The sequence below is a fragment of the Mycobacterium intracellulare ATCC 13950 genome (genome assembly GCF_000277125.1).
GTDB classification, from domain to species: Bacteria; Actinomycetota; Actinomycetes; order Mycobacteriales; family Mycobacteriaceae; genus Mycobacterium; species Mycobacterium intracellulare.
This window is the reverse complement of record NC_016946.1, coordinates 3999452-4053264: the sequence shown is the minus strand read 5'-3', so window position 1 is coordinate 4053264 and position 53813 is coordinate 3999452. Positions and strand designations below refer to the sequence as shown.

Here is a 53813-nt window from a genome sequence, read left to right as displayed (position 1 = left end):
GTTAAGTTTGAACCCGGAGTCAAAAGTAGTGGGCAGCGACCGCATGCGAAGATGGCGTAAACGAGGCGCTATTAGGTACTGCTTTCCATGATGATCACGGACCGCTCCTCAGACGATAAATCTGTGGCGCTTCAAAGTGAAATCGATCGTTTGTCGGAAAGGCTCGGCGTGCGTCCCATGCCGGTTGGCTTCCGGACGACCGATGGTTTGAACATTTTCGTTGCCGAGGACGGTTCCTACCACTACACCTTCTACGAGCGCGGAAAACTCGGCTTCGACCGGGCGGGCAGCCTCGATGACCTTCTCTACTGGTACACCGAAGGGGTGGTTACGAGCCATGCCGCTAAGCAAGTCGGCGACCGAGCGCAACGTTTCAAATACGAGTATCAGATTTTGAGTCAATTCAATGTTGACTGGGCAAAGAGACGCGTCCGCGACCTCGCAGCGATGTTCCGTAATGGCCAGCCAGAGGACATCGCCTTACTCCCTGACATCGGCGAACCGTTATGACACCTGCAGGCCCCGCCTAGCTGTTGGTCCAGCGGTCGAAAGCAACCTCCATGTCGGGACAGAATGTCCCGACCGCAGCGCCCATGATCTGACCCGCTTGCGCGGACGCGTAGCCGTTGCTCGCCACCGTCGGGTAGATGGTGTCGAAGTCGGTGCCGCCGCGCGCTTGCTGGCAGACGTTGTTCCCGATGTCGACAATCCTGCCCGGATTGTCGTACGGCACATGCAACACGTTCAGTGTGTGCAGATAAGCGCCGACGGAGATGGGATCGGGGTCGGCGTGGGCTGTGGGCGCGAGCCACACCAGCCCGGTCAGCGATGTGGCAATCAGTGCCGACGGAGACAAGGCCTTGCCGTGGCCGATGCCGGCCGACACTCTCGGGTCCATGGACAGGGAGCGTAAATGCTGCGAAGCGAAGTTTTATGTGTTTTCGGCGATCCACGTAGTGGTGAAGCGCAGCATCTCGGGGATGCCCTCCGCCAAACCTGCCCCGATGGACTTTTCGAGTTTGCCGCCCACCAAAGGGATTTTGACGTTCACCTGAAGGGCGGCGCGCAGTTGCGAACCGCTGTCATCCGTCGGCGCCAGCCACGTATCCGCGTGGCCTGATCCCAATCCGCCCGAAGCGGACACGGTGACCCGCCCACGCACCTGGCGATCGCTGTCCGGACGCCACGTCTCGGTCTGCACGATCTTCACCTCGCCGGTAACGAATTTGGCGACCAGCCCGGGCAGGAGCTGACGACCGAGGCGTTGAGTCGTGCGCACCGTCACCGTGCCGTCGGGGTCGGCCACCAGTGAATCCAAGGTGGTGTCGGCGGCACCGGCCGCGATGCGGGCCAGCCAATAGTCCTCGCGGCCGAACGCGGCATGAATCTGCTCAACGCTGGCGGGCGACTCGGTCAGGACGTCGAATGAGCGCGACATATCGGACCATTCTTGCAGAGGCGGATCGTCCGAGGCGGTGAAGCCGCCCCGCATCTACGCCTCGGGACCAGATCCCAACAGCCGCAACGGATGCAAGCCATCGACGTTGCCGACGAACGGCGGGTGGATGCTGTAGCCGAGCATGCGGCGGATGTCGTCGGAGACCGTGCGCGCGATGTCGCGCGACACCGACAACGTATAGGCCTCCATCGGCCGCAGCCACGGCTCACAGTATTGAGCGGTGATGGCCAGCCGCTCGTGGGCGGTGTTGTTGGCACCCCCGCCATGCCAGAGGGTGCCGACGAAGAAGACGCAGGAGCCGGCGGGCATGACCACCGGCAACGCCTCGTCGTCGGAGTCCGGCCGGCGCCTGCCCCACCGGTGGCTCCCCGGGTACAGGACCGTGGCGCCGTTGTCGGCGGTGAAGTCGTCGATCGCCCAGATCGTGGCGGCCGCCAACGGCGCCCGAGGGCGTGGAATCGGGTAAAAGCCGTCGTCATGGTGAGCCAGCTGTGCGGCCTCGCCGGGCTGAATGTTGATGGCCTGCAACGCCGAAAGCAGATAGTTGGGCATTAGCAACCGGTCGAGAGCGGCGAGCACCCGGGGATGGTCGACAAGCCGATCGCACACCCGTGTCCTGCTCAGCACGCTGTAGATCCGCTGCGTACGGCGGCCCTCGAACGAGTTGCGTCCGGTATGCCCGAGCCACGGCCGCACGGTCTGGCGAATGTGCGCGCATTCTTCGGCGCTCAGCAGGTTCTCCCAGATGACGTAGCCGTCGCGGTCGAGGGCCGCCATGTCGGCTTCGGCGATCGCGCTGTCGATCGAACTTCCGCCCGTTGGCGTCCTCTTGTACCGCTGCGCCAGGTCGCCCCGAAGGTCCTCCAACGTGGTGACGGATTCGTCGTCGATGCTCATGGGTGCTCGTCCTTAGTCCACTGGCACTTCTGCCCAGACTAGGCCGAGTCCGGTTCGACTCACACCCCAATCGCCGGCGCGTTAACCCCGAAGGCCGGTGATGAAGCGTTGCACGCTTCGGCTCAGCGACCGTGGCACATGGTCGGGGTCCATCAGCTCGTTCTCGGCCAGCGGGCCCGCCTCATCGGCCACGGTGCGCTCGGTGAAGGGCTGCAACGTCTTGCCGTCGCCTCGAAGCGCCTCGACGGCCTTGTGCACCGACCGGTGTTCGGCGATCGCTCTGTTGAGCTCGCCGGGCGACACACCTAAGTGCTCGGCCACCAAACCGTTTCGCACGGAGGCGATTTCACGGCGCACGTCATCGTCGGAACTCGCCGGCGGCGCCTCGATGGCCACATCGCATTCGCTGTCGAATCCCAATGACCGGTTGTTGAAATTCGACGACCCGATCCGCAGCAGCCGATCGTCGACCACCAGCACCTTGGAGTGGATGTAGATCGGCGCACCGCGGTCGGTCACCGGCCAGTAGATGCCCAACCGGTCATGCTCGTCGGCCCCCCACAGCTGGTGAAGCAGGAGGTGGCGTGCGCTGTCCATCGTTCCCCGTTCGAGCGGGTTATTGCCTTTGCGCGCAAGAACGATGACGATCTCGGGGCCGTCGGCTTCCCGCAGCCGCGCCGCCAGGGCGTCGGCGATGGTGCGCGACGCCAGGTATTGGTTCTCCACGTAGATGGTGTCGCGGGCCGCCGCTATGGCGGCAAGGTTGAGCGCCTCGACCTCGCGGACCTCGGGGCGATCGTCCAGTTCGGGCAGGGTGAGCGCGATCCCGATGTCCACGTTGCGCAGCGTCGGTTCCAGCTTGCCGGGCCACGCGCTGTGCCGTGCCTCCACGGGCGCCAACGCTTGTTTCGTCGCCGTTTGCCACCGCGCCAACGCTTGCTCGCCAAGGGCCCGCGCCGCCGCACCGTCGACCGCGGCCGCGACGTCGTGCCGTGGCCCGTAGCTGCGGCGTGCCGTGCGGCGGTGGCGGTTGACATGCTCATGGGCGCGGGTGTCCCAGCGGTCAAGGGTGAGGTCGATGCCGCCGCAGAAGGCCACCGCGTCGTCGACGACGACGATCTTCTGATGATGCACCGAGCCGAGCGGATGGGCGCCGTCGATGGCGAAATGCATTCGCTTACTGCTGATCTGGTTCACCAGCGATACCGGGGCAAGCCCGTACCAGAGGCCATCGAAGGCCGGGAGCAGACGCAAATTGGACTTCAGCAGGTAGATGTCCAGACCCGGCCGCTTCCACAGCATCCAATAAAGGAAGGTGCCCAGCTGGTTCGGGCCGGGCAGGGTCTTGCGGCCGCGCTCGAACGTCACTCGGGAGTCGAAATCCCAGCCGATCAGCATGATTCGGCGGCGGGCGCGCAGCATCGCCGCCTTGGCGTGTTTGAAGTAGTCCGCCGCATCGACGATGGGGGCGAACTTGTCGGCACGCGCCGTACGCCAGCACGTCTGGCCGGGACTCAGCAGTCGATCGTCGTGCACCGCTGGGGCTCTCAACAGGGTTGATGGGTCAGCGCGGACATAGCCACTGTGTACCACACCCAGGCCCTTCGCCCAGGTGGCCAAGGGCTGCCGGCGCCAGGACCGCGGCTCTGTACCAAGATGAAAGCCATGCGCATCCCTGTAGTGCTTGCGGGCTTCGTCGTCTTCATCGGTGTGGCCACGCCTGCGCACGCCGATCCGGCCGGCAATTCAGCCGCGGATGTGAGCTTCCTGACCGCGCTCAACAAGGCCGGCATCACCTATGAGAGCCCCGCCACCGCGGTCGGGGTCGGCAAAAGGGCGTGCGAGCTGATGGACCAGGGCCATCCCCAGGTCGACGTCATCCACAACGTGTCGTCGAGCAATCCGGGGTTCACCGTGGACGGCGCCGCGCAGTTCACCATGATCGCCGCGAGCGCTTACTGCCCCCAGCACCTAGGGCAGCCGGTTACACCGACTGGAAGCTGAGCTCCACCTCGGAGCGGGTGCGGACCTGATCGGTGCCGGGCACGTAGATCGGCACGGTGTGGGGAACGGTGGTGCCTCCTTTGACCCGGGCCTGGGCCTGCCGAAACTCCGGTGTCGGGCCCGCCGCGGCGTTGATCCCGTTGATGATCGACCACACCGCGGTACGACGGGCGGTGCGTTCGATGATGTTGGGGTCACGGTGCTGCAGCAGCTGCTTGGCCCATTTCGGCATCGTGTCGCGAATGGCCCAATCGACGGCCGCCTGCGGCATGGGGACGTTGGGGCCGGTGCCCATCGCTTTCCCATGAGTCACAGCCAATTTCGGCAAGTACGACTCCAGGCACTCGAGCGTCTCGGCCTTGGTGGTCGGCAGATCGGTACCGCCCAGGGCGTGTCCGACCCGGACGAACTCGCCGTAATAGCGGTCGAGGTTCTTGCCGCGCAACGGCATTGGGTGATAAAGCTCGTGCGCGGTGGCCAGCCCCCAGACGACCGTCGCGTAGTTCCATCGCAGCCACTCGGGATCGTCGGCGTCGTAGCGGGCTCCGTCGGGACGGGTGCCCTTGATGGTGTGATGCATCGCGCGCACGGACGTCGCCAGGCGCTCGGCGGTTTCCGTCGACCCGTACGCCGTGCCGATGAAGAAGGCGACCGAGTGGCCCAGCCGCGTCGCGGCGCCCTCGGGGTCGATCTGCGGCACGCGCGATATCGGGTTTCCGTTGCTGTCGCGCTTGATCAGGCGCGAATGGTGCATGCCCATCCAGTAGATCGACGGGTCCAGGGATTCCATGAAGGCGGCGCAATACAGGCCGAAGATCAAGGCGGGCAGGTGCGAATGCACGCGCCACACGGCGCTGTCGGGACCGAACCAGCCCGGATCGCCGACGGGCGCGGCGAATTCCATGCCGCGGAAGAAGCGCCGCCGCATGGTGTCGTCCAACCGCTTGTTGATCATCTGCCCGACTATCTGGTGTGGCAGGAACACGAATCACTCCCTCGGGACTTCTGGTCACGACTGTAACCAGAATATGTTTTGGTTACGGGTGTGACAAGACCCGCGCCGTGTCGACCTACGCTGTAGGGATGTCGAGTCCCACCCGGTGGGCCGGTGTACCGCTCAAGGACCGCCGCGCCGAGCGTCGTGCGCTGCTCGTCGAGGCCGCGTATCGCCTGTTCGGCAGCGGGGGCGAGGCCGCCGTCTCGGTGCGCTCGGTCTGCCGGGAGTGCGGGTTGAATACCCGGTATTTCTACGAGAGCTTCGGCGACACCGACGATCTGCTCGGCGCGGTGTACGACCGGGTGAGTGAGCAGCTCGCCGAGGTGATCGCGGCCGCTATCGAGGAGGCGGGGGATTCGCTGGGCGCGCGCACCCGCGCCGGCATCGCGGCCGTGCTGGGCTTCTCCTCGGCCGATCCGCGGCGCGGCCGCGTGTTGTTCACCGATGCGCGCACCAACCGGGTGCTGGCCGCTCGCCGCCGCGCCACCCAGGACATGTTGCGCCAGGGGGTACTGACCGAGGGCTGGCGTCTCAACCCGGGTTCCGATCCGGTGGCCGCCGAGGTCGCCGCGGCGATGTACACCGGCGCGATGGCCGAGCTTGCCCAGCAGTGGCTCGCCGGTCATTTGGGCAATGATCTCGACGCGGTCGTCGATTACGCTTTGAAGCTGGTGTTGCGGTAGCGGGGAGTGCGGTGATGGGCCAAATCGAACATGCGATGGACCCGGTACGGCGCGTCCTCGGGCGCAAGGTCAGCATCGGCGGGCTGATCGAGCTGGCCGTGTGGCTCGCGATTCCCTACCTCTGTATCGGTTTCGCGTGGACCGTTTTTCACCCCGAGCAGACCCAGCGAATTCAGGCAAGGATAGAAGTGGTGTCACCCGCCGCCGACGCCTTCGCCTTCGGTGTGGCCACGGTGCTGTGGCCGGCCGCGCTGCAGATCGCCGACGCATGCCCGGCGCCATGACCGCCGTTCGGAGCGAATGCGTGCGCGAGACGGGCGTTTGCTCCTAGGCTCAGGGATTATGTCAATCGACCGGTTCGGCCTCTCCGCGGGCACCATTCGGCTCGCCTCTGGCGTTTCGTTTCTCGTTGATCCCCTGCGCGCAAACAAGTTGTGGGGCGACCCCGAGGAGCCGACGCCGACGGCGCGACTGTTGCTGCGATCGATGGGTTATCGCGACGCGCTGATCGGTGCACTGCTGGCGGGCGCGGCGCTGCGCGGCAAGAACACCCGCGGCTGGTTCCTGGCCTCCGCCGGGGCCGACGTGGCCGACCTGGTCGGCGGGTTGAGCGTGCACAGCGAGTTGAAGCCCTCGCAGCAACTGATCGGCCTGGGCGGCGCCGTCGTCGGGATCGTCACTGGGCTGTGGGGCGCGGTACGTCCGGCCAGGCGGACGGCCGAAGCGCCAGAGCCTGCCTGAGCGCTGACAGCCGAGCGGAGATGCTGTTGACTGAGCGGCATGGGTTTCGGTGTGCTGACATTTGTTACCGACGAGGGCATCGCTCCGGCGGACTTGGGTAAGGCGCTCGAGCAGCGCGGTTTTGAATCGCTCTTTCTCGCCGAGCACTCGCACATTCCGGTCGACGCGAAAACTCCGTACCCCAGCGGGGGACCGATTCCGCGAAAGTACTACCGCACACTCGATCCGTTTGTCGCGCTGACGGCGGCGGCGGCCGTCACCGAGAGGCTCCTCGTGGGCACCGGCATCGCGTTGGTGCCGCAGCGCGATCCGATCCACGTCGCCAAGGAGGTTGCGTCGCTGGACCTGGTGTCGCAGGGTCGATTCCGCTTCGGCGTGGGCGTGGGGTGGCTGCGCGAAGAGATCGCCAACCACGGCGTCGATCCCGCGGTCCGGGGACGCGTGGTCGACGAGCGCCTCGACGCGATGATCCAGATCTGGACGAGCGAAAAGGCCGAATTTCATGGTGAATTCGTGGACTTCGACCCCATCTACAGCTGGCCCAAGCCCGTGCAGCAACCGTATCCGCCGCTGTATCTGGGCTGTGGACCCGCGGGCTTCAAACGCATCGCCCGGCTCAACGCGGGCTGGCTCTCGATGACAGGCTCGGCGGGAGAGCTAGCACCGCAGCTGGACCAACTGCGCGAGCTGGTCGGCCAGGACGTGCCGGTGATCCACTTCCACGGCGGGGAGGCCACGGCGGCTGAGCTCGAGGGCTACCGAGATCTGGGATTGCAACACCTCTTGGTGAACCTGCCGACGGAACCGCGGGATCAGACGCTGCAACGCCTCGATGAGTTGCAGGACGAGTTCGCTAAGCTAGCGTAAGGCTAAGTGCCGCAGAAGGTTTGGTACTGCCCGAAGTCCTCGGGGGCGGGACTGGCGTAGCGCTCCCAACCGGGCCGTTCCACGTACGGCTCGGTCACCGCCGCCAGGAGCCGCTCGACGGGCGCGAGATCGCCGTCCGTCGCCGCGGTGAGGGCCTCCTCGACCAGATGGTTGCGCGGGATATAGATCGGGTTGGTGCGATCCATCGCGTCGGCGTCGGGGCGCAATGCTTGCCAGCGCGCCAACCACGCGTCAAAGCCGGCCAGGTCCATGAACAGTCCGCGCGCGGGCTCCGCGTCGCCTCGCGCCACATGGCTGAGCTGTCGGAAGAACGACGTGTAGTCGACGTGGTTCTGTTTGAGCAGAAGGAGTAGCTCCTCGACCAAGGCCGTGGCGAATTCGGCGTCGACGCCGGCGGAGAGGCCGAGTTTGGCCCGCATGCCCGAGGTCCACACCGCGTCGTAGCGGGCTTGGAACACCCCGAACGACTGCTCCGCCAGTGCGATGGACTCCTCGCTGCTGTCCGACAGCAACGGAAGGAGTGTCTCGGCGAAGCGCGCGAGGTTCCAACCGGCGATGACCGGCTGGTTGCCGTAGGCGTAGCGGCCCCAGAAATCGATCGAACTGTAGACCGTGTCCGGGTCGTAGGCCTCCATGAACGCGCAGGGACCATAGTCGATCGTTTCCCCGGAGATCGTCATGTTGTCGGTGTTCATCACCCCGTGAACGAACCCGACCAACATCCACTGGGCGATCAGCGCGGCCTGGACCGCGACGACCGCTTCGAACAATGCGAGATAAGGGCGTTCGGCCTCGGCCGCGGCGGGATGGTGGCGGGCGATTGCATGGTCGGCGAGGCGGCGCAGCAGGTCCTTGTTGCCGGTGGCCGCGGCGTATTGGAAGCTGCCCACCCGCAGGTGGCTGCTGGCCACCCGGGTCAGCACGGCGCCCGGCAGTGTGGTCTCGCGATACACCGGGCGGCCGGTGCCGACCACGGCCAACGACCGTGTCGTCGGAACGCCCAACGCGTGCATCGCCTCGCTGACGATGTATTCGCGCAGCATCGGTCCGACGGCCGCCAGGCCGTCCCCGCCCCGGGCGAACGGTGTGGCTCCGGAGCCTTTCAGGTGGATGTCGCGCAGCCGCCCGTCGGTGTCGACGAGCTCGCCGAGGAGCAGCGCGCGCCCGTCGCCCAATCGAGGGACGAAGCCGCCGAACTGATGCCCCGCATAGGCCTGGGCGACGGGGGCGGCCCCGCTGGGCACCAGGTTGCCCGTCAGGAAGCGCAGCCCGTCGTCGCCGCGCAGCCAGGCTGCGTCGAGCCCGAGGCTCTCGGCGAGCCGGTCGTTGAGCACGAGCAACCGCAACCCGGGAAATGTCTCGGCTTGCCAGCGGACCGCCATTTCCGGCAATTCGCGGAAGAACCGGTCTTGCAGGGCAACGGTGGTGTCCGGGGCAACGCTCATTTGATCGAGCCTACGGAAACTCAGCCGACGGCATGTCCGATGAGGTCGCGGGCGCGATCGAGCATGGAGGCAAACGGGCCGAGTGCAAAGTTCAGCTTTGCCGACTCGACGCCCGGGTGGGGGTGGGTCGGCGCGATGGCTTCGGCGGCGCGCACCGCCGTGCCCATCCGCTTGAGATCGTCGTCGTCGAGCTGGCGTGTGAGGACCGGGAATTCCTCGGTCTCCTCCTGCTTGGCGTGCTCGAGCACGGCCTCGCGCAGTTTGGTGAGTTCGTCGATGAACCGCTGCGAGGTGACGTCGAGCTGCTCGATCTGCGACAGCAGCTCCTTGGCCCCATGCTCTTCATTCAGGCGGGCGTCGACGATGGCGTCGCCGTCGTCGGCCTCCTTGCGTGCGCGCGGGTGCACGATCATTTCCTCGGCGGTTTCATGGACCGCCAGCAGTTGGCGCAGCGCCGCGAACGGCTCTTCCCGCGCTTTGGGATCCGTAGCGTGCAGCACCTGGTCAAACATGTCCTCGATGAGGTTGTGCTGTGCTTTCAGGAACGCGACGACCTCGTCGGGTGACTGGATAATCATGTCGGCCATCGCCGATACCTCCAGTGATCGGGGGTTGTGAAACGCACGCTGGGCTGTGTGCGGCTTGGCAAGGTATACCCGCTGCACAAACGGCCAAACGGCGCCCCGCGGTGCGGGACGCCGTTCGGTAGGGCTAACTTAAACCGGGATACGTTGGGGAACAATATATTTCGTCGCCAAACCCGGTGCCCACAGGTCGGCGAAGGGGCTAGACGCCGCGGTCGCGAGGGGTGGTCGGTGCGACGCCGGGGCGCGCGGCGGCGTCCTTGCGGCGCATCAGCCCGGCAAGCCCGCCCAAGCCGAGGAGGCCGAGAAGGCCCCACAGTCCGCTGTTGTCGCTGTGCTGACTATTGTCATTGTCCGCCAACGTCGTTGTGGTCGGCGACGGCGCCGGAGCGCTCGGAACGGCGGCATTGGCGACACCTGCTCCACCGAACAACAGCGCCCCGGTGGTTGAAACGATTGCAATGGCCCTACGCATGTTTACTCCTAATGGGTTTTCTCGGTCGCGGCCAGACGGCTGATCGAGAGGCATTTGGGGACCAGGGTGCTCTAGTCTCCGCAGGAAACGGCGTCGGCCGGCGGCCGCGACGTCCAGGAAGGTGGCTACCCCGGGCGGCCACGGCGAAACTCGGCGGCGGGTCCGTTTCGTTTGCTGGCCCGTCCGGCGATTCGCCGCTCCGCTCAGGAACTCCGCGGGCGGCGCGGCCGAGGCGTCAGCACGTCCGCGGGGGGATTGCCCGACCAGTTGTTCGGGACATCGCTACGGTTAAGGGGCACACGCCCGCCGTTCGAAACCACGAGAAGACGACAGATCAGCGAAATGTACGAACAGGTCAACAGCAGCGCCGCCGCACCCGAAGACATCGGCTCTCGCATCGACCCGGTACTGGCCCGAAGCTGGCTACTGGTCAACGGCACGCATCCCGACCGGTTCCAGTCCGCGGTGGACTCGCGCGCCGACATCGTCGTTTTCGACATCGAGGACGCGGTCGCGCCCAAGGACAAGCACGTCGCGCGCGACAACGTGGTGAGTTGGCTGGGCGCCGGCAACGTGGACTGGGTCCGCATCAACGGCTTCGGCACCCCCTGGTGGGCGGACGACCTGGCCGCCCTGGCCACCACCCCGGTCGGCGGGGTGATGCTGGCGATGGTCGAATCGGTCGACCACGTCACCGAGACGGCGAAGCGGCTGCCCGACGTGCCGATCGTGGCCCTGGTCGAAACGGCCCGAGGCCTTGAGCGCATCACCGAGATCGCCGCGACCAAGGGAACCTTCCGGCTGGCGTTCGGTATCGGGGACTTCCGCCGAGACACCGGCTTCGGGGACGACCCGGCGACGCTGGCCTACACGCGATCTCGCTTCACCATCGCCTCCAAGGCCGCCGACCTGCCCAGCGCGATCGACGGCCCGACCATCGGCTCCAATCCGCTGAAACTGATCGAGGCCACGGCGGTCTCCACCCAGTTCGGGATGACCGGCAAGATCTGCCTGACACCCGACCAGTGCGCCGTCGTCAATGAGGGTCTGTCGCCGTCGCAGGACGAAATTTCTTGGGCGAAAGAGTTTTTCGCCGAGTTCGAACGTGACGGGGGAGAGATCCGCAACGGCTCCGATCTGCCCCGCATCGCTCGGGCGACCAAGATCCTCGAGCTGGCTCGCGCGTACGGTATCGAGGCGTTGGACATCGACGAGGAAGAGCGCGATCACTCACCCGCGCCGTCGGACACCTATCACTACTGAGTGTCAGGCCGCATGTCGCGCGAGCGCGACGCCGACGCGGACTTCGAGCTTGCTCATCGTGATGGTGGGGCCGCGCGGCGGCGCCGTCGAACAGTAGGTTGTGCCCGTGGGCGTCGTGAAAAGCGCCGTATGGGTGTGGTTTTCGTCGACGCTCGTGCTCACCCGCCACCCCGCATTTTCCTTGACGTAGTTGCAGTGTTCGCACAATCCGAGGCCGTTGTCCGCGGTGGTCGGGCCGCCGTCGGCCCACGGCTGCGCGTGGTCGCGGTGCCTGATCGGCGCGTCGCAGTAGGGAGTGCGGCAGTGTTGATCGCGGAGCCCGATGAACGCGGCCAGGCCCTGCGGGAAGAGTCGCGCTCGTGACTCCATGGCCACCAGCGCCCCGGATTGGGGATGCGTGTAGAGCCTGCGCAGGGTCGCTCGCGAACGTCGATCGGCGGCGGCCTCGGCGACCATGCTGCGCGCGACCGACGCGGGGATGGGGCCGTAGCCGGCGACGTCAGCCGGCGCATCGTCACCGCCGAGCAGCGTCTCGTCGGTCAGCGCGAGGTTGACCGCGACCGGGGTGGGGACCGTTGCGCTGCGGCCGGTGACCCTTTCCACCAGGGTGTCGGCCATCACCTGCCCGCGCGTTCGCCCGTCGCCGCAGGTGTCTGCCTCGCGGCGCAGCGTGGCATACACCGAAACCCCCTGAGCCACCGGCAATAACGCGGTGACATAGCTCATGGTGTCGGGCGCCGGGCGGATGGTGACGGTGCGGTCTTCCTCGGCCTTGGCCGCCCGCTCGACGATGGCGTGCGGATCGAGCCGGTAGGCGATCGCCTTCGCGGCCGCGGCCACTCGCGCGTCGCCCATGCCGCTCAGGCTCGACGGGTCGGCACACATCTCGGCGTCCAAGGCGCGACGGTCCTCGACGTCCAGGCATGCGCTCTCGCGCACGATCAGCGTCGCCCGCCACTCCGACAGGGCCCCGCATTCCAGGGCGGCCAGCGTATGCGGCATCTCGTGCACCAGGGCTTTGGCGAAACCCAGATGCCGGCCGCCCCGCGCGGGGGAGTCCCGTCGCGCCAGGGCGACCTCGCTTGCCACGCCGCGTCCGCGGCGCGCGGCGGGCACCCCGGTGGCCGCTTCGGTGGCTCGACGCGCCGCGTCCAGGGCGGCCGCCGCCCGGGCCTGGCCGGCGGCCGCCGCGGACTTGAGCGTCTCCAGCTCGGCGATGAGCTCTACCAGCGACGATTCGTCGGCTGCCGGATCGACGGCGGTCAATTCCTCGAACATACTTTCGATAGTAATTGTGCCCACTGACAAGCGGGCCCATGGCTACTCTGGGCATGTGAGCCCCAGAGGGCGGATCCGAGTCGTGCGGGTCTACGACGACGTCGGCGCTGACGAGGGTCAGCGCGTGCTGGTCGATCGGGTCTGGCCGCGCGGCATGCGCAAAGACGACCCGCGGGTGGGCATCTGGTGCAAGGAGGTCGCACCCTCGAAGGACCTCCGCGAGTGGTACCAACACCGGGCCGAACGATTCGACGAGTTCACCTCCCGTTACGAGGCGGAACTGCGCGACAGCGCCGCGCTGGCGGAGTTGCGCAAGCTTGCCAAGCGGGGTCCGGTCACGTTGGTCACGGCCACCCGCGAGGTGGACATCAGCCAGGCGGTCGTCCTGGCGAAGCTCCTCGGAGCCCACTGACATGAGCGACGCGGAACGCGTCCTCCCCCGGGAATTGACTGATCTTCCCGAGGAGATCCGCGGCGTCCCGCCGCCGCCGATCCCGGACCTGCCCGAGCCGTACGGTTTGCGTCTTGCCGAGCCGGACGCCGACGCCGAGATGATCGCGGAGTGGATGGGCCGCCCGCACCTGGTCGAAGCCTGGGAGTCCCACTGGCCGGTGGCGCGGTGGCATCGATACCTGCGGGCGCAGCTCGACGGGGGCTTTTCTCGTCCATTCCTGGCGCTGCACGACGGGGTGGACCGCGCCTATATCGAGTTGTACAGGGCGGCAAAGGATTCCATCGCCACCCGCTACGACCACGACCCCTACGATCTGGGCTTGCACGTCGCGGTCGCCGATTTGGATTACATCCAGCGTGGACACGTCGGTTACCTGCTGCCGCACTTGGTGGGCAGCATCTTCACGCTCGATCCCCGGTGTCGCCGAATCATGTTCGACCCCGACCACCGCAATGCGTTGGCGCGCAAGTTCTGTGAGCGCGGCGGCTGCGCATTCCTCGGCGAACACGACATGGCGAATCGGCGCATGGCCCTGTACGTGCTGCCCCGCACCCCCGACGACGTCCCGCGCGCCTGACTCAGAACAGCTCGGCGAGGCGCTGCCCGATGAACGCCGCCGCTACGCCCAACACCACGCTGACGACGATGTTGGCGAGCGAGGAGCGCAGCTGGCGCTCCTCGCCGAGTCGCTGCGTTTCCAGCATCCAGGTCGAAAACGTGGTGTAGGCGCCGACGAACGCCGTGCCGGCCAGCAGGGCGGCCTCCTTGTTGAGCGCCAAACCCCCGAGAAATCCGAGAAGCGCTGCGCCACTGATGTTTACGACGAGCGTGCCGAACGGGAACGGCCGGGACACCCGGCGCGCGACCGCACGGTCGATCACAAAGCGCAGCACCGATCCGACGCCGCCGATGAACGCGACGCCCAGCCACACCACGGCAGTCGTCGCGGTGGTCATCGGCGCACCCGCACCCGGCGCACCAACTTGGTGGCCAGGTGCACCGCCAGCAGCCCGAGCACGATGCTGGCGACGGTGTAGCCGACGGCCAGCCCCCAATGACCGTGCTCGATCATCCTCACCGTCTCGACCTGCATCGTGGAGAAAGTCGTTAAACCGCCGCACAATCCGGTGCCCAGCAGCGGGCGCCGATAGCTCGACGTCGGCAACCGCTCCAGCAGCCGGGTGGTGAAGTAGCCCACCAGAAACGCCCCGACGATGTTGACCGTGAACGTCGGCCACGGCCAGCTCTCTGGGTGGCCACCGGCGAGGTCGCTCAGGGCGGCCCGGGCCAGGGAGCCCAGCGCCCCACCGGCAAACACCGCGGCCAATTCGCGATAGTCCCGTTGCGCCACTGGCGTCGATTCCCTTCGTTTGCCGGTGCGCTACGCAGCGTATGGCGGGAGTCCAGGCCGGCGCAGGCCGGGGGCGCCGGGAGACGGGCAGAATTGGTAACCATGGTGGCCAACCCTCGCGCCGGTCAGCCGGCCCAACCCGAAGACCTTGTCGATCTGCCCCACCTGGTGACGGCCTATTACTCGATTCAGCCCGATCCCGGCGACGTCGCCCAGCAGGTGGCATTCGGCACGTCGGGCCACCGCGGGTCGGCGCTCAATGGGGCGTTCAACGAGGCGCACATCCTGGCGATCACCCAGGCCATCGTCGAGTACCGCGCCGCCCACGGCATTACAGGCCCGTTGTTCATCGGCCGGGACACGCACGGCCTCTCCGAGCCGGCCTGGGTCTCCGCGCTGGAGGTGCTGGCCGCCAACGACGTCGTCGCCATGATCGATTCCCGCGACCGGTACACGCCGACCCCGGCGGTCAGCCACGCCATTCTCACCTACAACCGCGGTCGCACCGACGCGCCGGCCGACGGGATCGTCGTGACGCCGTCGCACAACCCGCCCTCGGACGGGGGCTTCAAATACAACCCGCCCAACGGCGGCCCGGCCGACACCGACGCCACCAACGCAATCGCCAAGCGCGCCAACGAGATTCTGCGCGACGGCTCGGGCGTCAAGCGCATCCCGCTGGCCCGCGCGCTACAGACCGCGCAGCGCCACGACTACCTCGGTAACTATGTCGACGACCTGCCCAACGTGGTCGACATCGATGCCATCCGCGCGGCCGGGGTGCGGATCGGCGCCGACCCGCTGGGCGGGGCGAGCGTGGACTACTGGGGCGAGATCGCCACCCGTCACCGCTTGGATCTGACCGTGGTCAATCCGCTGGTCGACGCGACATGGCGGTTTATGACGCTCGACCACGACGGCAAGATCCGGATGGACTGCAGCTCACCGGACGCGATGGCGGGACTCATCCGCGGGATGTCCGACAACCCCGGCCGCTACCAGATCGCCACGGGCAACGATGCCGACTCGGACCGCCACGGCATCGTCACGCCCGACGCGGGGCTGCTCAACCCGAACCACTACCTGGCGGTGGCCATCGAATACCTGTACACGCAGCGGCCGTCGTGGCCGGGCGGCATCGCGGTCGGCAAGACCGCGGTCAGTTCGTCGATGATCGACCGGGTGGTCGCCGGCATCGGCCGCAAGCTCATCGAGGTGCCGGTCGGCTTCAAGTGGTTCGTCGACGGCCTGATCGAGGGCGGCATCGGCTTCGGCGGCGAGGAATCGGCCGGTGCGTCGTTCCTGCGGCGCGACGGGTCCGTGTGGACCACCGACAAGGACGGCATCATCCTGGCCCTGCTGGCCTCGGAAATGCTGGCCGTCACGGGGAAGAGTCCCTCCCAGCGCTATCAACAGTTGACCGCCGAATACGGCACGCCGTTCTACGCGCGGGTCGACGCGCCCGCCGACCGCGACCAAAAGGCCCGGCTCGCCAAGCTGTCCGCCGACGAGGTGACCGCGACGGTACTGGCGGGGGAGCCCATCACCGCCAAGCTGACCGCGGCACCCGGGAATGGGGCCGCATTGGGCGGATTGAAGGTGACGACAGCCAACGCGTGGTTTGCCGCGCGACCGTCGGGAACCGAAGACGTGTACAAGATTTATGCGGAATCTTTCAACGGAGAAGAGCATTTAGCCGAGGTGCAAGAAACTGCGCGCGAGGTAGTTAATAAAGTCATTGGGTGACCCTTTCCCTCCGCCTTACCCGTCCGGGGGGACGCGCGTCGCGTTCGACCCGTCTGCCGCGCGAAGTTTGGATCCTTAGCTGGGCAAATATCATGGTCGCGCTTGGTTACGGAGTCATTTCACCGGCGCTGCCGTCTTTCGCCCGCAGTTTCGGCGTCAGCATCAAGGCGGTGACCTTCTTGGTCACCGTCTTTTCGTTGGCCCGCCTGTGTTTTGCGCCGGTCAGCGGGCAGCTGGTCCAGCGGCTGGGGGAGCGGCGGATCTACATCGGCGGGATGGTGATCGTCGCGGTCTCCACCGGCGCGTGTGCGTTTTCCCAGGCTTACTGGCAATTGATGGCTTTCCGCGTCATCAGCGGAATCGGATCGACAATGTTTTATGTTTCGGCGCTGGGACTGATGATCCATATCAGCCCGCCCGACGCCCGCGGACGGGTCGCGGGCCTTTTCACCACGTCGTTCATGGTCGGGGCCGTGGGCGGCCCGGCCGTCGGCGCCCTGGCGGCCGGTTGGGGGCTCACCGCGCCGTTCATCGTGTACGGCGTCGCTTTGCTCGGTGTGGCGGTGGTGCTGTTTTTCGGCTTGCGGAATTCGGCCCTGGCGGCCCCGGGGCCGCCGACGCGGTCGACGGTGACGATGCGAGAGGCGTTGCGCGTGCGCGCCTATTGGTCCTCGCTCGGGGCCAATTTCGCGACCGGTTGGTCGGCGTTCGGCCTTCGTGTCGCCCTGGTCCCCTTGTTCATCACCGACGTCATGGGCCGCGGCGTCGGCGTCATCGGCATTGCGCTCGCGGCATTCGCCGGGGGCAACGCGCTGGCCATGATTCCCAGTGGCTACCTGTCCGACCGGATGGGACGGCGCACGTTGATGATCGTGGGCCTGGCGTTGTCCGGCGCGGCGACCATCTTCTTGGGCGCGGCGTCGTCATTGCCGAGGTTTCTGGTCGCCGCGGTGGTGGTGGGGGCGGTGACGGGCATCTACATGTCGCCGATGCAGGCCGCCGTCGCCGACATCCTGGGCAGTGAGGCGCGCGCGGGCAGTCCGGTGGCGGCCGTGCAGATGATGTCCGACCTGGGCGCGATCGTCGGATCCATGACGCTCGGTTGGGTCGCCGAGCGGCTGAGCTACGGCTGGGGTTTCGTCATCAGCGGCATCGTTTTGCTGATCGCCGCGGTGGGCTGGGTGGTGACGCCGGAGACCCGGACGGTGCCCGTTCCGGAGCCCGACCCCTTGCCGTCTCCGCACACGCTGAATCTTCCTGAGCAGCAACTTTGAAGGACGGTTACCGGTGGTGTAGCTTCGATGAGCACGACTTGGGGCTATGGCGCAGCTGGTAGCGCACCACACTGGCAGTGTGGGGGTCAGGGGTTCGAGTCCCCTTAGCTCCACCGAAATAACTGGGCGCATCGCGCCGATCGACGTCGCGGATTTAGCAGAATGCGGCGGTCATGAAACTCCCGCCGGCCACGAGCGCGATGACGAGCGCGGCGGTCTCGTGTCCCGTCGACGCCGCGGCGACGACGCCGGCGACCGCGCTGATGAATATCGTGACGGCCAGAAACGCCATGAACAGCCGGTGCGAATTGACCGCCGCGCCGGAACGAGGCGTGACCATGGCCTTGTTCGTACGATTCACGCCCACCATGAAATCTCCTTGGTTGTGACGCCCGCAACATATCACGCGCAGATGTGGCCTGCATCACACATCACTGGGCGCGCCGTGGTATCAGTCCGGTATCATTCGGCTATGGGAATGACTCTTCGGCCCAGTGAACAGCAGGCGGAAGCGCTGCGCAGGCAGGCCAGTGTGGAAGGCCGATCGATGCAGGCCGTCGCGCTGTCGGCCATCGACGAGTACATCGCCCGGCGGGCGCACAAGGCCAAGGTCGCCGATGCGCTGCAGCGCGTGCTTCGCGAGGAGGCAGGTGTTCTGGAGCGCCTCAAGGACGCATGACGGACTATCTGGACCTCGAGGATCTTCTGGAAATTGCCCGAAAAGCCGTCGGAGTGGACGTCATTGTCCGGGATTACGGCTTGCTTGAATCCGCTCTGGCGCGTCCTCGAGCCTCCATCTTCGGCCAGGACGCCTACCCGGATCCCCACGTCAAGGCCGCCGCACTGCTGCATTCGCTGACACGGAATCACGCGCTGGTGGACGGGAACAAGCGACTCGGGTGGGCGGCCTGCCGGACGTTCCTGGCAATCAACGCCCAGTGGATCAGTGCGCCCGAGGACGATCGCTTCGATTTGGTGATCCGGGTGGCCACCGGTGCGATGGCCGGTCTCGACGACATTGCGGCACAACTGCGCGGCTGGAGCCACCCGTGACCGCTGCGAACCACGCCGGCTTCGGGCAACGCCGTTATGCGGCGCGATCCGCCAATTAGGTTTTCGTCTTGGGTCGCATTAATCTAGCCCGCGGTTCGATTGCGACTCAGGAAAGCAGCCATGCCTGTTCAGCCCACGTTGCTGCGCCGACAAGCGTCGCGCGGCGTTCGTCGACAGCGGGTCGTCCCCCGCGTGAAGTGTCCGATGGTCGGTCAGTGCTTCGACATCGAAGTCACCCGCGACGCCGACGGATGGGCGATCACCGTCCCCGAGATCGGCAGGTCCACCCGCACGACAAGTCGGGCCGCTGTGGAACTGGCCGCGCGCGAATGCATCGCAACCTGGACCGGCATCCCGATCGGTTATGTCGCCGTCTACGTCGTGAGCGAAATCGCCTAACGGTCGAGGGCGCGTTGTTGTCGGGCGGCCTGCAGGATCGAGCCGGCGGTGACGAACGCGGGTTTGTCGCGATCCTTGGCCTCGACGGGCAGTCCGGCCGCGCGGCGCAGCACCATCAGTGCAAGCCCGCTGTATGTCGCATAAGGAACGATCAAAAGGTTCACCCGCTCCTCGCCGCCGATGAACGTCATCACGTGCTGGCGCTTGTGTTCCCATCCGTGCCAGTTGAAATCGGGCGGTCGTTGTAGTGCCGGCCAGTTGACGTTGACAGAGCAGATGTCGCCGAGCAGGGGTGTCAGCGCCGCGACAAGGCCGGGTAATTCGTTGGTGATGCGGTCGGCGCGTGGCCACCACGCTCCGTCGATGTCGCCGCCTAACTGGCGGGCTACCGAGACCCGGACGGGGACGGCCGTGCGTCGGCTCGCCGTGCGATACACAGATTGTTCCTAAGTTCGGCATCGCTCGTCCGCGGTCGCGTGGCGAGTGGAGGAATCGCATTGCCTTTGGGTGTTCACTGCGCCCATTGCGGTGGAACACCGCGGACAACGAAACGGCTCACCTACGACGCTACCCCACCACCGAGATTTGCTCGCTATAGGAGCGCGCTCATGTGACCAGGGGCAGCGCGTAACCGCGACGCAGCTTGCCGGACGGCGTCTTGGGAATCGCCCCCGGGGCCAGCACCACCACACTGCGTGGCCGCGCCGCGACTTCGGTGACGACTTCGTGAGCGACCTCATGCTTGATGCGCCGCACCTGCGCGGCATCATCGACGTCGTTCGACTCCACCGCAACGGCAAACGATTCCCGCGAACGGCCGGCGTCGAGCCGCACGGCGGCCACACACCCTGCGCGCACCCCGACGACGCGCCCGGCAGCACGTTCGACATCAGCGGGGTAGATGTTGCGTCCGGCCATGATGATGACGTCTTTGGCCCGACCGCACACGACCACGTGGCCCTGCTCGGTGAGATAACCCAGATCGCCGGTGTTCAACCACCCCTGGTCGTCTTGAGCGGCCATGAAACCGGCCGTCGTGAGATACCCGGACGTGACCGGATCTCCCCGCAACTCGATGACTCCCACACCGCGGGGCGCCTGAACGGCGCCGTCCTCATCGACGACGCGTGCCTGTATACCCTTCAGCAGCGGCCCCAGCGATGCGAGTCGACGAGTGCGGCCGGCGGCGGTGGGCACTGCGCGCCGCAGCACCGCCAGCATATCGCCGTCCACCTCATCAACGACGAGTCCACGGCCACACTCCGAAAATGACACCGCCACAGTCGTTTCGGCCATTCCATAAGCGGGCAAGATCGCTTCTGGACGCAGTCCGAACGGCACGCCGGCCAAACACAGTTCCTCCACGTCGGCCGGTTCGACCTGCTCGGAACCTGATAACGCCCACCGCAACGACGACAGATCAAAATCACCGGGCTTTGCGTGCCGCCGTAACCGCTTGGCGAGCATCGCGTAGGCGAAATTCGGTGCCGCGGTCATGGTCGCTCGGTACTTGTCGATCAACTTGGGCCACAACAAGATATCGGACAAGAAGTCGAGTGGCGTGATCTTGACCAATTCGGCACCGAATAGCATTGGCACCGTTAAGAATCCGGTCATTCCCATGTCGTGGAATAGCGGTAACCAGCTCACGATCACGTCGGTGTCCAAGTCGTACTGGGCACCGACGAACATCGCCTCGGCGTTGGCGAACACGTTCGCATGGGTGATCATCACTGCTTTAGGGCAATCCGTCGAGCCAGACGTCAACTGCAGAAGCGCCAGATCGTTCTCATCGCTGTCGACGACGGTGGTCGGTGCGGCGCTCAATAGCTCGGCCATCGTCACCACCGCGACATCGTGCTCGGTTAACACGTCCACCGCGGCCATGAACGGCTCCGACACGATCACGACGGTTGCCTCGATCATCGTGATGACCGCCAAGGTGTCGCGCACCCACGCCTGCAGATCGGTGCGTGGCGTCGGTTGATGCAGCATCGTCAAACACGCGCCGCGCAGCCAGACCCCCTGCGCGATCGGCGCGACTTCCGCCGGGGCGCCGGCCAGCACACCGACCCGATCGCCCGCGCCGACCCGGAGGGCGGCCAGTCCGCCGGCTACCCGTCGGGCGCTCTGATGTACTTCGGCCCAGCTAGACCGAACCGGCGAACCAGGTTCGCCGGTCACCAGGCCATGGGTACTCGACTCCGCAGCGCAGAGCATCGCGTCAACGAATCTGCTCACCGCCACCTCCCCTGTGTCAGGCCAGCTACAGGCCTGTTTTGGTCATCTCGGGACGTATGAGGTGCCGAGGACATGCTACTGACCTCAGGCGCGTCTCCCCGGAGGGCGCGCCGCTTGTCCGGGTCAGGCTGACGGCGCGGCAAGCTGATCCGTCCGCGAGAAACGCCGAACTACGGATAGGCTGTTGGGAACAAGGGAGGATGGACGTCATGTCCACACAGAATTGGTGCGACGCACCCGAGATTCACCCGTCGCAGATCCGGGTCGGCGACGTCATCGGCACGCGCCGCCCCACGGAACTGCGCCTGACCGTCAAGATGATCAGTGGTCCGCAGAGCGGTCCGCGGCAATGGACATTCTTCAGCCGCGACGACAACGGCCAACAGCGCACCAGCACGTTCGGCGAGGACGACGTGGTTCGCAGATACGCCAAAGCGGCATGACGATGCCGTAGATTCGTGCCAAACGCCAAGGGCGCCAACGGATCTAGGATTCCGCGGCGATGGCGATCGACTTCGTTTCCAGGTAACCGTCGAGGCCTTCGGGCCCGAGTTCGCGGCCGTAGCCGCTGGCCTTGACGCCCCCGAAGGGCGCGAACGGATCCATCGTGTAGCCCTGGTTGACGCCGACGGTCCCGGTGTGGATGCGGGTGGCCATCGCCAGCGCACGGTCGCTGTCGTCGCTCCACACCGAGCCGGCCAGGCCGTAATCGGAATCGTTGGCGATCGCCAGCGCCTCCTCGTCATCGCGGTAGGGGATGACGGTGATGACGGGCCCAAAGATCTCCTCCCGGGCGATGCGCATCGAATTGTCGGCCGCCGCGAACAGGGTGGGCCGGACATACCAGCCGCGGTCGAGTCCGTCGGGCATGTCGGTGCCGCCGATGACGACGCGCGCCCCCTCGTTCTGGCCGATCTCGATGTAGTCGCGAACGCGTTGCTGCTGGCGCCGGGACACCAACGGACCGAGCTGGGTGTCGGGATCGTTGGGATCGCCGACGCGAAGGCCGGCCATCTCGGCGGCGAGCGCGTCGACGTACTCGTCGTGGCGCCCCTGCGGCACCAGGACCCGGGTGAGCGCATTGCAGATCTGGCCGCTGTTGGACAGGCTCGCGGATCGCACCCCGGCGGCCACCTTGTCCGGCGATGCGTCGTCGAGAACCAGGGCGGCGGACTTGCCGCCGAGTTCCAGGCTGACTTTGGTGAGGTTGACCGCACACGATGCGGCCACCGCCCGCCCCGCCGCGGTGGAGCCGGTGAACGACACTTTGTCGACGCCCGGGTGGGCGACGAGGTAGGCGCCCAGCGCACCGTCGCCCGGCAGGATGCTGACCACGCCCGGCGGCAGGCCGGCTTCGGCGATCATCTCGCCTAAAAGCAGCGCGTCCAACGGGCTTTCGGGGGCGGGTTTGAGCACGACGGCGCAGCCGGCCAACAGCGCGGGCACCAGTTTGGTGACGATGAGGAACTGGGGCATGTTCCAGGGCACGATCGCCGCGACGACGCCGACGGGTTCCTTGCGGACGTGCACGTCGCTTCCGAAGAACCCGGGCCTGGTCTCCTGCCACGGGTGCCGTTCGGCCAGGTCGCAGAACGCGCGCATCATGAATGCCGGCAGGCCGACCTGGGCCCGCTGGGCGAAGCTGATCGGGGCGCCGATCTCGGCCGTGATCGTGGTGGCCATCTCCGCGCGGCGTCCGTCGTAGATGTCGGCCAGGCGCCGGATCGCGGCGACCCGTTCCGCCGGCTCGCTGCGGCCCCAGGGCCCGAAGGCCGCGCGCGCCGCCGCCACCGCCGCGTCGACGTCGTCGGATCCCGCCGCATTGACCTCGGCGATCGGTTCCTCGGTGTGCGGAGAGATGACGTGCAAGACGCCGGCCTGCGGCCGCGCCCCATCGCTTCCGGCGATCTGCACTGCGGGGTGATGGTCCATCCGCGCCTCCCGGGGCCAGTATCAACTACTTGCTATTGGTGACACGAGGATATACCGTCGGCCGTGACGGAGCCCTCAGGGATCGGTGAAACCGGTGCGCGGGTGGTTGTTTTCGCGCAGGCATTGCTGCAGTTTCGCTGAGATTGGACTGCTAAGGAGCGATCATGGCTCGATTTCCTAAACCGCCGGAGGGGAGCTGGACCCAGCATTACCCGGAATTGGGCACCGAGCCGGTGTCCTACCGGGACTCGATCAGCCCCGAGGTCTATGAGTTGGAACGTGACGCCATCTTCAAGCGTGCCTGGCTCAATGTCGGTCGCGTTGAACAGCTTCCGCGCAAAGGCAGTTACCTCACCCGCGAGCTGAAGGTTGTCAATACCTCAATCATCTTGGTGCGCACCACGTCTGGCGACATCAAGGCTTATCACAACGTGTGCCGGCATCGCGGCAACAAGCTGGTGTGGAACGACATGCCGCAGGAAGAAACGGCCGGGGTGTGCCGGCAGTTCACCTGCAAGTACCACGGCTGGCGCTACGACCTGGACGGCAACCTCACCTTCGTGCAGCAGGAGGAGGAGTTCTTCGACCTCGACAAGGGCCGCTACGGGCTGGTGCCGGTGCACTGCGACGTGTGGGAAGGGTTCGTCTTCGTCAACTTCGCCAAGAAGCCCGAGCAGTCGCTGCGAGAGTTCCTCGGACCCATGATCACCGGGCTGGAAGGTTATCCCTTCGACAAGATGGTCTCGCGCTGGTGCTATCGCTCCGAGGTCAAGGCGAACTGGAAGCTCTACATGGACGCGTTCCAGGAGTTCTATCACGCGCCCGTGTTGCACGCGAACCAGTCACCGACCGCGTACTCGAAGGCGGCCGCCGAGGCGGGTTTTGAGGCCCCGCACTACCGGCTGGACGGGCCGCACCGGCTGGTCAGCACCTCGGGGGTGCGCGCCTGGGAAATGGCCGACGAGATGCGCAAGCCGATGGAGGACATCTGCCAGAGCGGGCTGTTCGGCCCATGGGACAAGCCCGATCTGGGCCCGATGCCCGAGGGGCTCAACCCGGCGAAATGTGATCCGTGGGGGCTGGATTCGTTCCAGCTGTTCCCCAACTTCGTCATCCTGTTCTGGGGCCAGGGCTGGTATCTGACCTACCACTACTGGCCGACGTCGTATAACAGTCACCTCTTCGAGGGCACGCTGTACTTCCCGGCGCCGCGCACCCCGCGTGAGCGCGTCGCTCAGGAACTGGCGGCGGTGTCGTTCAAGGAATACGGGCTGCAGGACGCCAACACGCTGGAGGCGACCCAGACGATGCTCGAATCCCAGGTGATCGACGAGTTCTTGCTGTGCGACCAGGAGGTCCTGATCCGTCACCTCCACAAGGAGACCGCCGCCTGGATCGATGACTATCGCCGGACGACGAGCGCGGGGGTGTGAACGAGATGCCGATGCTGCCCGCCGAGTTCGCCGACCTCGAACCGTTCGCCGACTGGTGCCTGGCGAGCGAACCCGAACGTTACGCCAAGAGGCTGGCCAGTTCCATGGTCGAAATGAAGGCCTTCTACGACGCGATCACCCCGCGGGCCGAGGAGGCATTGTCGTTCTGCGACAAGTTCTCTCTCGACGACCTGCCGGACGACGTTCTGAATCTGATGCACCTGCTCTACTCCATGATCATGGTGTCGTTCCCGGTGGAGTGCTGGAAGCAACCCCGCGTCCCCGACTCGGGTGCTTCGACCCTGGACTGCGTGTCCGAGCCGGTTCCATGACCGAGTCGACCGTCCTGCGGGCGGCGCGGTGGGCCGACGTCGTCACGGGCCGGATCCACGCTCCGGCGGTGATCGTGGTCGACGGCGAACGCATCTCCGCGATCAATCCCGAAGGGCCGCTGCCGGATTCGGCCACCATCGTCGAGCTCGGCGACGTGACGTTACTGCCGGGCCTGATGGACATGGAGCTCAACCTGCTCATCGGCGGACCCGGCGGGCCGGAGGGCCTGCCGTCGCCCATGCATGGCGTGCAGGACGACCCCGCCTATCGCACGTTGCGCGGGGCGGTCAACGCGCGCACCACCCTGGAGGCCGGGTTCACCACGGTGCGCAATCTCGGGCTGATGGTCAAGACCGGCGGGTATCTGCTCGACGTGGCGCTGCAGCGCGCAATCGACCAGGGGTGGCACGTCGGGCCGCGCATCTATCCCGCCGGCCATGCCGTCACCCCGTACGGCGGGCACCTGGACCCGACGGTCTTTCAGCGGTTGGCGCCCGGGGTCATGCCGCTATCGGTGGCCGAGGGCATCGCCAACGGCGTACCCGACGTGATCGCCTGCGTGCGTTACCAAATCCGGCACGGCGCCAAGCTGATCAAGGTGTCGGCCTCGGGCGGGGTGATGTCGCACAGCACCGCGCCCGGCGCGCAGCAGTACTCCGACGCCGAGTTCGCCGCGATCGCCGACGAAGCCCACCGGGCCGGAGTCCGCGTGGCCGCGCACGCCGTCGGGGACACCGCGGTCCAGGCCTGCATCCGCGCGGGCATCGACTGCATCGAACACGGCTTTTTGGCCAGTGACGAAACGATCCAGATGATGGTCGACCACGGCACCTTCCTGGTCTCGACAACGTATCTGACGGAGGCCATGGCCATCGACCGCATCGCGCCGGAGCTGCGCAAGAAGGCGCTGGAGGTGTTTCCGCGCGCAAAGGCCATGCTGCCCAAGGCGATCGACGCGGGCGTCCGGATTGCGTGCGGCACCGACGCGCCGGCCATCCCGCACGGCCAAAACGCCAAAGAACTGGGTGCGCTGGTGCAGCGGGGCATGACTCCCGCGCAGGCAATCCGGGCGGCCACGGTGGTGGCCGCCGAGCTGATCGACGCCGACGACGAGTTGGGCAGGCTGGCGCCCGGCTATCTCGCGGACATCATCGCTGTGCCGGGAGACCCGTTCGACGACATCGCCAAGACGCTCGAAGTCCGTTTTGTCATGAAGAACGGACAGATCTACAAAAGCCCCGCGGCCTGACGGAGGCAGGTATGGAACTCACCGACAACATCCTGTGGCTGCTCAAGCAGGCCTTCTATTACTCCCTGACCACCATCAACGAGGCGATGCGCGAACACGGCGTGAGCACCGCCCAGATCGGTGTGCTGCGCCAATTGGCCAACGAACCCGGGTTGTCCGGCGCCGAATTGGCGCGGCGGCTGCTGATCAGCCCGCAAGGCGTCCAGCTCGCGCTCACCGCGTTGGAACGCCGCGCCCTGGTGGAAAGGAAGCAGGACCCCCAGCACGCGCGCATCCTGCGGGCCTACCTGACCGGCGAGGGCCGCAAAGTCGCCGAAACGGTGGTCAGTGACGCGATCGCCGCACACCAGGAGGTGTTCGGCGTGCTGACCGAGGAAGAGCAGCGGACCCTGCGCGAATTGCTGGGCCGCGTGGTCGAAAAGGGCACCGGCCATGAGCTGTTCGACGATCACGTCGACGGATGACGTGACCAATATCTAGTACTTGAGACTAATCGCAAGTAGTTGATACTCTGACGGAGATGGGCGATCACCACAGCACAGCCAACGCCGGTCCGGCGACCGAGACCGGCGGCGCAGCGGGCGCTGTCGACATGGCCGATGCCCCGGAAGGCTTTGTGCCGCTTCGGGTCAAGCACGTGATACCCGAAACCCGCGACGCCGTGTCGATCGTTCTCGATGTTCCCCGGGGCAGCGCGGCACGGTTCGGCTACCAAGCCGGGCAATTCCTGACGCTGCTGGTCCGCGTCGACGGGCGCGAGTACCGGCGCTCCTACTCGATGTCGTCATCCCCCGCGGTCGGTGAAGACCTGCGCATCACGGTCAAACGCGACCGCGGCGGCGCGGTGTCCAACTGGCTCAACGACACCGCCGCACCCGGCGACCTGCTCTACGCCCTTCCACCGCAGGGACGCTTCGTCTTGAACGACACCGGCCGGAACCTGGTCGCGTTCGCCGGCGGAAGCGGCATCACGCCGGTGTTTTCGCTGTTGCGCACCGCGCTGGTGTCCGGCACGCGCGGCGCGCGGTTGTTCTACGCCAACCGAAACCGGGACGCGGTGATCTTCGACGAGGCCCTCAAAACGCTGGAAAAGCGCCACGCGGACCGTTTCGTCCTGCACCACCATCTCGACGACCAACGCGGCTTCGCCACCCAGGCGGACATCGCCGCGTTCGTCGAGAACACCGACGGCGCCGACTTCTACGTCTGCGGGCCGAACGAGTTCATGGATACGGTGCGAACCGCCCTGGGCGCGGCGGGCGTGCCCACCGGCCGCCTGCACATCGAGCATTTCGACGTGGCCGACGTGGCCGCGGCGGCGCCGCCGGAGACCGACGCGGTCACCGACGAGGTCACCATCGTGCTGGACGGATCGACGACCACCGCGCCGTACTACGCGGGCAACACGCTGTTGCAGACAGCCCGCATGGCGGGGCTGCGGGCGCCGTCCTCGTGTGAAATCGGTTCGTGTGGAACGTGTATGGGGCGCCTGACGCAGGGTAGCGCCCGGATGATCAACAACGATGCGCTCGACCAGGATGAGGTCGACGACGGCTGGGTGCTGACGTGTCAGGCCGTGCCGACCAGTCCCACGGTGCGGGTGGTCTACGAATGAGCGATAGGGCGGCGGATGCGATGACCAGGGTGGCGGTGGTGACCGGCGGCGCCTCAGGCATGGGTGAGGCGACGTGTCACGAATTGGGCCGGCGCGGCCTCAAGGTGGCCGTCCTCGATGTCAACGAGCATGCGGCGCAACGCGTCACCGACGGCCTGCGCGCCGAAGGTGCGACCGCGCTAGCGGTGGGCGCCGACGTCACCGATCGGTCCGCCGTCGAGCAGGCGTTCGCGAAGGTGCGCAGCGAACTGGGACCGGTGACGGTCCTGGTGACCAGCGCCGGGATGTTCGGGTTTTCGCCCTTCTTGGACATCACCGCCGAATCGTGGTCGCGGATCATCGATGTCAACCTGACCGGCACGTTTCATTGCTGCCAGGTCGCGCTCCCGGACATGGTGGAGGCGAACTGGGGGAGAATCGTGATGATCTCGTCGTCGAGCGCCCAGCGCGGATCCCCGTTCGCCGCCCACTACGCGGCGTCCAAAGGCGCGGTGATCACGTTGACCAAGTCGCTGGCCCGCGAATACGCGGCGAACGGGATCACCGTCAACAACATCCCGCCCTCGGGCATCGAGACCCCGATGCAGCACCAGGGCCAGGCCGCCGGGTACCTGCCCTCCAACGAGCAGATCGCCAGCAATATCCCGGTGGGCTACCTGGGCACCGGGGCCGACATCGCGGCCGCGGTGGGCTTTTTGTGTTCGGAAGAAGCGAGGTACATCACCGGTCAGGTCTTGGGCGTCAATGGCGGATCGGTGATGTGATAGTGAGGATGCGATGACGAGATCAGGCCGGCCGCCGGAAGGCTCCTGGACCGAGCACTACCCCGAATTGGGCACGGGCCCCGTCTCTTTCAGGGATTCGACGTCCCGCGAGTTCTACGAACTCGAGCGGGAGGCGATCTTCAAGCGGGCGTGGCTCAACGTCGCCCGGGTGGAGGAATTGCCCCGCGTCGGCAGCTACCTGACCAAAGAGATCGAAGTCGTCGGGGCGTCGGTGATCGTGGTCAAGGGCAAAGACGAGCGAATCCGCGCCTTCTACAACGTGTGCCGGCATCGCGGAAACAAGTTGGTGTGGAACGACTATCCCGGCGAGGAGACCCGCGGCACCTGCCGGCAGTTCACCTGCAAGTACCACGGCTGGCGCTACGACCTGCAGGGCGCGCTGAAGTTCGTGCAGCAGGAATCGGAGTTCTTCGACCTCGATCCCGCGAAGTATGGGCTGCGTCCGGTGCACTGCGACGTGTGGAACGGCTTCGTCTTCATCAACTTCGACACCGAGCCGCGTCAGAGCCTGCGCGAGTTCCTCGGCCCGATGATCACCGGGCTGGACGACTATCCGTTCGGGAAGCTGACCGAACGCTACGACTGGGTGGCCCACAACAACAGCAACTGGAAGATCTTCGCCGACGCCTTCCAGGAGTACTACCACGTGCCGTCGCTGCACTCGCAGCAGGTGCCGGCGGAGGTGCGCGACCCCAACGCCGGATTCACCTGCGGGCACTTCCAACTCGACGGCCCGCACCGGCTGGTCTCCACCGCCGGGCGGCGCCGCTGGCTGTTGCCGCCGGAATACATGTACCCGATCGAGCGCGCCACCCGCAGCGGGCTGGTGGGGCCGTGGCAGACCCCGGACATCGGCGAGCTGCCGGCCGGGCTCAACCCTGGTGGGATCGAGCCCTGGGGGATCAGCAATTTCCAGATCTTCCCGAACATCGAGATTTTGATCTACGGCGGATGGTATCTGCTGTACCGGTACTGGCCCACCTCGCACAACACGCACCGGTTCGAGGCGTACACCTACTTCCACCCGGCGAGCACCGTGCGCGAGCGCATCGAGCACGAGGTCGCCGCGGTGGTGCTCAAAGAGTTTGCGCTACAAGACGCCGGAATGCTCGGCGGGACCCAGGCGGCGCTGGAATACGGCATCGTCGACGACTTTCCCCTCAACGACCAAGAGATCTTGGTACGCCACCTGCACAAGGTCGTCGTCGATTGGGTCGAAGCCTATCGCCGCGAACAGGATCCGGTGGGGGTGTGACCATGCATCCCATGTTGCCCAGCGCATTCGCCGAGCTGGAGGACTACGCCCAAACCTGGTGCCTGGCAACCGAAACCGAGCGCTGGAACGCCCGGGTCGGCGCGTCGATGCCGCAGCTACTCGACTTCTACAACGCGTTTTTTCCGCGCCTCGAAGAGGCCATCGACTACTGCGACAAGTTTCCGCTCGACAACCTGCCCGACGATGCGCTCAACCTGTTGCACATGATCTATTCGCTGGTCATGGTCGCCATGGCGGTGGAGATCATGCATCAACCGGCCCCGGTCGACGCCGCCGACGCGGTCATGACCCGGACCGGCTGGCCGGTGCCCTGATTCATCCCTCTCCGGAAAGGAGCGACCATGGGTCTGCTCACCATCACCAAACTCACCGAGTCCGTCGGCGCCGAGGTCGCGGGCCTGGGGCCCACCGAGCTGGCCGACGACTCGGTCGGCGCGGCGGTGTTGGATGCGTTGGAAGACAACGGCGTTCTGGTCTTCCGCGGCCTGCACCTCGATCCTGTGGCCCAGGTCGGCTTCTGCCGCCTCCTCGGCGAGGTCGATCACTCCTCGGACGGCCATCACCCGGTGGCCGGGATCTACCCGATCACGCTGGACAAGTCCAAGAACGCCTCGGCCGCCTACCTGAAGGCCACGTTCGACTGGCACATCGATGGCTGCACGCCGCTGGGCGACGAATGCCCCCAGAAGGCCACGGTGCTCTCGGCGGTGCGGGTGGCCGAATGGGGCGGGGAAACCGAGTTCGCCAACAGCTACGCCGCCTACGACGACCTGACCGATGAGGAGAAGCAGCGGTTCGGCACGTTGCGCGTGGTGCACTCGCTGGAAGCGTCCCAGCGCCGCGTGTATCCCGATCCCTCCCCGGAACAGGTGCAGCGCTGGCGATCTCGGCGCACGCATGAGCATCCCCTGGTGTGGACGCACCGCAGCGGCCGCAAATCACTCGTGCTGGGCGCCTCCGCGGACTACGTCGTCGGCATGGAGCTCGACGAGGGCCGCGCCCTTTTGGACGAGCTCCTGGCGCGCGCGACGACGCCCGAGAAGGTCTACAGCCACAGCTGGTCGGTCGGGGACACCGTCATCTGGGACAACCGCGGGGTGCTGCACCGTGCGGCCCCGTACGACCCGGACTCCCAACGCGAAATGCTGCGCACCACCGTGCTCGGCGACGAGCCGATCGAATGACCACGGACGGTCATCACCCGCTGCGCCTGACACCGCTGCCCGCCGGGGAATGGGACGAGCGCGCCCGGGAATCGCTGGCATCCCTGATCCCCACCGAGCGGGCGAATCCCGTTGGCGCGGGCAATGTTTTGTCCACCCTGGTCCGCCATCCCGACCTGACCGCGGCCTACCTGCCGTTCAACGCGTACCTGCTGACCCGATCGACGCTGTCGCCGCGGGTGCGAGAAGTCGCGCTGCTTCGCGTGGTGCACCGGAGCAAGTGCGGCTATCTGTGGTCGCACCACCTCCCCATCGCCGCGCGAGCGGGGCTGTCCGAATCCGAGATCGACGACATTCGGACCGGCCGCTGCGCCGATGAGACCGACCAGGCCGTGATCGCCGCCGTCGACGATCTCACGGCCGACAGCACGGTCGCCGAGACGACCTGGGATGACCTGTGCCGCTTGTTCACCGAGCAGCAATGCATGGATCTGATCTTCACCATCGGTGGCTACCTGCTGCTGGCCTTGGCCGTCAACACTTTCGGCGTCCAAGACGAGGCGCACCACTGAGATCAGATTTTCAGGTAACCCTTGTCGGCGGGGATCTGCGCGGCGGTGACGAGCGAGGACGCGTCGCCGGCGAGCCACAGCACGATGTCGGAGACCAGGTCCGGGTCGGCGAGTGAATCGGTGGGCAGCGCGCCGGGGGAGAAGCTGTGAATGTAGGTCTCGTGGTCGGCGAAGAGCTGCCACATCGAGGGGTCGTTGCCCATCGGGGTGTCGGTGCCATACGGGTGCACCGAGTTCACCCGGATGCCGTACTCGCCGAGCTCGACCGCCAGGGAGTTGGTCATGCCGACCACACCGAACTTGCTGGCGCAGTAGTGGCCACACCCCGGTACGGCCTTCACGCCCGCGGCCGAGCTGATGGTGATGATCGAGCCCCCATTGCCGGCCTGAATCATCGCGGGCACAGTGGCTTTGATGGTGTTCCACACACCGGTCAGGTTGACGTCAAGGACGTCCTGCCATTGCTGCGCCGAGATCTCCCAGAGTCGGCCCCAGTTCAGCACGCCGGCGTTGGCGACGACGATGTCGAGGCGGCCGAATTGGGTGATCGCGTCGTCGACCACCCGCTGTTGCCCCGCGGCGTCCCGGACATCGACTTGGTCGGCCAGCATCTTGCGGCCTTCGCTTTCCACCAGGCGCGTCGTCTCGGCAAGGTCCTCGCGTGTCGAGGCCGGATAGCCGTTGTGCGCCGCCACCGGGGCGCACGCGTCGATGGCGACGATGTCGGCGCCGGCCCGCGCCAACCGGACGCAATGGGAGCGGCCCTGCCCACGCGCGGCGCCGGTGACGAAGGCGACTCGACCGGCCAGGGGAGTGTCGTTGGCGCTCATGCGATTTGGGCCTTCCGTGTCGGGGTGGCGGTGGGATTGCGGGATCAGCGCTGGGGCAGCGGGCGGGAACGCACCAGCGTCGGCCACCAGAACCACGGCCCGAGGATGCGCAGGATGCACGGCACGACGAACGAACGCACGATCAGGGTGTCGAGCAGCAGGCCGATGCACACGGTGGAGCCCACCTGACCGATGGTCCGCAGATCGCTGGTGAGCATGGCCAGCATGGTGAACGCGAACACCAGGCCCGCGGATGTGACCACGCCCCCGGTGCTGCCGAGCGCGCGGATGAGACCGGTGTGGATGCCGCCGTGCAACTCCTCTTTGACCCTGTTGATCAGCAGCAGGTTGTAGTCCGACCCGACGGCCACCAGGATGATGAACGTCAACGGCAGGACCAGCCAGTGCAAATGCAGGCCCACGAGGTGCTGCCAGAAAAGTATGGACAGGCCGAACGCGCCGGCGTAGGAGAAGGCCACCGTTCCGGGAATCACCAACGCCGCCACCAGACTTCGTGTGATGAACATCATGATCAAGAAAATCAGCACAAACGCCGCGATCGCCGCGATCAGCAGGTCCGACATCGCGTATTGCTTGATGTCCTTGTCGTTGGACCCCGAACCGCCGATGTAGACCCGGGCGCCGGCAAGGGAGGTCTCCTTGAGGATCGTCTTGATCGCGTCGGGGAACTGTTCGACGTGCTCCACCCCTTCGGGTCCCATCGCGTCGCCCTCGTGGGTGACGATGAAGCGGGCCGCCTTGCCGTCGGGCGACATCATCAACTTCATGCCCGTCTTGACGTCCTCGTTGTCGAAACCCTCGTGCGGGATGTAGAAGTAGTCGTCGCTGCGGGACCTGTCGAAGTCGTTGCCCACGTTGATCAGGTCGTCGAACGTCTGGTCGGTCTGGATGGACTGTAGATCCGCCGACCCGTAACTGTTGACCAACTTCAACTGCAGCGCCTCGGTGTCGTCGGCGGTGGCTTTCAGTTGGGCGATGATCTGCGGGAACGCCTTGTCCACCTCCGTGAGGGAGATTCTGGCGTGGTTGATGTCCTCGGCCAGGTGGTCGATGTGGTCGATGGTGTCCCACAAGGATCGGAACGCCCAGCAGATGGGGATGTCGAAACAGTGCTTCTCCCAATAGAAGTAGCTCTTGATCGGGCGGAAGAAGTCGTCGAGATTCGAGACTTCCTCGTTCATCTCTTCGCTGACCCGTTGCAGGTCCTCCACGGTGAGCACCGTCTGGTGCAATTCGTCGGACACCTTTTGGAAAAAGCCGATCTCCTTTCGCAACACCGCGACGGAGTGCGCCTGGATCTCGGCCTGCGCGTCGGTGTTGGAGTTCTGCTCCCTGTTGAACGGGAGTTGTTGGCCGTTGCCGCTGCCCTGCGTGGTGAACAGGTACGGGATGCTGGCGTGCTCGAGCGCCCGGCCCAGGGGCCTGGTCATGCCCTGCACCATCGCCACGCCGTGCAACCGGATCAGGGCCTTGGCGACCCGGTCCAGCGAGATGAAGTCGGCCGAATTGCGCATGTCGTGGTCGGTTTCGACCATCAGCATCTCGGAGAACAGCTTGCTCTTGGGGAAGTGCCGATCCGCCGCCTGGAAACCCAGGTTGGCGGGCGCTCCGGCCGGCTGGTACTGCCGGTCGTCGTAGTTCTGCCGGTAGGTGGGGACGAAGATCGCCCCGATCATGACGACCGCGGAGCTGGCCGCCAGGATCGGCACCGGCCAGCGCACCACGCTCGCCCCGATGCGCCGGTACAACAGTCCCTTGGTGCTGGTTCTCGGGTCGAACATCCCGAACAGGCTGCCGACGGTCAACACCGCCGGGCCCAGCGTCATCGCCGCGGCGATGGTGAACAGCATCGTGATCGCGACGGCCGGCCCCATGGTGTGGAAGTAGTTCAGGCGCGCAAACGTCAAGCAGTAGCACGCGCCGGCGATCGTCAGGCCGGAGCCGATGATGATGGGTGCCACGCCCTTGTAGGCGATGTAGAAACTGTCCTCCCGGCTTTCGCCGGCCTGCCGCGCCTCGTGGTATCGGCCCATCAGGAATATGCCGTAATCCGTGCCCGCGCCCAGGGTCAGCGCGATGACGATGTTCACCGCGAACGACGAGAGTTCGATGTACCCGTAGTGCCCCAGGGTCGAGACGACGCCCTTGGCGACGAGCATCTCGATGAGGACGCCGAGCAAGGGCACCAACAGGGTTGAGGGCGTGCGGTACACGAGCAGCAGCATCACGACGATGAGGATGATCGTGACGATGGTGACGTTGTTCAGGCTGGCGTTGGCGATGGCGAGGGTGTCGGAGGCCAGCGGGGCCGCGCCGCTGACATAGACCTTGAGCCCGGGTGGCGGGGTGTCCTTCTTGATGATGTCGCGGACGGCGTCCACCGACTGGTTCGCCTGAATCTGGCCGATATCGCCGGCGAGACGCAGCAGCACGTAGGTGCACTTGCCGTCGACGCTTTGCGCCCCCGCCGCCGTGAAAGGCTTGCCCCACAAATCCATCACGTATTGCACCTGTTTGGTGTCGTTTTGGAGGCGGCGCATCAGGTCGTCGTAGTACCGGTGATCCTGGTCTCCCAGTTGCCGGTTCGCCTCGAAGACCACCATGGTCAGGTTGGTCGAGTTCGATTCCTGAAACTTTTCGCCGATGTGCAACAGCGCCCGCTGGGAGGGGGCGTAGTGCGGGACCATGGGCCCGGCGAGTTCCTCTGCGACCCGTTCCACTTGGGGCATAAAGGTATTCGTCGTGACCGCGAGCAGGCCCCAGAAGAAGATGATCGGTATCGCGAAAGCGCGGACCATCCTGGGGATGAACGGGCGCTTGACCCCGGCCTCATCGGAGCGATGCTCGCTCATGCCGATTTCACCCTGCACTGGACGTCGGCGTCCTGATGGTCATCCGACTGTTCGTCGCGGACTACGCCATTGACCAGCATCCGGCAGCCGACCTGGCCGCCATGAACGTGCACCGAAATGCTGCCGGACGCCACCGTGAGTGTGGTGGTCTCCGTGTGGGTCCACGGCAGGGTCGTGAAATCAACCTGATGCGGGTGGCCCTCGATGTCGATGTAGACGAGCTTGCCGCCCTGCCCGGGGGAGCCGAACACCTCATAGGTGATCCGTTTGGGGTTGAACTGCTCGGGGGCCTGCGGACCGTTGACGGTGATGACCGGCTCCGGCTCGGAGAACTGGTGCACCTTGTACATGCACAGCAGGCCCACACCGACCGCGACGACGGCGACCAACGGCATCCAGATTCGCGCCAGGACAGTCCGCCCGACTGAACGAGGGCCCACTCGATCACCTCTGAAGAATCCGTTTTGCACATCGTGTCCTGCCGCGACCCCGGCCTCGGAGCCCATACGGATAGTAGACGGTCATGTACTCAACGGACAGAGTCAAGGCAGTTTCTGCAGCCGGCGCTTCAGACTCGCGCTGCGGCGCAGCTGAACGGCCAGGTTCGTCGAGGTCAGCATGGGGATCACGCCGAGGAACGTCCGCTCGGAAGGCGTCGCTCCATGCAGGTGGTACAGGCTGCCGAAGACGAAAAAACAGCTCAACATGAACAGGGCGCCGGGGATGCACAGGGCCATCACCGACCGACGATCGGCGACGACCTGCCTGGCGTAGTCCACCTCGTCCTGCGACATCGGTTCGCGCTTGCGCACCTTGTGCAAAACCGCTTTAGCGCTGCCGATTTCCTCGCTGATCGGCAGGGTCGGCCGGCGCTCCAGGCGATTGACATAAAAGCCGGCGACGGCCGCCAATAGCACTGCCAGCGCGAGGCTGATCGCGGTCAGAAGGCCATACAGACTCGCACTCATTCTCAGTCCCTGCTCTCCGCCGACGCACGAGGCGAAAACTTTCCGGAGAACGCTACCCCAATCGTCGCGGCGCGACGTCAGGGCTTTCCGGAGTCCCGGTCCTTGAGCACATCGCGGATGACCATCCCCAGCAGGAACAGCAGGGCGAGCGGAACGAGCAGCTTGAACACCGTCGACGCGTGGCTGTACAGCAAGCCGTAGGCGATCGTTCCGATCAGCACCATGGCGAGCAGGATGCCGCGATTGATCTTGTTCGTACTCATCGGGAAGACCTCACTTGTCGATTGGCTTGCGGTGCTTGTGATTTCGGCGCACGACGATCCAGAGCAGCGCGCCCATCCCCAGGGCGATGCCGGAAATGACCAGCGTCACCTTCAGCCAGGCCCAGTCGTCGTGCTTCTCGTGGGCGACCGCAGAGGTGGCCACCGGCGCGTTGGCGGGGACGTCGAGGGCGGCCAGCCTGCTGACGAACGCACTCGTGGTCGCGTACGGGTCGGGTCCGTGCTCGGTGGCCGACTGATTCATCAATTCATCGACGCGGTCCGCAATGACTTTGGGCACCTTGTAGGCACGGACGTGGTAGCCCTGCGAGTCGATGACGACGATGACGCCGCTGAACTTCGGCTCCCGCGCCGACATCGCGCCGTGGATGGCATCCGCCGTGGTCACACCGCTGTTGCCGGGCGCCACCGCCGCCACCCAGACCGGTGGCTGGGAGCTCCACGTCCACGGACCGGCGAGGATCTGCCGATTCAGTTCGCCGACATTGCGCAGCGGCGGCCTGGCCCCGGGGTCGGTCACCACATGCGTCTCGGCGTTGAACTGGGCCACCAGCTCGTCGGTGTAGGCGTCGGCCGAGCCGCGCGGAGCGAGCAGCAATGCCAGCGCCATGGTCAACGCAACGAGGGCGAGGCCACGGAATCGAAAGGTCACTTTTCTCCTGCCACGAGTCGTTGCGTCGATCCTGGCTGCTGCCCTCAGTGGGCGCCACTCAAATTGAGCGTGACGACACCCGCGATGATCAGGCCGACGCCGACGACCTTGGTCAACGATATCGACGAGCCCAGGAACAGCACGGCGATCAACACGATGAGGGCCGTGCCGATGGCCGACCACAACGCGTAGGCGACATCGGTCTGCATGCCGCGCGAAATCGAGACCGCCAGCAACGCGAACGAGATGGCGTAACCGACCAGGCAAACCACGGTCGGCCAGAGTCGAGAGAAACCTTCGGTGCTCTTGAGCAGGCTGGTCGCCACCACTTCCGCGAAGATCGCGCCGAGCAGGTACAGGTAGGTCAACATGCCCGACAACGCTAGCCGCGGGTACGGCGAACCTGACACACTGATCACCCTGGCGCGGCGTCCGTTCGGAAAGGAGTTGCGTGCGATGGCGTTTCCCGCTCACGTGTTGAGCCTCGACGTCAGCGGCGCGATCGGCGAGCGGGCATCGCTGGCGGCGACCTATTACCCGGCGCGCGCGGGCGACGGCGCGGCCGCCATCCTCGTCTGCCTGCCGGGCGGCACCTACAGCCGCGAGTACTGGGACCTCGAGATTCCCGGCCACGACGGGTACAGCTTCGCCGAATTCGCCACCGGCGACGGCTACGCGGTCGTGACGATCGATCCGTTGGGCACCGGCGAAAGCTCGCAACCGGCCCGCGACTTCGACTTCGCCGACATCGCCGCCACGCTGGCCTGCGCCGTGGCGGCTCTGCCGGACACCATCGGCGTCCATGCGCCGCCGGTGGCCGTGGCGCATTCGCTGGGCGGCTACCTTGCCCTCACCCAGCAAGCGCTGTTCCCCAGTTACTCCGGCATGGCGCTCCTCGGGTGCACCAATCGGCACGTCGCGCCGCTGAACCTCGATGCGGCGCTCATCGCTCGCGCCGGATCCCCGCAGGGGCGCGCCGAGCTCGCCCAGGAAATCCTTTCGGCCTTGCCGCAGCCGTATTTCGAGGGCCCGCGCGAGCATCTGCAGAGCTGGTTTCACCTCGCCGACGTTCCCGCGGCCGTCGTCGCCGCCGACTCCGTCACCGCCAAGTCGGTGGTGCCGCGGGTGTTCGGCACGGCGATGATCCCCGGCATCGTGGCCGACCATGCGGCGCGCATCGACGTCCCGGTGCTGGTCGGTTTCGGCGCCGTCGACGTCTCACCGGATCCCCGCGCCGAGGCGGCGCTGTACCGGAGTTGCCCCGACATCACCACGGTGGTGTTGGCCGACAGCGCGCACTGCCACAACATGGCGTCGAGCCGGCACCGGCTGTGGCGGCGACTGCTGGACTGGACCGCGACCGTAACGTGTGGATCGTGACGAAGGGTCTCGACCGCCGCCTGGCCCGCCACGCCCCGGCCGCGTTGTCCGCGTTTCGCCTCGTCTACGGCCTGCTCTTCGCCGCGTACGGGTCGAGGAGCCTGTTCGATTGGCCCGTCCGCTCGCCCGTTGTCGTCGAGTTCGGATCCTGGCCCGGCTGGTATGCCGGCCTGATCGAGATCGTCGCCGGCCTGCTCGTCGCCGCCGGGTTGTTCACGCGCACCGCCGCATTCATCGCGTCGGGCGAGATGGCGGTCGCCTACTTCTGGATGCATCAGCCCATGGCCCTCTGGCCCGTCGCCGACCCGCCCGGGGGCAACGGCGGCGCGCTGTCCATCCTCTTCTGCTTCGCGTTCTTCCTGCTGGTCTTCATCGGCGGCGGCCCCTACTCGCTCGACGCGGCGCGCGGCAGGAGGCTTCCCCTCAACCGGCGATAATGGCATTCTCTGATGCGGAGAAGCCATTTCCGATGACGGCGGTTCCGGAGGAGGACGACCAATGAGCGTGCAGCAGTGCGACGGGATGGTGGCTCTCGTGACCGGGAGCAGCCGGGGCCTGGGCAAGGCGATTGCCGCGCGCCTGGCCGAGAGCGGAGCCACCGTGGCGCTGACCGCCCGCACGATGGAGCCCGACCCCAAATACCAGGGCTCGCTGAGCCAGACGCGCGACGAGATCGTCGCCGCCGGCGGGAAAGCCATTGCGGTCCAAGCGGATCTGTCCCAAGCCGAAGACCGCGAACGGCTCTTCGCCGAGGTGACCGGCGCCGTCGGCGCACCGGACATCCTGGTGAACAACGCCGCCGTCACCTTCCTGCGGCCCCTGGACGGGTTCCCCGAGCGGCGCGCCCGGCTGATGATGGAGATGCACGTCCTCGGCCCGCTGCACCTGTGCCAGCTGGCGATCCCCGCGATGCGCGAGCGCGGGCGCGGCTGGATCCTGAACCTCACGTCGGTGGGCGGCGACCTGCCGCCCGGCCCGCCGTTCTCCGAGTTCGACCGGACCGCGGGCTTCGGCATCTACGGGACGGCCAAGGCCGCCCTCAATCGGTTGACGAAAAGCCTTGCGGCAGAACTGTACGACGACGGCATCGCCGTGAACGCCGCCGCACCGTCCAACCCCGTCGCCACGCCCGGCGCCGGCGCCCTCGACCTGGCCAAGACCGACACCGAAGACATCGCCCTGATCACCGAAACCGCGTTCCGGTTGTGCACGGGCGATCCAAAGTCGTTGACCGGGCGCATCGCCCACACCCAGCCGTTCCTCGCCGAGGTCGGCTGGACCGCACCGGCGGGCTGATGGCTGAGCTCGACCTGGGCGAACTGCGCGCGCGCCTCGCCGATGCGGGGGTCACGGACGTCGCTCCACTGTCCGGGGGCGCCTCCAGCCTGACCTTCGGGGGTGACCTGGGTGGCCGGCGTGTGGTGATCAAGGTCGCTCCACCGGGCGTCGAACCGGTCGCTCATCGCGACGTGCTGCGCCAGGCACGTATCCTCAAAGCCCTTGCCGCGACCAGTGTTCCGGTTCCCGATGTGCTGCGGGAGGACCCGGGACGTCCCCCGGACACACCGCCGCTGTATGTCATGTCCCGGGTCGACGGCGACTGTGTCGAACCGCTCTTCGACGGATGCGCGCCCGTTGCGGACATGACCGACCGGTACCGGAACGCGTGCCGGGCCATGGCCGCGCTGCACCGGCTTTCGCCGACGGAGCTCGGGCTGGGCGATGAACCCGTCGTCGACCCGGTCGCCGAAGTCCACCGCTGGTCCGACACGCTGAACACCGTCGATCCGGCGCTGGCGCCCGGCTGGCCGAACGTCCGCGACACCCTATTGGCCTGCGCGCCAAGCGCGATGGCGCCGGGCGTGGTGCACGGTGACTTTCGGCTGGGCAACCTGCTCGCCTCCGGGGCGCGGATCAACGCGGTGATCGATTGGGAGATCTGGTCGATCGGCGATCCGCGCATCGATGTGGGCTGGTTCCTGATCAACTGCGACCCGGACACCTACCGTAGGGTTCCGGCGCCGGACGCGATGGCACCGCCGACCGCCGAACTCGCCGAGCTCTATCGGTGCGAGTTGGGTTGCGAAGCAACCGATTTGGGCTGGTTCACGGCGTTGGCGTGCTACAAATCGGTGGCGACGTGGTCGCTGATCGTCAAGCACAACCGCCGAAGGCGGTCGCCGAGGGCCGAATTGGAAGCGATGGCAGCCAGTCTGCCGCGGCTGCTGGGGCGCGCCCTGTCGATGCTGGACTGACGGTACTCAGCCGCAGTGGGCCCCGAGATTTTGACAAACCATTCCGACACCGCCGCCGGTGGTCGACAGTTCGTTTTCATCATCGTCGATCGGATTCGTCATCGTGGTCGGGAACTGTATCGGCCATTCGTCGATCGCCGGGATGTCGGGCTGCTGGCCGGCGTCCGGATTCGCAAGGGCCATCCCGGTGCCACCGGTCAGCGCCGCGAGGACCGTCGAACCCGCGACCAGTAGGCAAGCGCACCTGCGAGAAATCATCGCCACCCTCTCCGTGATCCGCCGGATACTGGAGATTGTCGAAACGCTACTGCCGATTCTACATTGCATAACAGTCACGAACGAACAACAAATGTGGATTGCCGGCCAGCAAATTTCGCGCACCAAATGCGACCCTGCGTACGGTTTCGCCCGTGAGGCCGGTAGCCATCGTCGTCCGTCGTGCCATGGCTATCGCCGTGTGCCTCGCGATGTCGGTGATCGCGGCGCCCTCGGCCGACTCCGAACCCCAGCTCGGTCCCGCCCCGCCCGATGCGGCGCCACCGGCCGGCGCGGCGGTGCCCTCGAATCCCCCCGCGATCCTGAACACCCCCGACGGCTGGACGCTGGGATTGGGCGCCAAGGACGAGATGCAGGTTCCGGTAGCGCCGCTGACCACCGCGATCTCGTCGCGCGAATACATGTCCAGCGGCATCTTCGTCGGCTCGCTCCGCGGACCCGAAGAGGCCCACGGCGTCCTGGAAGTCGGCTACCAGATCGGCTGTGGGATCGACATGAGCACCTCCAACGGTGTGATCATGGAGGGCGGCGCCGGGATCATCCCCGGCGTCAGCCCGACGTTCGACGCCACCGGCACGCTGCCGCCCCTGCTGCCGTTCGTGTCGGCCCCCATCAACGGCGTGATGAGCGTGGGACTCAAGCCGGGCCTGGTGATCGTGGTGCCGGTGATCAAGAAGCAGTTCAAGGGCGCGAATCCCTGGGTGATGATCAGCAACTTCCACGTCAAGATCGACGGCTGCGTGGGTCAGTCGTTCATCCGCTCCTATGCGGTGCTGACCCGCCAGACCGACCTCTCCGACGTGGTGCTGTCCTACGTGGGCGTCACGAAAGCGGTTTAGCCGCGGGGGATGCCCGCCAGCTTGTCGGCGAACTTTTCCTCCGCCGCCGCGCGCAGCCGCAGCAAATGCTCGGAGGGGAACAGGTCGGGTGCGGGCTCACGGTCTTTCAGCAACAGCCGCGCCAGCGTCACCTTGTGCACCTCGGTCGGGCCGTCGGCCAGCCCGAGCACGAACGACTCCACCAGGTACTGCACGAAGGGCATCTCGTGGGTGGTGCCCAGCGACCCGTGCAGCTGAAGCGCCCGCGAGGAGACGTCGTGCAGCACCTTCTGCATCATCGCCTTGACCGCCGAGATGTCGGCCCGCACGGCGTGGTAGTCGTTGAATTGGTCGATCTTCCAAGCGGTTTGCAGGGTCAGCAGCCGGAAGGCCTCGATCTCCATCCATGAGTCGGCGACCATCTGCTGCACGAGTTGTTTGTTGGCCAGGACCTCGCCCTGGGTGTAGCGCGATGCCGCCCGCTCGCAGATCATGTCGAAGATCCGGCGGACCAGCCCCACCGTGCGCATCGCGTGGTGAATGCGCCCACCTCCCAGCCGGGTCTGCGCGACGACGAACGCCCCGCCGCGCGGGCCCAGCATATGATCGGCCGGCACGCGGACGTTTTCGTAGCGGACATAGCCCTCTCGCCCGCCGCCTGTGGGCTGGTAGCCCAGTCCCACGTCGCGCAGCACGTTGATGCCGGGGGTGTCGCCGGGAACGACGAACATCGAGTAGCGCTCGTACGGCGGCGCCTCGGGGTCGGTCATCGCCATCACGATGATGAAGGACGCCATGGAGGCGAACGACGAGAACCACTTCTCGCCGTTGATGACCCAGTGGCCGCCGTCTTGCACCGCGGTGGTGCGAAACACCTTCGGGTCGGCGCCGCCCTGCGGCTCGGTCATCGAGAAGCAGGAGATGATGCGGTTGTCCAGCAGCGGCTCGAGGTAGCGCGCCTTGAGCTCGGGTGTGCCGTAGTGCGCCAGGATCTCGCTGTTGCCGGAGTCGGGCGCCTGTGAGCCGAAGACGATCGGAGCGCACTCCGAGCGACCGAGAATCTCGTTGAGCAACGCCAGCTTCACCTGCCCGTAGCCCGGGCCGCCCAGGTGCGGGCCGAGGTGCGTGGCCCACAGCCCGCGCTCCTTGACGATCTCCTGCAGCGGCGGGATCAGCGCCTGGCGCACCGGATCGCCCAGGTCGTGAGACTCCTTGACGATCAGGTCGATCGGCTCACATTCCTCGCGGACGAAGCCTTCGACCCATTCCAGTTGCTCGGCCCATTCCGGGTCGGTGGAAAAGTCCCACGACATTCAACGTCTCCTCTTGCTCTGTGCCACCACGCCGGAGTCGACGAGTTCGGCGATGGTTTGCGCGTCCAATCCCGCCTCGCGCAGCAGCGCTTGCGTGTGGTCGCCCGGCAGCGCGGGGGCCGACGGCGTAGCCGGTCGCGTGCGGGAGAAGCGCGGCGCCGGCGCGGGCTGGGTGATGCCGTCGAGTTCGACGAACGTCTGCCGCGCGACGTGGTGCGGATGTCGCGGCGCCTCGGTCAGCGAAAGCACCGGTGTGGCACAGCATCCCGGCGTGTCGAGGATGCGCTCCCATTCATCGCGGGGCTTCTCGGCGAAACGGGCGGCCAGGGCGGCGCGGTGCGCGGCCCACGCGGCCGGGGCGTCGTCGTCCTGGGGCACGGTGACACCGAGGCGATCACACAGTTCGGCGTAGAACTTCGACTCCATGGCGCCGACGGCGACGTGACCACCGTCGGCCGTGGCGTAGACGCCGTAGAAGTGCGCGCCGCCGTCGAGCAGATTGGCTTCGCGTTCGTCGCGCCAGGTGCCGGCCGGCAGCATCCCGAAGTAGGGCGCCAACAGCGTCGCCACGCCGTCGACCATCGCGACGTCGAGCACCTGACCCACCCCGGACTCGCGCGCCTCGAGGATCGCGCTGAGCAGGCCGACCGCCAAAAGCATTCCGCCGCCGCCGTAGTCGCCGATCAGATTCAGCGGCGGCACCGGTGATTCGGCGGTGCCGATGGCGTGCAACGCGCCCGTGAGGGCCAGGTAGTTGATGTCGTGACCGGCGTGACCGGCCAGCGGCCCGTCCTGCCCGTACCCGGTCATGCGGGCGTAGACCAGGCGCGGGTTGCGCTCGGTCAGCGCGTCCGGCCCGATGCCCAGCCGTTCGGCCACCCCCGGGCGGTACACGTCGACGAAGGCGTCGGCGCCGGCGGCCAGCCGGTGCACCAGGTCCCGCCCACGGGGGTCTTTCACGTCGGCGGCCAGCGAGCGCTGGCCGCGCCGGACCGTGTAGTCGATCGGCAAGGGCCCGTCGACCCCCGCTACGGCGTCGATGCGGACGATGTCGGCGCCCAAGTCGCCCAACAACATTCCGCAAAACGGTGCGGGCCCCAGCCCGCCCATCATGACGATGCGGACGTCGCGCAGGGGTCCGGTCATGAAGACCACTTCTTGCGGCGTTCGGCCGCCTCGTCCGTCGCGTGCGTGATCACCTGGTTGCGGTTCTCCAGTTCCAGCGCCGACTCGAAGCTCGCGGCGTCGGTGTTGACCTGCAGGGCGCGCTTGGTCAGTTGCGCTCCGAGCGGGGCATGGCCCGCGATCAACCTGGCCAACTCCACCGCGCGGCCGGCCAACCCATCCGCCGCGACGACTTCGCTGACCAGCCCGCGCCGATCGGCTTCGGTCGCCGACACCGTGCGGCCGGTGAGCATCCAATCGGCGGCCACGCTGGTGCCGACGATGCGCGGCAGGTGATAGCTCATGCCCATCTCGGCGCCGGAGAGCCCCAGCTGGATGGCGGCGTTGCCGAAAGTGGCGGCGGCCGAGCAGATTCGGATATCCGCGGCCAGGCACAGCGCGAGGCCCGCGCCGACACAGGGGCCGTTGACGGCGGCGATGACGGGCTGCGGCAGGGCCCGCACCGCTTCGGCGAGGGCGGCCATCCTCTCCTGGAAGCGCATCCGCTCCAGCGCCGGCGCGCTGGCTTCGAGCATCGACGGCCCGAAGTCGCGCACGTCGATGCCCGCGCAAAACCCGCGTCCGGCGCCGGTCAGCACCACGGCGCGCACCGTGGCGTCGACGGCCAAATCGCCGAGCAGGCCGCGCAATTCGGTTTGCATCGTCTCGTTGATGGCGTTGAGGCGCTGCGGGCGATTCAGACGCAGGACGGCGACACCGTCACCGGGCCGGTCGAGCTCCAGCGTGGTCGGCACTCTCACACCCGCTCGATGATCGTCGCCGTGCCCATCCCGCCGCCCGTGCACATGGTCACCAGTCCCGTTGTCAGGTCACGACGTTCGAGTTCGTCGAGAACGGTGCCGATCAGCATGGCGCCGGTGGCGCCGATCGGGTGCCCGAGGGCGATCGCGCCGCCGTTGACATTGACCACGTCGGGATCGATGTCCAGATCGCGCATCGTCTTGAGCGGGACCGCGGCGAAGGCCTCGTTGATCTCCCACAGATCGATGTCGGCCACCGTCATGCCGGCGCGTTCCAGGCACCGCTGCGCCGCGGGGCCGGGCGCGGTGAGCATGATGATCGGTTCGCTGCCGATGGCCGCGGTCGCCCGGATCTGCGCCCGCGGGGTCACGCGGTGGGTGTGCATCCAGTTGGAGGAGGCGAGCAGTACGGCGGCGGCGCCGTCGACCACGCCGGACGAATTGCCCGCGTGGTGCACGTGATCGATGCGGTCGACGCCGGGATAGCGCTCGAGGCAAATTTCGTCGAACGTGCGTTGCTCGCCGTCGGCGCGCGCGGCCCCCATCGCCTCGAAGGCCGGTTTGAGGCGTGACAGCGTCTCAGTGGTGGTGCCCGGGCGCGGATGCTCGTCGTGTTCCACGCGGCCGGCGGGTGCGGCCACGTCGACCAGGGAACGATCGAAGCGCCGCTCCTCGATGGCCACGGCGGCGCGGCTCTGGCTCTGCGCAGCGTAGGCGTCGACGACCTCGCGGCCGAATCCCTCCAGGGTCGCGATCAGATCGGCCGAAATGCCTTGTGGCACAGTCGGGTACACTGCGCGAAGATCGGGATTGTTGCCGTCGATCGTCGGGACCCCGGCCGTCACCCCCCACCGCGACATCGACTCGACACCGCCGGCGATCACCAAATCCTCACTGCCGGCGGCGATGCCCGCCGCCGCAACGGTGACGGCCTGCTGGCCCGAGCCGCAGAACCGGCTCAACGTCATCCCCGGCACGGTCTCCGGCCACCCCGCCAACAGCACGGACATTCGGGCGATGTCGTCGCCGTGGTCCCCGCTGAGGATGCCGTTGCCGGCGATCACGTCATCGACGTCGACCGGATCGAAGTCGGTCCGCTCGGCCAGTGCGGTGAGGCAGCGCGCGAGCAAGGCCTGCGGGTGCACCGCGTGCAGTCCGCCGTCGGGGCGGCCTCGCCCGCGCGGCGTGCGTACCGCGTCGAGAATCCAGGCGTCTATGGCGGACTCCGATCGTCGTGGTCGGCTCAGGTCACCAGCGATCGTAAATCGTCTCTCGGCCGCGGAGAACCACCTTCTCCGAATTGGCGAAGCGATTCTCGCGGGACGCGGGGCTGTGCGGGCGGTGCGTGCGGGGGCTAGCGCCGCCTGTGGCGCCGGTGGGCCGCTGAGGGTGCCCCAGTCACATCTGCCACACCGGCCCCCGGCGGGGGCGCAAGCTGTTTGCCCGCCTCCTAGCGACAACGTCGTGCGGGGCCCGGCGCGGTGCCGTCGTGCGGGGGGCCCGGCGCGGTGCCGTCGTGCGGGGGGCCCGGCGCGGTGCCGTTGTCGCTGGGAGGTGGGCATTCGCCACTGCCCTTCCGGGACGCGACCAATGGGGCCGATGTTGCGTGCCGCGCGGTTGGGGCGCAAACACGCTGCGCCGCAGCCCCGTTCGCGCCACCCCCATCGGCCGCGCATATCCGGGCGCTGAGCGGGTAGCCGGGCGCCATGACCAAGATCGGATACTTTCTCACCTGCGAGCAATTCGGCCCCAAGGAGCTCATCGACCAGGCCAAGCGCGCCGAGGACGCCGGCTTCGACGCGCTGTGGATCTCCGACCACTACCACCCCTGGAACGACGAGCAGGGCCAAAGCCCGTTCGTGTGGGGAGTGATCGGTGCCCTCTCGGAGGCGACGTCGCTGCCCGTCAGCACCGCGGTGACCTGCCCGACCATCCGGATCCATCCGGCGGTCATCGCGCAGGCGTCGGCGACAGCGGCGGTGCAACTCGACGGGCGCTTCGTGCTGGGCGTGGGCAGCGGCGAGGCCCTCAACGAGCACATTCTGGGCGACCCATGGCCGTCCGCCGGTGTGCGCCTCGAAATGCTGGAGGAGGCGGTCGAGGTCATCCGCAAGCTGCACCAGGGTGGCGAGGTGAGCCACCACGGAAAGCATTACGAGGTGCAGGAAGCGCGGGTCTACACGCGGCCGGAGCAGCCGGCGCCGATCTACGTGTCCGCGTTCGGTCCCCAGGCCGTGGAGCTGGCCGCCCGCATCGGCGACGGGTACAGCATCGCCATGCCCGACGGCGATCTGGTCAAGCAATTCCGCGAGGCCGGCGGCGGCGACAAACCGGTACAGGCGGGAACCAAGGTCTGCTGGGATCGAGACGCCGACGCCGCGCTCAAGACGGCGCATCGGTTGTGGGCCAATGAGGGGTTGCCCGGCCAGACCTCCCAGATCCTGCCGCGGCCCAAGGATTTCGCCGCACTGATGTCGCTGGTGCCACCCGAGACCGTCGCCGAGAGCGTCGCCTGCGGCTCGGACCCCGAGAAGCACATCGCGCAGGTGCGCCAGTACATCGACGCCGACATCGACGAGATCTACGTGCAGCAGATCGGTCCCGACATGGACGGTTTCTTCGCGGCGTGGCGCCAAGCCGTGTTGCCCCAGTTGCGCGGCGAAACCCGCTGAACCTCAGCCGAACGGCGGGCCGTCGAACCGATCCCGGGTGATGAACTCCGAGACCGGCCGGCGGCGCAGTTTGCTCAGCTGCCGCACCGGTTTGCCGAGCGGCACCACCGCGGCGACCGCGTGCCGATCGGGGATGCCCAGCAGCCCGCGGACGTCCCCTTCGGCGGCGATGGCCATCGTCGTGATGGTGCCGCCGTAGCCCTCGCTGCGCGCGGCGAGCAGGATGTTCCAAATCAGCGGATAGACCGACGCCCCGCCGGCGATGCCGACGCGGTCCAGATGTTGATCGAGGGCGGCGACGACGGTCAGATCCACCGAAACCACCAGAACCACAGGCGCTTTCGCGATCGGCGCGACGAACGTGTCGGGGATCTCCGTCTCCTCGATGGCCTTCTGCGGCACCGCGCTGGGATGGATCGAATTCCAGGGGTTTTCACCCGCCTGCAGCTGCGCGAAGTACCGGCGTGCAGCGGGCATCCCGAGTTCGGCCAGCCTGCGCCGCACCGCCGCGTCGCGCACCACGGTGACGTGGGCGCCCTGCCGGTTGCCGCCGCTGGGCGCGAAGCGAGCGTTGTCGAAGATGCGCCCCAGCACCTCGTCGGGCAGCGGATCGTCGGTGAATTCCCTTGCGGCGAACGCTGTTCGCATCACGTCGTAGAGCTGCATGCCGGGGCGGCTCATCAACTCGCCGACCCGCACCGCTCCAGGCGGAAGGTGCGCTCGAACCCGGCCGGGTGCGTCGTCAGGGTCACTTCCACCGCCCCGCTGGGCGCGATGACGTAACGCTCCTCGACATCGGGGCCGTCCCGCCCCTCCGCCCAGCGGCCGACCGGCTGACGCCCGAGGTCGTCCCGGTCGCGCAGGGCAGGGTCGAACGGAAACAGCACCGGGTCGTACGGCGTGACGTCGCCGTCCGGCCGCCCGTTGACCAGGCGGCTGCACTCCACGAACCGGAAGTGCCCGATGTTGTGCGCCGCCCGATATCTGCGCTTCACCACCAGCGGGGATCGGCCGTCGTCGGGAAGCGAGACGTCCTTGCACACGATCGGGTCGAACACGACCCCGGCGCCGGCCTCCGCCTCCCGGAAGACGCCGAAGTTTCTCGAAAAGCGTTCGGACAGCGCGAAACCCGATTCCTTGTCGAGGAAGACGGCAAGGCCGATGGCCGTGGCGGCGAAGGGGTGCGGCGAGCGCTTGACCCGCTTGTCGCCGAAGGTGCTGCGCAGCATCCGGGACACCAGCGGGAAACCGCCCGCGCCCCCGACGACGTAGATGCCCGCCACCTCCGAGAGGTCCACGTCCTTGTGGCCGCGCGCCGGGTCGCGCAGGACCCGGTCGAGCAGCTCCATCGTGCGGTCGACCAGCGGCGCACACACCGCGTAGACGTCGTCGATGGGGCAGGAGAACGGGAGACGATCGACGGGGGAGAGGTCCACCAGGAAGCGTCGCGTCTGCGGCCCGACCGCCTCCTTGCGGGTGGCGCATTCCTCGGCGAGCAGGTCGCGCGTGGCGGCGTCGACGACGGGCCGGCCGGCGCCGGCCAGCACCAGCTCGACGATCGCCTCGTCGAAGTCGTCACCGCCCAGCCGCTGGATGCCCTCGCTGACGACGACCTCGTTCGCGTGCCCGGTCATCTTCAGCAGTGAGGCGTCGAACGTGCCGCCGCCCAGGTCGTAGATGAGCACGTGTTCGCGTTTGGCGGTGATGGTGGAGCGGTACCGGTGGGCGTATTCCAGGCTGGCCGCCGATGGCTCGTTGAGCAGGGCGACGACGCGGAAGCCCGCGGCCACATAGGCATCCAGCGTGAGGAGGCGCTGGGCGCTCGAGGCGTTGGCCGGCACGCTGATCGCGGCTTCGATCGGTTCGTCGGAGGCCAGGTCGGCGTTGGAGTGACGCTGCAGGTCGGTTTTGAGCTGCGCCAGGAATCCGGTGAGCAGATCGGCCAGGCGGTAGTCACGCCCGGCCAGGTTGACCTGGGTCTGCGGGCCGGCGTCGTTGAGCAGCCGCTTGAACGAGCGCAGCACCGACCACCCCGGATCGTGCCGGACGGTCGCGGCGTCGGCGCCGAAGCGCAACTCGCCGGCGGCATTGGCGGCGATGATCGACGGCCACGCGTCTACGCCGTCGAAGGAGACGACGGGATAGTTGCCTCGATCGACGGCCGCGACGACGGTGTGGGTGGTGCCAAAGTCGATGCCGACTCTCATCGCGCAAGTTTAGGACCGCGCCTCGGGCTTGGGCACAACCTTTTCGTTCGGCGCGTCCGGTCGCCTGTAAGAAAGGCCTCGCCTAGTACAGCGCGCGCACGGCGTCGATGGTGTCGGCCTCGGCGGGGCCCTTGTCGTCGCGATACCGCACCACGCGGGCGAACCGCAGCGCCAGCCCGCCGGGGTAGCGCGACGATTTCTGCACGCCGTCCAGGGCCACCTCGACCACCTGCTCGGGTCTTACGTGCACGACGTAGCCGTCCGTCCCGCCGATCGCCAGGTCGGTGAACCGGGCGGTCTGCCAGTCCAGCATGGCGTCGGTCATGCCCTTGAAAGTCTTTCCCACCATGACGAATTCGCCGCTGTCCGGGTCGCGGGCGCCCAGATGGATGTTGGAAAGCTTGCCGCGGCGGCGCCCCGACCCCCATTCCACGGCCAGCACCACCAGGTCCAGGGTGTGCACCGGCTTGACCTTCAGCCAGCCCGCCCCGCGGCGGCCGGCCTGATACTGCGCGTCCGGCGCCTTGGCCATCACACCCTCGTGGCCGGCGGCCAGCGTCGCGTCCAGGAAGGCGCCGGCCTCCACGGGGTCGGAGGTGAGCAGCCGATCGACCCGCTGCGCGGACGGCACCAACGCGTCCAGGGCCGCCAGCCGGTCGGTGGTCGGCGCGTCGAGCAGGTCGACGCCGTCGCGGTGCAGGATGTCGAAGAAGAACACCGAAAGTGGTTGCGCAGCAACGGCCGCGGCGACATCGACCGAGCGGCCGAACCTGGAGGCGGTGACCTGGAAGCGCTGCGGCCGGTTGTCGGGCCGCAGCGCGATCGCCTCGCCGTCGGCGATCAGGTCGTTCACCGGCAGCGCCAGCGTCGCCTCCACCACCTCGGGCACCCGGGCGGTGACATCGTCGAGGCTTCGGGTGTAGACGGTGACCTGGTCGCCGGAGCGGTGGATCTGCACTCGCGCCCCGTCGAGCTTGGCCTCGAAAATCGCCCGCCCGCCGTGGCGTTCGATCGCGTCGGCCACACTGGGCGCCGTCTGCGCCAGCATCGGGCCGACCGGGCGGCCGACGCGCAGGGTGAAGGCCTGCAGGGCGGCGGGTTCGCCGGACAGGGCCGCCGCCGCGACCGCGGGCAGGTCCCCGCCCAGCATCGCGGCCCGCTGCACCGCGGCCGCCGGGCTCCCGGCGGCCTTGGCCACCGCGTCGGCCATGATTCCGGCCAGCGCGCCCTGGCGCAGTTCGCCGCCGAGCAGTCGCAGCAGGAACGTCTGCTCGGCTTCGGTCGCGGCGGCGAACAGGGTGGCAAGGAGCGCGGCGCGGCGCGCCTGTGCGCCTTTGCCGGACACGGCGCCGATCTCGGAGAAGGTGGCGTCGACGGCGCCCACGGTCAGCGTGGCGTGGGAGGCCGGCGGCGGGCGCGAGCGCAACGCCGCCCAGCCGACCCCGATCTGGCGCTGGCGCAACTCGCCGGACAGCCAGGACACGACGATCATGACGAGGGCGGGATCGGGTGCGGCCCGCGCCAGTAGGTCGGCGATGTGGGCGACTTTTCTCAGCCGTGACGACGTGCTTCCGACGTCGGTGGACGCCTTTGCCACGTCGAGGAGGAGCACGGTTGCCAGCTTGGCATGGCTCGGTGACAAGCGTCCGGAGCGGACACGCTAGCGTGCCTACGTAACGTTACAGATTGCTTCGATTCTGACAAGCAACAAATGGGAGGTCCGGATGGAGATCAAAGGAAAGAAGGTCGTCGTCATCGGCGGCGCCTCGGGGATGGGTCGCGCCAGCGCCGAGCTGCTGCACGATCGCGGCGCGGACGTCGCGGTGCTCGACCGCGAAGGCTCCGACGGTAAGACGGTGGCCGAAGGCATCGGCGGTACCTTCTATCCCGTCGACGTCACCGACTTCACCGGCACCGAGGAGACACTGCAGGCCGCGGTCGACAAGCTCGGCGGGCTGCACGTCGTGATCACCACCGCCGGTGGCGGGATCGCCAAGCGGACCCTGACCAAGTCCGGGCCGCACGACCTCGAATCCTTCCAGTCGGTGATCGACCTCAATCTCATCGCCACCTTCAACATCAGCCGGCTCGCCGCCGCGCACATGGCGAAGAACGAGCCCGAAGACCCCGACACCGGCGAGCGCGGCGTCATCATCAACACCGCGTCGATCGCGGCCTTCGAGGGCCAGATCGGGCAGGTCGCCTACACCGCCGCCAAGGCGGGCATCGCCGGTATGTGCCTGACCATGGCGCGTGACCTGGGCTCGGTGGGCATCAGGGTGCTGGGGATCGCCCCGAGCCTCTTCGCGACGGGCCTCACCCAGGGCATTCCCGACGAATTCGCGGCGGCGCTGACCAAAGACGCGGCCTTCCCCAAGCGGCTGGGCCGTCCCGAGGAGTACGCCAAGCTGGTGGCCGCCATCGTGGACAACCCGATGCTCAACGGCCAATGCCTGCGCCTGGACGCCGGGCAGCGGTTCGCCCCCAAGTAGGCGCCGCCCGTTGGGGCCCTCCCCGCATTAAGTACACTCTTTAGCCAGCCGCCCCGCTTCCCCTCGAAGCGGGGCAGGCACCCAGCAATCACACCCGGCTGGCATGCGGCGCGCGAGGAGGGCCCCTCATGGGAATCGCATTAACCGACGACCATCGTGAACTCGCCGAGGTGGCTCGCGGGTTCCTGACCGCGCAAAAGGCGCGCTGGGCGGCGCGATCGCTGCTCGATGCCACCGACGAGCCCCGGCCCGGATTCTGGCAGAACCTGGTCGAGTTGGGCTGGCTCGGCCTGCACGTCGACGAAGAGTACGGCGGCTCCGGCTTCGGGCTGCCCGAACTGGTGGTGGTGATCGAAGAGCTCGGCCGCGCGGTGGCGCCGGGGCCCTTCGTGCCGACGGTGATCGCGTCGGCGGTGATCGCCAAAGACGGTGCGGCCGAACAGAAGTCGCGGGTGCTGCCCGGCCTGATCGACGGAACGGTCACCGCGGGCGTCGGATTGGACGGCCAGGTGCAGGTCGCCAACGGCGTCGCGAACGGCGAGGCCGGAATCGTGTTGGGCGCCGGCCTTGCCGAGCTGCTGCTGATCGCCGCCGGCGACGACGTGCTCGTGCTCGAGCGCGACCGCGCCGGCGTTTCGGTCGAGGTGCCGGAAAACTTCGATCCGACACGGCGATCCGGCCGGGTGCGCCTGCAGGACGTGCGGGTGTCCGACGACGACATCCTGGCGGGGGCGCGGCAGTCGGCGCTGGCCCGGGCCCGCACTCTGCTGGCCGCCGAGGCGGTCGGAGGGGCGTCGGACTGCGTCGAGGCGGCCGTCGACTACGCCAAGGTGCGCCAGCAATTCGGGCGCACCATCGCCACCTTCCAAGCGGTCAAGCATCACTGCGCGAACATGCTGGTGGGCGCGGAGTCCGGGATCGCCGCCGTCTGGGACGCCGCCCGCGCGGCGGGCGAGGACGCCTCGGAGGACGAGGCGCAATTCCGCCTGATCGCCGCGACGGCCGCGGCGCTGGCGTTCCCGGCCTACGTCCGCAACGCCGAACTCAACATCCAGGTGCACGGCGGCATCGGCTTCACCTGGGAACACGACGCGCACCTGCATCTGCGGCGTGCCGTGGTGACCACGGCGCTGTTCGGTGGTGACGCCCCGGCGGCCGACGTCTTCGAGCGCACCGCCGCCGGCGCCGTCCGCGAAAACAGCCTCGACCTGCCGCCCGAGGCCGAAGAACTCCGCGCCGGCGTCCGCGCCGACGTCGCCGAGATCGCCGCACTGGACAAGG

Annotated in this window: 64 protein-coding genes and 1 tRNA gene (2 of these 65 running past the window's edge); 35 read left to right on the top strand and 30 right to left on the bottom strand. The window is 67.2% G+C overall.

Annotation, left to right across the window (positions count from 1 at the left end; translation table 11 throughout):
* A protein-coding gene (locus OCU_RS43600) for a hypothetical protein (RefSeq protein ID WP_225331029.1) crosses the window boundary here: on the top strand, window positions 1-5 show its 3' portion. Its footprint begins 286 nt before the window's first position; 5 of the gene's 291 nt are visible here — the last part of the coding sequence; the start codon falls outside the window, past its left edge; it ends in the stop codon at window positions 3-5.
* A 172-nt stretch (window positions 6-177) separates the two neighbouring features.
* Window positions 178-510: a hypothetical protein gene (locus OCU_RS43595; RefSeq protein WP_036459506.1), complete on the top strand. Its 333-nt coding sequence runs from the start codon at window positions 178-180 to the stop codon at window positions 508-510.
* 16 nt (window positions 511-526) lie between these two features.
* On the opposite strand, the gene OCU_RS43590 is transcribed toward OCU_RS43595, so the two are convergent.
* The 4 genes from OCU_RS43590 to OCU_RS43575 form a co-directional block, all read right to left on the bottom strand.
* Complete coding sequence (locus tag OCU_RS43590; protein WP_014380826.1) at window positions 527-886, bottom strand: DUF732 domain-containing protein; 360 nt, start codon at window positions 884-886, stop codon at window positions 527-529.
* Window positions 887-931: 45 nt separating this feature from the next.
* On the bottom strand, window positions 932-1438 hold the full coding sequence (locus OCU_RS43585) for a DUF2505 domain-containing protein (protein WP_036459517.1): 507 nt from the start codon (window positions 1436-1438) through the stop codon (window positions 932-934).
* 54 nt (window positions 1439-1492) lie between these two features.
* Complete coding sequence (locus tag OCU_RS43580; protein ID WP_014380824.1) at window positions 1493-2356, bottom strand: phytanoyl-CoA dioxygenase family protein; 864 nt, start codon at window positions 2354-2356, stop codon at window positions 1493-1495.
* Between the two features lie 81 nt (window positions 2357-2437).
* A complete protein-coding gene (locus tag OCU_RS43575; RefSeq protein WP_014380823.1) occupies window positions 2438-3892 on the bottom strand; it encodes a phospholipase D-like domain-containing protein in 1455 nt (484 codons plus the stop codon).
* A 129-nt stretch (window positions 3893-4021) separates the two neighbouring features.
* Here OCU_RS43575 and OCU_RS43570 point away from each other — a divergent pair, with 129 nt between their 5' ends.
* The gene (locus OCU_RS43570) at window positions 4022-4360 is read left to right on the top strand and encodes a DUF732 domain-containing protein (protein ID WP_014942721.1); all 339 of its coding nucleotides are present in this window, start codon (window positions 4022-4024) and stop codon (window positions 4358-4360) included.
* On the opposite strand, the gene OCU_RS43565 is transcribed toward OCU_RS43570, so the two are convergent.
* Window positions 4341-5345 (bottom strand): oxygenase MpaB family protein, encoded by a 1005-nt coding sequence (locus OCU_RS43565; protein WP_014380821.1) that lies wholly within the window; start codon window positions 5343-5345, stop codon window positions 4341-4343. The genes OCU_RS43570 and OCU_RS43565 overlap by 20 nt on opposite strands.
* A gap of 98 nt (window positions 5346-5443) precedes the next feature.
* Between OCU_RS43565 and OCU_RS43560 the strand changes: the two genes are divergently transcribed.
* From OCU_RS43560 to OCU_RS43545, 4 genes are read left to right on the top strand one after another with little or no spacing between them, the layout of a single operon-like run.
* A complete protein-coding gene (locus OCU_RS43560; protein ID WP_014380820.1) occupies window positions 5444-6040 on the top strand; it encodes a TetR/AcrR family transcriptional regulator in 597 nt (198 codons plus the stop codon).
* A gap of 14 nt (window positions 6041-6054) precedes the next feature.
* Window positions 6055-6324 (top strand): hypothetical protein, encoded by a 270-nt coding sequence (locus tag OCU_RS43555; RefSeq protein ID WP_014380819.1) that lies wholly within the window; start codon window positions 6055-6057, stop codon window positions 6322-6324.
* A gap of 58 nt (window positions 6325-6382) precedes the next feature.
* Window positions 6383-6781, top strand: coding sequence for a DUF4267 domain-containing protein (locus tag OCU_RS43550; RefSeq protein WP_014380818.1), 399 nt, complete (start codon window positions 6383-6385; stop codon window positions 6779-6781).
* Window positions 6782-6820: 39 nt separating this feature from the next.
* The gene (locus OCU_RS43545; RefSeq protein ID WP_009955146.1) at window positions 6821-7648 is read left to right on the top strand and encodes an LLM class F420-dependent oxidoreductase; all 828 of its coding nucleotides are present in this window, start codon (window positions 6821-6823) and stop codon (window positions 7646-7648) included.
* A gap of 2 nt (window positions 7649-7650) precedes the next feature.
* On the opposite strand, the gene OCU_RS43540 is transcribed toward OCU_RS43545, so the two are convergent.
* From OCU_RS43540 to OCU_RS50640, 3 genes are all read right to left on the bottom strand, one after another.
* Entirely contained in the window at window positions 7651-9114 is a 1464-nt protein-coding gene (locus OCU_RS43540) for a protein adenylyltransferase SelO (protein ID WP_014380817.1), read from the bottom strand.
* Window positions 9115-9134: 20 nt separating this feature from the next.
* Entirely contained in the window at window positions 9135-9701 is a 567-nt protein-coding gene (locus OCU_RS43535) for a hemerythrin domain-containing protein (RefSeq protein ID WP_008259311.1), read from the bottom strand.
* Between the two features lie 199 nt (window positions 9702-9900).
* Window positions 9901-10173 (bottom strand): WGxxGxxG family protein, encoded by a 273-nt coding sequence (locus OCU_RS50640; protein ID WP_014380816.1) that lies wholly within the window; start codon window positions 10171-10173, stop codon window positions 9901-9903.
* A gap of 342 nt (window positions 10174-10515) precedes the next feature.
* On the opposite strand from OCU_RS50640, the gene OCU_RS43530 reads away from it, so the two are divergent.
* Window positions 10516-11436 (top strand): HpcH/HpaI aldolase/citrate lyase family protein, encoded by a 921-nt coding sequence (locus OCU_RS43530; RefSeq protein ID WP_009955149.1) that lies wholly within the window; start codon window positions 10516-10518, stop codon window positions 11434-11436.
* A 3-nt stretch (window positions 11437-11439) separates the two neighbouring features.
* Here the strand turns inward: OCU_RS43530 and OCU_RS43525 are convergent, their stop codons facing one another.
* Window positions 11440-12714, bottom strand: coding sequence for an HNH endonuclease (locus OCU_RS43525; protein ID WP_014380815.1), 1275 nt, complete (start codon window positions 12712-12714; stop codon window positions 11440-11442).
* Window positions 12715-12769: 55 nt separating this feature from the next.
* Here OCU_RS43525 and OCU_RS43520 point away from each other — a divergent pair, with 55 nt between their 5' ends.
* Window positions 12770-13126, top strand: coding sequence for a DUF488 domain-containing protein (locus tag OCU_RS43520; RefSeq protein ID WP_036459502.1), 357 nt, complete (start codon window positions 12770-12772; stop codon window positions 13124-13126).
* Window position 13127: 1 nt separating this feature from the next.
* Window positions 13128-13745 carry a GNAT family N-acetyltransferase gene (locus OCU_RS43515; RefSeq protein WP_014380813.1) on the top strand — a complete coding sequence of 206 codons (618 nt, stop codon included), beginning with the start codon at window positions 13128-13130 and terminating at the stop codon, window positions 13743-13745.
* 1 nt (window position 13746) lies between these two features.
* Here OCU_RS43515 and crcB (OCU_RS43510) read toward each other — a convergent pair whose 3' ends face one another.
* Window positions 13747-14124: a fluoride efflux transporter CrcB gene (crcB, locus tag OCU_RS43510; RefSeq protein WP_009954680.1), complete on the bottom strand. Its 378-nt coding sequence runs from the start codon at window positions 14122-14124 to the stop codon at window positions 13747-13749.
* A complete protein-coding gene (gene crcB / locus OCU_RS43505; protein ID WP_008259297.1) occupies window positions 14121-14519 on the bottom strand; it encodes a fluoride efflux transporter CrcB in 399 nt (132 codons plus the stop codon). Before crcB (OCU_RS43505) ends, crcB (OCU_RS43510) begins: the two co-directional genes overlap by 4 nt.
* Before the next feature lie 102 nt (window positions 14520-14621).
* Here crcB (OCU_RS43505) and pgm point away from each other — a divergent pair, with 102 nt between their 5' ends.
* The 3 genes from pgm to OCU_RS43490 all read left to right on the top strand — a co-directional run bounded on the left by pgm (window position 14622) and on the right by OCU_RS43490 (window position 17652).
* The gene (pgm, locus tag OCU_RS43500; protein ID WP_014380812.1) at window positions 14622-16265 is read left to right on the top strand and encodes a phosphoglucomutase (alpha-D-glucose-1,6-bisphosphate-dependent); all 1644 of its coding nucleotides are present in this window, start codon (window positions 14622-14624) and stop codon (window positions 16263-16265) included.
* A gap of 92 nt (window positions 16266-16357) precedes the next feature.
* The gene (locus tag OCU_RS43495; RefSeq protein ID WP_014380811.1) at window positions 16358-17539 is read left to right on the top strand and encodes an MFS transporter; all 1182 of its coding nucleotides are present in this window, start codon (window positions 16358-16360) and stop codon (window positions 17537-17539) included.
* A gap of 40 nt (window positions 17540-17579) precedes the next feature.
* Window positions 17580-17652: transfer RNA gene (locus OCU_RS43490), tRNA-Ala, on the top strand.
* A 41-nt stretch (window positions 17653-17693) separates the two neighbouring features.
* Here the strand turns inward: OCU_RS43490 and OCU_RS43485 are convergent.
* The gene (locus OCU_RS43485) at window positions 17694-17909 is read right to left on the bottom strand and encodes a hypothetical protein (RefSeq protein WP_009954684.1); all 216 of its coding nucleotides are present in this window, start codon (window positions 17907-17909) and stop codon (window positions 17694-17696) included.
* Between the two features lie 102 nt (window positions 17910-18011).
* Between OCU_RS43485 and OCU_RS43480 the strand changes: the two genes are divergently transcribed.
* From OCU_RS43480 to OCU_RS43470, 3 genes are all read left to right on the top strand, one after another.
* Window positions 18012-18218, top strand: a complete 207-nt coding sequence (locus tag OCU_RS43480) for a hypothetical protein (RefSeq protein ID WP_014380810.1) — start codon at window positions 18012-18014, stop codon at window positions 18216-18218.
* Entirely contained in the window at window positions 18215-18592 is a 378-nt protein-coding gene (locus tag OCU_RS43475; RefSeq protein WP_009954685.1) for a type II toxin-antitoxin system death-on-curing family toxin, read from the top strand. The genes OCU_RS43480 and OCU_RS43475 overlap by 4 nt, the downstream gene beginning before the upstream one ends.
* A gap of 204 nt (window positions 18593-18796) precedes the next feature.
* A complete protein-coding gene (locus OCU_RS43470; protein ID WP_014380809.1) occupies window positions 18797-18991 on the top strand; it encodes a hypothetical protein in 195 nt (64 codons plus the stop codon).
* Here OCU_RS43470 and OCU_RS43465 read toward each other — a convergent pair.
* Both OCU_RS43465 and OCU_RS43460 read right to left on the bottom strand, forming a co-directional pair.
* Window positions 18988-19428 (bottom strand): DUF5994 family protein, encoded by a 441-nt coding sequence (locus OCU_RS43465; RefSeq protein ID WP_009954687.1) that lies wholly within the window; start codon window positions 19426-19428, stop codon window positions 18988-18990. The genes OCU_RS43470 and OCU_RS43465 overlap by 4 nt on opposite strands.
* Before the next feature lie 169 nt (window positions 19429-19597).
* Window positions 19598-21232, bottom strand: a complete 1635-nt coding sequence (locus OCU_RS43460) for a fatty acyl-AMP ligase (protein WP_036459515.1) — start codon at window positions 21230-21232, stop codon at window positions 19598-19600.
* Between the two features lie 209 nt (window positions 21233-21441).
* Between OCU_RS43460 and OCU_RS43455 the strand changes: the two genes are divergently transcribed.
* Window positions 21442-21675 carry a hypothetical protein gene (locus OCU_RS43455; RefSeq protein WP_026071254.1) on the top strand — a complete coding sequence of 78 codons (234 nt, stop codon included), beginning with the start codon at window positions 21442-21444 and terminating at the stop codon, window positions 21673-21675.
* Window positions 21676-21718: 43 nt separating this feature from the next.
* Here OCU_RS43455 and OCU_RS43450 read toward each other — a convergent pair whose 3' ends face one another.
* Complete coding sequence (locus OCU_RS43450) at window positions 21719-23164, bottom strand: aldehyde dehydrogenase (RefSeq protein WP_044059219.1); 1446 nt, start codon at window positions 23162-23164, stop codon at window positions 21719-21721.
* Window positions 23165-23328: 164 nt separating this feature from the next.
* On the opposite strand from OCU_RS43450, the gene OCU_RS43445 reads away from it, so the two are divergent.
* From OCU_RS43445 to OCU_RS43400, 10 genes are read left to right on the top strand one after another with little or no spacing between them, the layout of a single operon-like run.
* Window positions 23329-24597, top strand: coding sequence for an aromatic ring-hydroxylating oxygenase subunit alpha (locus OCU_RS43445; protein ID WP_014380806.1), 1269 nt, complete (start codon window positions 23329-23331; stop codon window positions 24595-24597).
* Window positions 24594-24929 (top strand): hypothetical protein, encoded by a 336-nt coding sequence (locus tag OCU_RS43440; protein WP_008259272.1) that lies wholly within the window; start codon window positions 24594-24596, stop codon window positions 24927-24929. The genes OCU_RS43445 and OCU_RS43440 overlap by 4 nt, the downstream gene beginning before the upstream one ends.
* Window positions 24926-26179 (top strand): metal-dependent hydrolase family protein, encoded by a 1254-nt coding sequence (locus tag OCU_RS43435; protein WP_009954695.1) that lies wholly within the window; start codon window positions 24926-24928, stop codon window positions 26177-26179. The genes OCU_RS43440 and OCU_RS43435 overlap by 4 nt, the downstream gene beginning before the upstream one ends.
* 11 nt (window positions 26180-26190) lie before the next feature.
* A complete protein-coding gene (locus OCU_RS43430) occupies window positions 26191-26643 on the top strand; it encodes a MarR family winged helix-turn-helix transcriptional regulator (RefSeq protein ID WP_008259268.1) in 453 nt (150 codons plus the stop codon).
* A 56-nt stretch (window positions 26644-26699) separates the two neighbouring features.
* On the top strand, window positions 26700-27794 hold the full coding sequence (locus tag OCU_RS43425) for a ferredoxin--NADP reductase (RefSeq protein ID WP_009954696.1): 1095 nt from the start codon (window positions 26700-26702) through the stop codon (window positions 27792-27794).
* Between the two features lie 20 nt (window positions 27795-27814).
* Window positions 27815-28558, top strand: coding sequence for an SDR family NAD(P)-dependent oxidoreductase (locus tag OCU_RS43420; protein WP_009954697.1), 744 nt, complete (start codon window positions 27815-27817; stop codon window positions 28556-28558).
* Between the two features lie 13 nt (window positions 28559-28571).
* Complete coding sequence (locus tag OCU_RS43415) at window positions 28572-29834, top strand: aromatic ring-hydroxylating oxygenase subunit alpha (RefSeq protein ID WP_009954698.1); 1263 nt, start codon at window positions 28572-28574, stop codon at window positions 29832-29834.
* Window positions 29831-30169, top strand: coding sequence for a hypothetical protein (locus OCU_RS43410; protein ID WP_009954699.1), 339 nt, complete (start codon window positions 29831-29833; stop codon window positions 30167-30169). The genes OCU_RS43415 and OCU_RS43410 overlap by 4 nt, the downstream gene beginning before the upstream one ends.
* A gap of 27 nt (window positions 30170-30196) precedes the next feature.
* The gene (locus OCU_RS43405; RefSeq protein WP_009954700.1) at window positions 30197-31039 is read left to right on the top strand and encodes a TauD/TfdA dioxygenase family protein; all 843 of its coding nucleotides are present in this window, start codon (window positions 30197-30199) and stop codon (window positions 31037-31039) included.
* Window positions 31036-31590, top strand: a complete 555-nt coding sequence (locus OCU_RS43400; RefSeq protein ID WP_009954702.1) for a carboxymuconolactone decarboxylase family protein — start codon at window positions 31036-31038, stop codon at window positions 31588-31590. The genes OCU_RS43405 and OCU_RS43400 overlap by 4 nt, the downstream gene beginning before the upstream one ends.
* A 2-nt stretch (window positions 31591-31592) precedes the next feature.
* Here OCU_RS43400 and OCU_RS43395 read toward each other — a convergent pair whose 3' ends face one another.
* The 7 genes from OCU_RS43395 to OCU_RS43365 form a co-directional block, all read right to left on the bottom strand.
* Window positions 31593-32420, bottom strand: a complete 828-nt coding sequence (locus OCU_RS43395; protein ID WP_014380805.1) for a mycofactocin-coupled SDR family oxidoreductase — start codon at window positions 32418-32420, stop codon at window positions 31593-31595.
* 44 nt (window positions 32421-32464) lie between these two features.
* A complete protein-coding gene (locus tag OCU_RS43390) occupies window positions 32465-35293 on the bottom strand; it encodes an MMPL/RND family transporter (RefSeq protein WP_014380804.1) in 2829 nt (942 codons plus the stop codon).
* Complete coding sequence (locus OCU_RS43385) at window positions 35290-35688, bottom strand: MmpS family transport accessory protein (protein ID WP_014380803.1); 399 nt, start codon at window positions 35686-35688, stop codon at window positions 35290-35292. The genes OCU_RS43390 and OCU_RS43385 overlap by 4 nt, the downstream gene beginning before the upstream one ends.
* 147 nt (window positions 35689-35835) lie before the next feature.
* On the bottom strand, window positions 35836-36261 hold the full coding sequence (locus OCU_RS43380) for a hypothetical protein (RefSeq protein ID WP_014380802.1): 426 nt from the start codon (window positions 36259-36261) through the stop codon (window positions 35836-35838).
* A gap of 77 nt (window positions 36262-36338) precedes the next feature.
* Window positions 36339-36524 (bottom strand): hypothetical protein, encoded by a 186-nt coding sequence (locus OCU_RS43375; RefSeq protein ID WP_009954707.1) that lies wholly within the window; start codon window positions 36522-36524, stop codon window positions 36339-36341.
* 10 nt (window positions 36525-36534) lie between these two features.
* Window positions 36535-37194: a hypothetical protein gene (locus OCU_RS43370; protein WP_014380801.1), complete on the bottom strand. Its 660-nt coding sequence runs from the start codon at window positions 37192-37194 to the stop codon at window positions 36535-36537.
* A gap of 44 nt (window positions 37195-37238) precedes the next feature.
* Window positions 37239-37562, bottom strand: a complete 324-nt coding sequence (locus OCU_RS43365) for a DMT family transporter (protein ID WP_041787211.1) — start codon at window positions 37560-37562, stop codon at window positions 37239-37241.
* Between the two features lies 1 nt (window position 37563).
* On the opposite strand from OCU_RS43365, the gene OCU_RS43360 reads away from it, so the two are divergent.
* From OCU_RS43360 to OCU_RS43345, 4 genes are all read left to right on the top strand, one after another.
* The gene (locus OCU_RS43360; protein ID WP_014380799.1) at window positions 37564-38574 is read left to right on the top strand and encodes an alpha/beta hydrolase; all 1011 of its coding nucleotides are present in this window, start codon (window positions 37564-37566) and stop codon (window positions 38572-38574) included.
* Window positions 38571-39011, top strand: a complete 441-nt coding sequence (locus tag OCU_RS43355) for a DoxX family protein (protein WP_014380798.1) — start codon at window positions 38571-38573, stop codon at window positions 39009-39011. Before OCU_RS43360 ends, OCU_RS43355 begins: the two co-directional genes overlap by 4 nt.
* Window positions 39012-39072: 61 nt before the next feature.
* Window positions 39073-39870 carry an SDR family NAD(P)-dependent oxidoreductase gene (locus OCU_RS43350; protein WP_014380797.1) on the top strand — a complete coding sequence of 266 codons (798 nt, stop codon included), beginning with the start codon at window positions 39073-39075 and terminating at the stop codon, window positions 39868-39870.
* Window positions 39870-40829 carry a phosphotransferase family protein gene (locus tag OCU_RS43345; protein WP_014380796.1) on the top strand — a complete coding sequence of 320 codons (960 nt, stop codon included), beginning with the start codon at window positions 39870-39872 and terminating at the stop codon, window positions 40827-40829. The genes OCU_RS43350 and OCU_RS43345 overlap by 1 nt, the downstream gene beginning before the upstream one ends.
* Before the next feature lie 6 nt (window positions 40830-40835).
* Here the strand turns inward: OCU_RS43345 and OCU_RS43340 are convergent, their stop codons facing one another.
* Entirely contained in the window at window positions 40836-41165 is a 330-nt protein-coding gene (locus OCU_RS43340) for a hypothetical protein (RefSeq protein WP_231119598.1), read from the bottom strand.
* Window positions 41166-41272: 107 nt separating this feature from the next.
* Here OCU_RS43340 and OCU_RS43335 point away from each other — a divergent pair, with 107 nt between their 5' ends.
* Window positions 41273-41944: an MspA family porin gene (locus tag OCU_RS43335; protein WP_008259228.1), complete on the top strand. Its 672-nt coding sequence runs from the start codon at window positions 41273-41275 to the stop codon at window positions 41942-41944.
* Here the strand turns inward: OCU_RS43335 and OCU_RS43330 are convergent.
* The 4 genes from OCU_RS43330 to OCU_RS43315 are packed head-to-tail and all read right to left on the bottom strand — an operon-like array spanning window position 41941 to window position 46366.
* On the bottom strand, window positions 41941-43236 hold the full coding sequence (locus OCU_RS43330) for an acyl-CoA dehydrogenase family protein (protein WP_014380793.1): 1296 nt from the start codon (window positions 43234-43236) through the stop codon (window positions 41941-41943). The two genes, OCU_RS43335 and OCU_RS43330, sit on opposite strands and share 4 nt — an antisense overlap.
* Window positions 43237-44382, bottom strand: coding sequence for a CaiB/BaiF CoA transferase family protein (locus OCU_RS43325; RefSeq protein ID WP_014380792.1), 1146 nt, complete (start codon window positions 44380-44382; stop codon window positions 43237-43239).
* A complete protein-coding gene (locus OCU_RS43320) occupies window positions 44379-45161 on the bottom strand; it encodes an enoyl-CoA hydratase/isomerase family protein (protein ID WP_041787091.1) in 783 nt (260 codons plus the stop codon). The genes OCU_RS43325 and OCU_RS43320 overlap by 4 nt, the downstream gene beginning before the upstream one ends.
* On the bottom strand, window positions 45158-46366 hold the full coding sequence (locus tag OCU_RS43315; protein ID WP_233425203.1) for an acetyl-CoA C-acetyltransferase: 1209 nt from the start codon (window positions 46364-46366) through the stop codon (window positions 45158-45160). Before OCU_RS43315 ends, OCU_RS43320 begins: the two co-directional genes overlap by 4 nt.
* Window positions 46367-46867: 501 nt before the next feature.
* Between OCU_RS43315 and OCU_RS43310 the strand changes: the two genes are divergently transcribed.
* Window positions 46868-47833, top strand: coding sequence for an LLM class F420-dependent oxidoreductase (locus tag OCU_RS43310; RefSeq protein ID WP_014380789.1), 966 nt, complete (start codon window positions 46868-46870; stop codon window positions 47831-47833).
* A 3-nt stretch (window positions 47834-47836) separates the two neighbouring features.
* On the opposite strand, the gene OCU_RS43305 is transcribed toward OCU_RS43310, so the two are convergent.
* The 3 genes from OCU_RS43305 to OCU_RS43295 all read right to left on the bottom strand — a co-directional run bounded on the left by OCU_RS43305 (window position 47837) and on the right by OCU_RS43295 (window position 51652).
* Window positions 47837-48499 (bottom strand): nitroreductase family protein, encoded by a 663-nt coding sequence (locus OCU_RS43305; RefSeq protein ID WP_026071257.1) that lies wholly within the window; start codon window positions 48497-48499, stop codon window positions 47837-47839.
* A gap of 14 nt (window positions 48500-48513) precedes the next feature.
* Window positions 48514-50040 (bottom strand): Hsp70 family protein, encoded by a 1527-nt coding sequence (locus tag OCU_RS43300; RefSeq protein WP_014380787.1) that lies wholly within the window; start codon window positions 50038-50040, stop codon window positions 48514-48516.
* Window positions 50041-50122: 82 nt separating this feature from the next.
* Window positions 50123-51652 (bottom strand): ATP-dependent DNA ligase, encoded by a 1530-nt coding sequence (locus OCU_RS43295; protein ID WP_014380786.1) that lies wholly within the window; start codon window positions 51650-51652, stop codon window positions 50123-50125.
* 112 nt (window positions 51653-51764) lie between these two features.
* Between OCU_RS43295 and OCU_RS43290 the strand changes: the two genes are divergently transcribed.
* Window positions 51765-52532 (top strand): SDR family NAD(P)-dependent oxidoreductase, encoded by a 768-nt coding sequence (locus tag OCU_RS43290; RefSeq protein ID WP_008259206.1) that lies wholly within the window; start codon window positions 51765-51767, stop codon window positions 52530-52532.
* A 128-nt stretch (window positions 52533-52660) separates the two neighbouring features.
* Window positions 52661-53813, top strand: partial view of an acyl-CoA dehydrogenase gene (locus OCU_RS43285; RefSeq protein ID WP_014380785.1) — the 5' portion only. 1025 nt of this gene lie beyond the right edge of the window; 1153 of the gene's 2178 nt are visible here — the first part of the coding sequence; the start codon lies at window positions 52661-52663; its stop codon lies off the right edge, out of view.

Coding starts and splice junctions, on each gene's coding strand:
- OCU_RS43450 (WP_044059219.1), bottom strand. CDS start 23,164: ATGGACCATCACCCCGCAGTGCAGATCGCCGGAAGCGATGGGGCGCGG.
- OCU_RS43525 (WP_014380815.1), bottom strand. CDS start 12,714: ATGTTCGAGGAATTGACCGCCGTCGATCCGGCAGCCGACGAATCGTCG.
- OCU_RS43555 (WP_014380819.1), top strand. CDS start 6,055: ATGGGCCAAATCGAACATGCGATGGACCCGGTACGGCGCGTCCTCGGG.
- OCU_RS43430 (WP_008259268.1), top strand. CDS start 26,191: ATGGAACTCACCGACAACATCCTGTGGCTGCTCAAGCAGGCCTTCTAT.
- OCU_RS43390 (WP_014380804.1), bottom strand. CDS start 35,293: ATGAGCGAGCATCGCTCCGATGAGGCCGGGGTCAAGCGCCCGTTCATC.
- OCU_RS43570 (WP_014942721.1), top strand. CDS start 4,022: ATGCGCATCCCTGTAGTGCTTGCGGGCTTCGTCGTCTTCATCGGTGTG.
- OCU_RS43480 (WP_014380810.1), top strand. CDS start 18,012: ATGGGAATGACTCTTCGGCCCAGTGAACAGCAGGCGGAAGCGCTGCGC.
- OCU_RS50640 (WP_014380816.1), bottom strand. CDS start 10,173: ATGCGTAGGGCCATTGCAATCGTTTCAACCACCGGGGCGCTGTTGTTC.
- OCU_RS43530 (WP_009955149.1), top strand. CDS start 10,516: ATGTACGAACAGGTCAACAGCAGCGCCGCCGCACCCGAAGACATCGGC.
- OCU_RS43425 (WP_009954696.1), top strand. CDS start 26,700: ATGGGCGATCACCACAGCACAGCCAACGCCGGTCCGGCGACCGAGACC.
- OCU_RS43305 (WP_026071257.1), bottom strand. CDS start 48,499: ATGCAGCTCTACGACGTGATGCGAACAGCGTTCGCCGCAAGGGAATTC.
- OCU_RS43595 (WP_036459506.1), top strand. CDS start 178: ATGCCGGTTGGCTTCCGGACGACCGATGGTTTGAACATTTTCGTTGCC.
- OCU_RS43535 (WP_008259311.1), bottom strand. CDS start 9,701: ATGGCCGACATGATTATCCAGTCACCCGACGAGGTCGTCGCGTTCCTG.
- OCU_RS43445 (WP_014380806.1), top strand. CDS start 23,329: ATGGCTCGATTTCCTAAACCGCCGGAGGGGAGCTGGACCCAGCATTAC.
- OCU_RS43540 (WP_014380817.1), bottom strand. CDS start 9,114: ATGAGCGTTGCCCCGGACACCACCGTTGCCCTGCAAGACCGGTTCTTC.
- OCU_RS43360 (WP_014380799.1), top strand. CDS start 37,564: ATGCCCGACAACGCTAGCCGCGGGTACGGCGAACCTGACACACTGATC.
- OCU_RS43395 (WP_014380805.1), bottom strand. CDS start 32,420: ATGAGCGCCAACGACACTCCCCTGGCCGGTCGAGTCGCCTTCGTCACC.
- OCU_RS43485 (WP_009954684.1), bottom strand. CDS start 17,909: ATGGTGGGCGTGAATCGTACGAACAAGGCCATGGTCACGCCTCGTTCC.
- OCU_RS43455 (WP_026071254.1), top strand. CDS start 21,442: ATGTCCACACAGAATTGGTGCGACGCACCCGAGATTCACCCGTCGCAG.
- OCU_RS43405 (WP_009954700.1), top strand. CDS start 30,197: ATGGGTCTGCTCACCATCACCAAACTCACCGAGTCCGTCGGCGCCGAG.
- OCU_RS43335 (WP_008259228.1), top strand. CDS start 41,273: ATGGCTATCGCCGTGTGCCTCGCGATGTCGGTGATCGCGGCGCCCTCG.
- OCU_RS43475 (WP_009954685.1), top strand. CDS start 18,215: ATGACGGACTATCTGGACCTCGAGGATCTTCTGGAAATTGCCCGAAAA.
- OCU_RS43310 (WP_014380789.1), top strand. CDS start 46,868: ATGACCAAGATCGGATACTTTCTCACCTGCGAGCAATTCGGCCCCAAG.
- OCU_RS43400 (WP_009954702.1), top strand. CDS start 31,036: ATGACCACGGACGGTCATCACCCGCTGCGCCTGACACCGCTGCCCGCC.
- OCU_RS43345 (WP_014380796.1), top strand. CDS start 39,870: ATGGCTGAGCTCGACCTGGGCGAACTGCGCGCGCGCCTCGCCGATGCG.
- OCU_RS43300 (WP_014380787.1), bottom strand. CDS start 50,040: ATGAGAGTCGGCATCGACTTTGGCACCACCCACACCGTCGTCGCGGCC.
- OCU_RS43470 (WP_014380809.1), top strand. CDS start 18,797: ATGGTCGGTCAGTGCTTCGACATCGAAGTCACCCGCGACGCCGACGGA.
- crcB (WP_009954680.1), bottom strand. CDS start 14,124: ATGACCACCGCGACGACTGCCGTGGTGTGGCTGGGCGTCGCGTTCATC.
- OCU_RS43585 (WP_036459517.1), bottom strand. CDS start 1,438: ATGTCGCGCTCATTCGACGTCCTGACCGAGTCGCCCGCCAGCGTTGAG.
- OCU_RS43580 (WP_014380824.1), bottom strand. CDS start 2,356: ATGAGCATCGACGACGAATCCGTCACCACGTTGGAGGACCTTCGGGGC.
- OCU_RS43420 (WP_009954697.1), top strand. CDS start 27,815: ATGACCAGGGTGGCGGTGGTGACCGGCGGCGCCTCAGGCATGGGTGAG.
- OCU_RS43515 (WP_014380813.1), top strand. CDS start 13,128: ATGAGCGACGCGGAACGCGTCCTCCCCCGGGAATTGACTGATCTTCCC.
- OCU_RS43290 (WP_008259206.1), top strand. CDS start 51,765: ATGGAGATCAAAGGAAAGAAGGTCGTCGTCATCGGCGGCGCCTCGGGG.
- OCU_RS43380 (WP_014380802.1), bottom strand. CDS start 36,261: ATGAGTGCGAGTCTGTATGGCCTTCTGACCGCGATCAGCCTCGCGCTG.
- OCU_RS43545 (WP_009955146.1), top strand. CDS start 6,821: ATGGGTTTCGGTGTGCTGACATTTGTTACCGACGAGGGCATCGCTCCG.
- OCU_RS43560 (WP_014380820.1), top strand. CDS start 5,444: ATGTCGAGTCCCACCCGGTGGGCCGGTGTACCGCTCAAGGACCGCCGC.
- OCU_RS43330 (WP_014380793.1), bottom strand. CDS start 43,236: ATGTCGTGGGACTTTTCCACCGACCCGGAATGGGCCGAGCAACTGGAA.
- OCU_RS43495 (WP_014380811.1), top strand. CDS start 16,358: ATGGTCGCGCTTGGTTACGGAGTCATTTCACCGGCGCTGCCGTCTTTC.
- OCU_RS43325 (WP_014380792.1), bottom strand. CDS start 44,382: ATGACCGGACCCCTGCGCGACGTCCGCATCGTCATGATGGGCGGGCTG.
- pgm (WP_014380812.1), top strand. CDS start 14,622: ATGGTGGCCAACCCTCGCGCCGGTCAGCCGGCCCAACCCGAAGACCTT.
- OCU_RS43350 (WP_014380797.1), top strand. CDS start 39,073: ATGAGCGTGCAGCAGTGCGACGGGATGGTGGCTCTCGTGACCGGGAGC.
- OCU_RS43415 (WP_009954698.1), top strand. CDS start 28,572: ATGACGAGATCAGGCCGGCCGCCGGAAGGCTCCTGGACCGAGCACTAC.
- OCU_RS43385 (WP_014380803.1), bottom strand. CDS start 35,688: ATGCCGTTGGTCGCCGTCGTCGCGGTCGGTGTGGGCCTGCTGTGCATG.
- OCU_RS43435 (WP_009954695.1), top strand. CDS start 24,926: ATGACCGAGTCGACCGTCCTGCGGGCGGCGCGGTGGGCCGACGTCGTC.
- OCU_RS43550 (WP_014380818.1), top strand. CDS start 6,383: ATGTCAATCGACCGGTTCGGCCTCTCCGCGGGCACCATTCGGCTCGCC.
- OCU_RS43375 (WP_009954707.1), bottom strand. CDS start 36,524: ATGAGTACGAACAAGATCAATCGCGGCATCCTGCTCGCCATGGTGCTG.